At 62.9% G+C, this 57,091-nt stretch carries 51 protein-coding genes and 2 tRNA genes (2 of these 53 running past the window's edge); 29 read left to right on the top strand and 24 right to left on the bottom strand.

Translation table 11 applies throughout. The features are described from left to right. Together COCCU_RS10800 and COCCU_RS10795 are read left to right on the top strand one after the other, a co-directional pair. Positions 1-180 carry the end of a CMD domain protein gene (locus COCCU_RS10800; protein ID WP_156231515.1) on the top strand. It extends 990 nt beyond the left edge of the window, so only the last 180 of its 1,170 coding nucleotides appear in the window; its start codon lies beyond the left edge, outside the window; it ends in the stop codon at positions 178-180. A gap of 19 nt (positions 181-199) precedes the next feature. Further along, entirely contained in the window at positions 200-955 is a 756-nt protein-coding gene (locus COCCU_RS10795; RefSeq protein WP_156231514.1) for an SDR family oxidoreductase, read from the top strand. 24 nt (positions 956-979) lie between these two features. Here the strand turns inward: COCCU_RS10795 and COCCU_RS10790 are convergent, their stop codons facing one another. From COCCU_RS10790 to COCCU_RS10775, 4 genes are read right to left on the bottom strand one after another with little or no spacing between them, the layout of a single operon-like run. Continuing rightward, positions 980-1,654, bottom strand: a complete 675-nt coding sequence (locus COCCU_RS10790; RefSeq protein ID WP_156231513.1) for a response regulator transcription factor — start codon at positions 1,652-1,654, stop codon at positions 980-982. After that, on the bottom strand, positions 1,651-3,138 hold the full coding sequence (locus tag COCCU_RS10785) for a sensor histidine kinase (protein WP_156231512.1): 1,488 nt from the start codon (positions 3,136-3,138) through the stop codon (positions 1,651-1,653). The genes COCCU_RS10790 and COCCU_RS10785 overlap by 4 nt, the downstream gene beginning before the upstream one ends. A gap of 20 nt (positions 3,139-3,158) precedes the next feature. Then, positions 3,159-3,713 carry a hypothetical protein gene (locus COCCU_RS10780; RefSeq protein WP_156231511.1) on the bottom strand — a complete coding sequence of 185 codons (555 nt, stop codon included), beginning with the start codon at positions 3,711-3,713 and terminating at the stop codon, positions 3,159-3,161. Between the two features lie 34 nt (positions 3,714-3,747). Further along, complete coding sequence (locus COCCU_RS10775) at positions 3,748-4,290, bottom strand: CAP domain-containing protein (RefSeq protein WP_197088346.1); 543 nt, start codon at positions 4,288-4,290, stop codon at positions 3,748-3,750. A 274-nt stretch (positions 4,291-4,564) separates the two neighbouring features. On the opposite strand from COCCU_RS10775, the gene COCCU_RS10770 reads away from it, so the two are divergent. After that, positions 4,565-5,722: an acyl-CoA dehydrogenase family protein gene (locus tag COCCU_RS10770; RefSeq protein WP_156231509.1), complete on the top strand. Its 1,158-nt coding sequence runs from the start codon at positions 4,565-4,567 to the stop codon at positions 5,720-5,722. 45 nt (positions 5,723-5,767) lie between these two features. On the opposite strand, the gene COCCU_RS10765 is transcribed toward COCCU_RS10770, so the two are convergent. The 5 genes from COCCU_RS10765 to pepN form a co-directional block, all read right to left on the bottom strand. Continuing rightward, the gene (locus COCCU_RS10765) at positions 5,768-6,094 is read right to left on the bottom strand and encodes a WhiB family transcriptional regulator (RefSeq protein WP_231598942.1); all 327 of its coding nucleotides are present in this window, start codon (positions 6,092-6,094) and stop codon (positions 5,768-5,770) included. Between the two features lie 402 nt (positions 6,095-6,496). After that, complete coding sequence (locus COCCU_RS10760) at positions 6,497-6,853, bottom strand: MarR family transcriptional regulator (protein ID WP_231598744.1); 357 nt, start codon at positions 6,851-6,853, stop codon at positions 6,497-6,499. Between the two features lie 711 nt (positions 6,854-7,564). After that, positions 7,565-7,840 carry a hypothetical protein gene (locus tag COCCU_RS10755; RefSeq protein ID WP_156231507.1) on the bottom strand — a complete coding sequence of 92 codons (276 nt, stop codon included), beginning with the start codon at positions 7,838-7,840 and terminating at the stop codon, positions 7,565-7,567. A 477-nt stretch (positions 7,841-8,317) separates the two neighbouring features. Next, positions 8,318-8,797 carry a hypothetical protein gene (locus tag COCCU_RS10750; RefSeq protein ID WP_156231506.1) on the bottom strand — a complete coding sequence of 160 codons (480 nt, stop codon included), beginning with the start codon at positions 8,795-8,797 and terminating at the stop codon, positions 8,318-8,320. 148 nt (positions 8,798-8,945) lie between these two features. Next, positions 8,946-11,540, bottom strand: a complete 2,595-nt coding sequence (gene pepN / locus COCCU_RS10745) for an aminopeptidase N (protein WP_156231505.1) — start codon at positions 11,538-11,540, stop codon at positions 8,946-8,948. A 126-nt stretch (positions 11,541-11,666) separates the two neighbouring features. Here pepN and COCCU_RS10740 point away from each other — a divergent pair, with 126 nt between their 5' ends. The 3 genes from COCCU_RS10740 to COCCU_RS10730 all read left to right on the top strand — a co-directional run bounded on the left by COCCU_RS10740 (position 11,667) and on the right by COCCU_RS10730 (position 13,332). After that, positions 11,667-12,284, top strand: a complete 618-nt coding sequence (locus COCCU_RS10740; RefSeq protein ID WP_156231504.1) for a mycothiol-dependent nitroreductase Rv2466c family protein — start codon at positions 11,667-11,669, stop codon at positions 12,282-12,284. 179 nt (positions 12,285-12,463) lie between these two features. Further along, a complete protein-coding gene (locus tag COCCU_RS10735) occupies positions 12,464-12,733 on the top strand; it encodes a hypothetical protein (RefSeq protein ID WP_156231503.1) in 270 nt (89 codons plus the stop codon). Positions 12,734-12,858: 125 nt separating this feature from the next. Next, on the top strand, positions 12,859-13,332 hold the full coding sequence (locus tag COCCU_RS10730) for a ribose-5-phosphate isomerase (RefSeq protein ID WP_156231502.1): 474 nt from the start codon (positions 12,859-12,861) through the stop codon (positions 13,330-13,332). A gap of 122 nt (positions 13,333-13,454) precedes the next feature. Here COCCU_RS10730 and COCCU_RS10725 read toward each other — a convergent pair whose 3' ends face one another. Further along, positions 13,455-14,786 carry a hypothetical protein gene (locus COCCU_RS10725; protein ID WP_156231501.1) on the bottom strand — a complete coding sequence of 444 codons (1,332 nt, stop codon included), beginning with the start codon at positions 14,784-14,786 and terminating at the stop codon, positions 13,455-13,457. A gap of 254 nt (positions 14,787-15,040) precedes the next feature. Beyond that, a complete protein-coding gene (locus tag COCCU_RS10720) occupies positions 15,041-15,802 on the bottom strand; it encodes a DUF1542 domain-containing protein (RefSeq protein WP_156232800.1) in 762 nt (253 codons plus the stop codon). Between the two features lie 254 nt (positions 15,803-16,056). Here COCCU_RS10720 and COCCU_RS10715 point away from each other — a divergent pair. The 5 genes from COCCU_RS10715 to COCCU_RS10695 all read left to right on the top strand — a co-directional run bounded on the left by COCCU_RS10715 (position 16,057) and on the right by COCCU_RS10695 (position 19,305). Further along, positions 16,057-16,131, top strand: a tRNA-Gly gene (locus tag COCCU_RS10715). 203 nt (positions 16,132-16,334) lie between these two features. After that, positions 16,335-16,408 (top strand) — tRNA-Pro (locus COCCU_RS10710). Positions 16,409-16,467: 59 nt separating this feature from the next. Continuing rightward, positions 16,468-17,817: a trigger factor gene (gene tig, locus COCCU_RS10705; RefSeq protein WP_156231500.1), complete on the top strand. Its 1,350-nt coding sequence runs from the start codon at positions 16,468-16,470 to the stop codon at positions 17,815-17,817. A gap of 231 nt (positions 17,818-18,048) precedes the next feature. Next, positions 18,049-18,648 carry an ATP-dependent Clp protease proteolytic subunit gene (locus tag COCCU_RS10700; RefSeq protein WP_156231499.1) on the top strand — a complete coding sequence of 200 codons (600 nt, stop codon included), beginning with the start codon at positions 18,049-18,051 and terminating at the stop codon, positions 18,646-18,648. Positions 18,649-18,678: 30 nt separating this feature from the next. Next, entirely contained in the window at positions 18,679-19,305 is a 627-nt protein-coding gene (locus COCCU_RS10695) for an ATP-dependent Clp protease proteolytic subunit (protein WP_156231498.1), read from the top strand. 168 nt (positions 19,306-19,473) lie between these two features. On the opposite strand, the gene COCCU_RS10690 is transcribed toward COCCU_RS10695, so the two are convergent. From COCCU_RS10690 to benA, 5 genes are all read right to left on the bottom strand, one after another. Then, on the bottom strand, positions 19,474-22,131 hold the full coding sequence (locus COCCU_RS10690; RefSeq protein ID WP_197088345.1) for a helix-turn-helix transcriptional regulator: 2,658 nt from the start codon (positions 22,129-22,131) through the stop codon (positions 19,474-19,476). Positions 22,132-22,318: 187 nt separating this feature from the next. Then, positions 22,319-23,149, bottom strand: coding sequence for a 1,6-dihydroxycyclohexa-2,4-diene-1-carboxylate dehydrogenase (locus COCCU_RS10685; RefSeq protein WP_156231496.1), 831 nt, complete (start codon positions 23,147-23,149; stop codon positions 22,319-22,321). After that, entirely contained in the window at positions 23,146-24,741 is a 1,596-nt protein-coding gene (benC, locus tag COCCU_RS10680) for a benzoate 1,2-dioxygenase electron transfer component BenC (protein ID WP_156231495.1), read from the bottom strand. The genes COCCU_RS10685 and benC overlap by 4 nt, the downstream gene beginning before the upstream one ends. A gap of 27 nt (positions 24,742-24,768) precedes the next feature. Beyond that, positions 24,769-25,278, bottom strand: a complete 510-nt coding sequence (gene benB / locus COCCU_RS10675; protein WP_156231494.1) for a benzoate 1,2-dioxygenase small subunit — start codon at positions 25,276-25,278, stop codon at positions 24,769-24,771. Positions 25,279-25,325: 47 nt separating this feature from the next. Further along, positions 25,326-26,810: a benzoate 1,2-dioxygenase large subunit gene (gene benA / locus COCCU_RS10670; RefSeq protein WP_156231493.1), complete on the bottom strand. Its 1,485-nt coding sequence runs from the start codon at positions 26,808-26,810 to the stop codon at positions 25,326-25,328. Positions 26,811-27,813: 1,003 nt separating this feature from the next. On the opposite strand from benA, the gene catA reads away from it, so the two are divergent. The 4 genes from catA (at position 27,814) to COCCU_RS10650 (ending at position 30,638) form a co-directional block, all read left to right on the top strand. Continuing rightward, entirely contained in the window at positions 27,814-28,668 is an 855-nt protein-coding gene (gene catA, locus COCCU_RS10665; protein WP_156231492.1) for a catechol 1,2-dioxygenase, read from the top strand. A gap of 128 nt (positions 28,669-28,796) precedes the next feature. Continuing rightward, positions 28,797-29,918, top strand: coding sequence for a muconate/chloromuconate family cycloisomerase (locus tag COCCU_RS10660; RefSeq protein WP_156231491.1), 1,122 nt, complete (start codon positions 28,797-28,799; stop codon positions 29,916-29,918). A gap of 19 nt (positions 29,919-29,937) precedes the next feature. Further along, on the top strand, positions 29,938-30,231 hold the full coding sequence (catC, locus tag COCCU_RS10655; RefSeq protein ID WP_156231490.1) for a muconolactone Delta-isomerase: 294 nt from the start codon (positions 29,938-29,940) through the stop codon (positions 30,229-30,231). A 122-nt stretch (positions 30,232-30,353) separates the two neighbouring features. Further along, the gene (locus tag COCCU_RS10650; protein ID WP_156231489.1) at positions 30,354-30,638 is read left to right on the top strand and encodes a muconolactone Delta-isomerase family protein; all 285 of its coding nucleotides are present in this window, start codon (positions 30,354-30,356) and stop codon (positions 30,636-30,638) included. Positions 30,639-30,684: 46 nt separating this feature from the next. On the opposite strand, the gene COCCU_RS10645 is transcribed toward COCCU_RS10650, so the two are convergent. Then, positions 30,685-32,022 (bottom strand): MFS transporter, encoded by a 1,338-nt coding sequence (locus COCCU_RS10645; protein ID WP_156231488.1) that lies wholly within the window; start codon positions 32,020-32,022, stop codon positions 30,685-30,687. A 581-nt stretch (positions 32,023-32,603) separates the two neighbouring features. On the opposite strand from COCCU_RS10645, the gene pcaH reads away from it, so the two are divergent. The 6 genes from pcaH (at position 32,604) to COCCU_RS10615 (ending at position 38,131) form a co-directional block, all read left to right on the top strand. Beyond that, positions 32,604-33,296 carry a protocatechuate 3,4-dioxygenase subunit beta gene (gene pcaH / locus COCCU_RS10640; RefSeq protein ID WP_156231487.1) on the top strand — a complete coding sequence of 231 codons (693 nt, stop codon included), beginning with the start codon at positions 32,604-32,606 and terminating at the stop codon, positions 33,294-33,296. A 47-nt stretch (positions 33,297-33,343) separates the two neighbouring features. Further along, positions 33,344-33,973 carry a protocatechuate 3,4-dioxygenase subunit alpha gene (gene pcaG, locus COCCU_RS10635; protein ID WP_156231486.1) on the top strand — a complete coding sequence of 210 codons (630 nt, stop codon included), beginning with the start codon at positions 33,344-33,346 and terminating at the stop codon, positions 33,971-33,973. 11 nt (positions 33,974-33,984) lie between these two features. Further along, complete coding sequence (locus COCCU_RS10630; RefSeq protein WP_156231485.1) at positions 33,985-35,127, top strand: lyase family protein; 1,143 nt, start codon at positions 33,985-33,987, stop codon at positions 35,125-35,127. Positions 35,128-35,130: 3 nt separating this feature from the next. Next, positions 35,131-35,526, top strand: coding sequence for a 4-carboxymuconolactone decarboxylase (gene pcaC / locus COCCU_RS10625; RefSeq protein ID WP_156231484.1), 396 nt, complete (start codon positions 35,131-35,133; stop codon positions 35,524-35,526). 65 nt (positions 35,527-35,591) lie between these two features. Beyond that, positions 35,592-36,779, top strand: a complete 1,188-nt coding sequence (locus COCCU_RS10620; RefSeq protein WP_156231483.1) for a 4-hydroxybenzoate 3-monooxygenase — start codon at positions 35,592-35,594, stop codon at positions 36,777-36,779. A 5-nt stretch (positions 36,780-36,784) separates the two neighbouring features. Continuing rightward, positions 36,785-38,131 carry an MFS transporter gene (locus tag COCCU_RS10615; protein WP_156231482.1) on the top strand — a complete coding sequence of 449 codons (1,347 nt, stop codon included), beginning with the start codon at positions 36,785-36,787 and terminating at the stop codon, positions 38,129-38,131. Between the two features lie 103 nt (positions 38,132-38,234). Here the strand turns inward: COCCU_RS10615 and COCCU_RS10610 are convergent, their stop codons facing one another. The 5 genes from COCCU_RS10610 to COCCU_RS10590 all read right to left on the bottom strand — a co-directional run bounded on the left by COCCU_RS10610 (position 38,235) and on the right by COCCU_RS10590 (position 44,724). Next, positions 38,235-40,466 carry a helix-turn-helix domain-containing protein gene (locus tag COCCU_RS10610; RefSeq protein ID WP_156231481.1) on the bottom strand — a complete coding sequence of 744 codons (2,232 nt, stop codon included), beginning with the start codon at positions 40,464-40,466 and terminating at the stop codon, positions 38,235-38,237. 94 nt (positions 40,467-40,560) lie between these two features. Then, positions 40,561-41,871 carry a benzoate/H(+) symporter BenE family transporter gene (locus COCCU_RS10605; RefSeq protein ID WP_156231480.1) on the bottom strand — a complete coding sequence of 437 codons (1,311 nt, stop codon included), beginning with the start codon at positions 41,869-41,871 and terminating at the stop codon, positions 40,561-40,563. A gap of 42 nt (positions 41,872-41,913) precedes the next feature. Continuing rightward, positions 41,914-42,672 carry a 3-oxoadipate enol-lactonase gene (pcaD, locus tag COCCU_RS10600; RefSeq protein ID WP_156231479.1) on the bottom strand — a complete coding sequence of 253 codons (759 nt, stop codon included), beginning with the start codon at positions 42,670-42,672 and terminating at the stop codon, positions 41,914-41,916. 6 nt (positions 42,673-42,678) lie between these two features. Continuing rightward, positions 42,679-43,917 (bottom strand): acetyl-CoA C-acetyltransferase, encoded by a 1,239-nt coding sequence (locus COCCU_RS10595; protein WP_156231478.1) that lies wholly within the window; start codon positions 43,915-43,917, stop codon positions 42,679-42,681. Positions 43,918-43,947: 30 nt separating this feature from the next. Beyond that, complete coding sequence (locus COCCU_RS10590) at positions 43,948-44,724, bottom strand: IclR family transcriptional regulator domain-containing protein (protein ID WP_156231477.1); 777 nt, start codon at positions 44,722-44,724, stop codon at positions 43,948-43,950. A gap of 120 nt (positions 44,725-44,844) precedes the next feature. Between COCCU_RS10590 and COCCU_RS10585 the strand changes: the two genes are divergently transcribed. From COCCU_RS10585 to clpX, 3 genes are all read left to right on the top strand, one after another. Next, complete coding sequence (locus COCCU_RS10585) at positions 44,845-45,588, top strand: CoA transferase subunit A (protein WP_197088344.1); 744 nt, start codon at positions 44,845-44,847, stop codon at positions 45,586-45,588. Continuing rightward, entirely contained in the window at positions 45,588-46,238 is a 651-nt protein-coding gene (locus COCCU_RS10580) for a CoA transferase subunit B (protein ID WP_156231475.1), read from the top strand. Before COCCU_RS10585 ends, COCCU_RS10580 begins: the two co-directional genes overlap by 1 nt. 319 nt (positions 46,239-46,557) lie before the next feature. Continuing rightward, entirely contained in the window at positions 46,558-47,832 is a 1,275-nt protein-coding gene (clpX, locus tag COCCU_RS10575; RefSeq protein ID WP_156231474.1) for an ATP-dependent Clp protease ATP-binding subunit ClpX, read from the top strand. 283 nt (positions 47,833-48,115) lie between these two features. Here clpX and COCCU_RS10570 read toward each other — a convergent pair whose 3' ends face one another. Further along, positions 48,116-48,868 (bottom strand): TetR/AcrR family transcriptional regulator, encoded by a 753-nt coding sequence (locus tag COCCU_RS10570; RefSeq protein ID WP_156231473.1) that lies wholly within the window; start codon positions 48,866-48,868, stop codon positions 48,116-48,118. Positions 48,869-49,260: 392 nt separating this feature from the next. On the opposite strand from COCCU_RS10570, the gene COCCU_RS10565 reads away from it, so the two are divergent. The 5 genes from COCCU_RS10565 to COCCU_RS10545 all read left to right on the top strand — a co-directional run bounded on the left by COCCU_RS10565 (position 49,261) and on the right by COCCU_RS10545 (position 56,733). Beyond that, on the top strand, positions 49,261-50,235 hold the full coding sequence (locus COCCU_RS10565) for a malate dehydrogenase (RefSeq protein ID WP_156231472.1): 975 nt from the start codon (positions 49,261-49,263) through the stop codon (positions 50,233-50,235). 178 nt (positions 50,236-50,413) lie between these two features. Further along, the gene (locus COCCU_RS10560) at positions 50,414-51,943 is read left to right on the top strand and encodes an Hsp70 family protein (protein ID WP_156231471.1); all 1,530 of its coding nucleotides are present in this window, start codon (positions 50,414-50,416) and stop codon (positions 51,941-51,943) included. A 67-nt stretch (positions 51,944-52,010) separates the two neighbouring features. Next, positions 52,011-54,743 (top strand): valine--tRNA ligase, encoded by a 2,733-nt coding sequence (locus tag COCCU_RS10555; protein ID WP_156231470.1) that lies wholly within the window; start codon positions 52,011-52,013, stop codon positions 54,741-54,743. Between the two features lie 107 nt (positions 54,744-54,850). Further along, positions 54,851-56,314, top strand: a complete 1,464-nt coding sequence (gene folC, locus COCCU_RS10550) for a bifunctional tetrahydrofolate synthase/dihydrofolate synthase (RefSeq protein ID WP_156232798.1) — start codon at positions 54,851-54,853, stop codon at positions 56,312-56,314. Next, positions 56,311-56,733 (top strand): DUF4233 domain-containing protein, encoded by a 423-nt coding sequence (locus tag COCCU_RS10545; protein WP_156231469.1) that lies wholly within the window; start codon positions 56,311-56,313, stop codon positions 56,731-56,733. The genes folC and COCCU_RS10545 overlap by 4 nt, the downstream gene beginning before the upstream one ends. 100 nt (positions 56,734-56,833) lie before the next feature. On the opposite strand, the gene COCCU_RS10540 is transcribed toward COCCU_RS10545, so the two are convergent. Then, positions 56,834-57,091, bottom strand: the 3' portion of a protein-coding gene (locus COCCU_RS10540; protein ID WP_156231468.1) for a carboxymuconolactone decarboxylase family protein. Its footprint extends 213 nt past the window's final position; 258 of the gene's 471 nt are visible here — the last part of the coding sequence; its start codon lies off the right edge, out of view; the stop codon is at positions 56,834-56,836.

The following is a 57,091-nucleotide window of genomic DNA, read 5'->3' as shown; positions in this document are numbered from 1 at the left end:
GCCGTGGCACTGAGTCATGTCCCGATGCGTTTCGGGACGGTGCAGGTGGAGAACCTGCGCAAAGCCGGACTGGATGAGCTGGCGATCATTGATGTGGTCAATGCCGTCGCCTTCGCCAACTGGGCCAACCGCCTGAGGCTGGTGCTCGGCGAGCCGGAGGTGCCGCAACGTTTCCGCTGAGATGACTAGGATCGGCCCCATGGCTGATTTCTCTGATTTTGTGGCGGACTCTCCCTCTGACACTTCGGCGCGCAGGGTGGCGGTAGTCACCGGGGCGACCGGTGGGATGGGGGAGAAGATCGTCGCCGAGCTGGCCCGGGATCATGAGGTGCTGGCAATCGGACGGAACCCGGCGGCACTCAAATCCCTGGCGGAGATCCCGAATGTGAGGGCGGTGCCGGTTGATCTGACCCTGCTGCTGGATGATGTGGCGCTTAACGACACCCCCGCACTACAGGAGCTTTTCAGCCTGGAACGGGTGGACCTGCTGGTGCATGCCGCTGGAGTCATGGAGAGGCGCACCGTCGAGGACGCCACCGCAGCGGATTGGCGCCTGCAGTTCGCGGTGAATGCCACCCTGCCGGCGATGCTCAGCGCCCGGATGTTGCCGGCATTGCGCCGCGCCCGGGGACAGATCATCTTCATCAGTTCCATCGCAGGGCAGGGTGCACATCCCGGGAATGCGGTCTACGCCGCCAGCAAGCATGCCCTGCGTGGCATCGCCGACGCACTGCGGGATGAGGTCTCCGGGGATGATGTCCGGGTGGCCAGCATCTCGCCCTCAGGCACCGACACTGCCATGATGCGCCGCGCGGTGAACCAGGCTGGGGAAGCGGAATACCACCCCGAGTACTACACCGACCCGGTGGAGATCGCCAGGGCGGTCCGACTGATCGCGGACACCGGGGAAAGCACCCAGTTCACCAACCTTGATGTCAGGCCACGCCGACCCTGAGCGGAAGGGGGGCGTCGATAAGCATCAGAGCAGCCGGTACCCGGCGCCGCGCACCGTCTCCACCTTCTCCGCACCGATCTTCTTACGCAGGGTCCGGATGTAAACATCCACGACATTGGAACCCGGGTCGAAATCCATGCCCCAGACCATCGACAACAACTGTGGGCGGGAAAGCACCTGACCAGGGTGACGCATCAGGGTCTCCAGCAGGCCCACCTCGCGGCGGGAGAGATCCAGCCACTTCTCACCGATCTGCACCCGCTGGGTGCGCAGATCCAGGATCATGTCCCCGTGAGTCATCCGATAGGTGGTGTCCTGCCCCACCCCCTCCTGATTGGCGCGGTCCGCCAGACGCAACCGGATCCGGGCCAGCAACTCCGCGAACTGGAAAGGCTTGGGCATGTAGTCATTGGCCCCTCCCTCCAGGGATTTGATGCGGTCATCAATGGAGGTCCGGGCGGTCAACACGATCACCGGGATGGAAATATTGGTGGCCCGGAGGGCATCAAGCACATCCATCCCATCCATGCGGGGCAACCCCAGATCCAACACCAGCAGATCAAAATCCCCGGTACCCGCCAGGTGGAAGGCAGAGGCCCCATTATCCACCACATCACAGGCATAACCGGCGGCCTTGAGACCACGCTGAATGAAATCCGCGATCCCCCGATCATCCTCGGCAATCAGAATCCGACTCATGCTCCGACACTCTCCTCATCTTGTGGATCCACTATTTCCGGGGCAGGCAGCTCCAGACCGAAGATCGAACCCAGACCCACGGTGGAATCAAGGTAGGCCCGCCCACCATGGGCCTCGGCGATGGCCTTCACGATCGACAATCCCAGCCCCGAACCCGAAGCCCGGGCAGAGGCGCTCGGTTCCCCACGGTGGAAACGGCCGAAGACAGCCTCCTGCATCTCCACCGGGACACCGGGCCCACGGTCCCGCACCCAGATCCGGAACATCCGTTCCTCCCCACAGCCCTTGAACTCACTGCCCAGATCAATATCAGAATCACCCTCAACGTACTTCAGTGCATTGCGGTAGAGCTCCAGCACCGCCTCGGTCACCCGCTGCTCATCCAGGGGCACCTCACCCTCGGCGACCGCCACCACCTGGGCACGCTGAATGATGGTGTTGGCCTTCTCCTCGATATCCAGGGTCAGCTCAGCCACCTCAACCGGGGTGGGAGTGACGAAGCCGGCGGAGTCCGCGACCGCCAGGGTGAGCATGTCATTGACCATCCGCGCCATCCGATCCAACTCGGCGGTGGAAAGCTCAACGGAACGGGCCTGTTCCTCCGGGGTGGAGGACCCCAACAACTCCAGCTGGCCACGCACCACCGTGATCGGGGTGCGCAGCTCATGGCCGGCATCATCAACGAATTGGCGCTGCTCACGGTAGGCCGCCTCGATCCGGTCCAACATGCTGTTGAAGGTCAACGCCAGCTGGGCAAGCTCATCACCGCCCTCCACCGGCACCCGCTGACTCAGATCACTATTGCTGATACTGGCAGCCACCTGGCGGAGATTACGGATGGGGGCGATGATCTGCCCGGCAATCAACCAGGCGATCAGGAAAGCGGCGACCACCCCGCCGGAACCGATCAGGGCGAGGGTGGCCACTTCCCGGTCCACCATTTCACGCGCCGGGTGGGTGTGGACCGCCACCGCGAAATAGGCCTCCTGGTTGTTGTCCGGGGACTGGAACTGGACCCGACCCCAGTGCACCGCACCATCCACCGGGTCGGAGAAAACCCCGGAGGGGGTGGGGGAGCGGAGGATTTCCCCGGCCAGGGCGGAATCACTGGCCAGTGGTCCACGGAACCTGCCGCTGAGCTGACTGAGATCCGGTTGGATCAGCTGGCCATCAACCGCGCCGAGCAGGATCTCATCATCATCGGGGATCTGCCGGGAAAGGTAGACCTCGATCAGGCGCTGTGGGGTGGCGAAGGGAGCTGCGGTCAGGGGGTCGGTGCCGTCCGCGGCGAATTGGGTGAACTCATCGATCTCCTGCTCCACGGACTGGTTTGCGGAGTCGGTGACCTGGGACTGCAGCACAGAGCGGGTGATGAGGATGACGGTGCCCATGGCGACCAGGACCACGCAGGTGATCCAGAAGATGATGCGCCAGCGCAGCGAATTAGCCGCACCCAGCTTCGGGGTGCGGCTAGCTGGCGGCATGCTGGTCCCGGGCCCTGCGCTTAGTCGTCATCCCAGTCATCATCGTCCCAATCCTCATCCCAGTCATCATCATCCCAGTCATTGTCATCATAAGGTTGATAGTTCAGGGGTGGTTGGGGGACTGGTGCCGGAGCGGGAGCCTGCGGAACCGGGGCGGGAGCGGGGGCAGGGGCCGGAGCCTGGTTCTGGGGTGCAGAGTTCTGGGGTACCTGTGCTGGCTGGGCGGGGGCTTCCCCGGAACCTGTGTCGGCACCACCGGTTCCGTTGCGGGAGGAAATATCCGCCTTTGAGACCTGTCCTGCGGCCTTGGCGGAGTCTGCAGGTTCGGCGGCAACGGACTTGTCCTCCCCGGGTGCGGTGTCCGCATTATTCCCGGGGAGGGAGGTGTCAGCAGGATCGGGGGAGGGGGCCGTGGGGTTGTCCTCTAGTTGGATGGTGACCAGTTCGGAGGCGACCTCCGGAGATTCATCATTGGTGCTCAGTGCGAGGGCAGTGAGGCCGCCGGCCCCGACCAGGCCGAGGACGGCGAGGAAGGGGGCCATGCGGCGCAGGGTCTTGGTGCTCGGCCCGGACATATCTATCTCCCCTTCGAAGTTGTTCCTCCTAGATCTACCAGATCAGCTGCTGGGTGACATAGATGTTGTCGTCTGCGGAGATGGCCGTGCCGAAGCCACACTTGGTGTAATCCTCGTTGAGTATGTTCGCCCGGTGGCCGGGGCTGTTGATCCTCATGTCCACGATGACCTCCGGGCTGACCTCAGGGTTGTTGTGCACGACGATGTTCTCAGCGACGTTCCAACGGTCATTGTGCTGGAAGTTGGAGGCGGGGCGACCGCCGATCTCATCATCTGCCATCACCCTGGACCAGGTGCGGGACTGCCTGGCGAGGGTGTCATCAGCCTTGACCGGGGGCACTCCGTTCTCAATGCGGTAGGCATGGGTCAGATCGAGCAGCTCCTGCTCGTAGGCAGTCAACTCGGTCTCAGCTTCGAGGGCGACACTTGGGCTGGGCTGACTGCGCGGGGTCTGCTCGCTGGAGGAGCTGGCGGAACTGGAAAGCAGTGCTGGGACGGCTGCGGAAGCAGGGGCTGCATTCAGGCCGAGGAGAAGAGCTACGGCCAGGGGAACGGCAACTAGTGCGGTGTTTTTCATGGAGTGCTCCTTCTTGGAGGCCAGCGCTTCAGCAGCTGCTGGCGAAGGTGTCCTGGGTTCCCCTCCCCCTTGGATTCCCATCAGTTCCCGGAAGCGGTTCACTTATATTGTAAATAATTAATATTATCTTTGGAATAGAAGGTGAGATCATCCACAAATGAAACCTGGATCCATGACGCTGGCAATTGAGTCACGGGTCACGTTATAGTCAATTAATGCTTTTAAGCAGCGGAAATACTGCCTGGAAGCCTCTGAAAACAACGAAGGATGATGCATGAGCACTATTGAGAATCTCCTCCCCGAAGAGCTCCTGGAGACCCTGCGGGACCGTGCCCCCGGCTATGACGAAGAAAATTCCTTCTTCCACCGGGACCTGGCGGACCTGAAAAAACTCGGCTACCTCCAAATGCTGGTGCCCACGGAATTCGGGGGCCGGGGATTCACCCTCGCCCAGGCAAGTCAGGCGCAGCGACGTCTGGCCCAGGCTGCTCCGGCCACCGCACTCGGCATCAATATGCACCACGTGATCCTGGGGATGGCCTACACCCTCTGGCTGCGGGGCGATCAGCGTTTGAACTGGGTTTTTGAGGAAGCCATGGCCGGGGAGATCTTCGCCTTCGGTATCTCCGAAGCCGGCAATGATGCGGTCCTCTTCGACTCGGTCTCCACCGCCCGCAGGGTTACGGAGGGCTACCGGATCTCGGGCACCAAGATCTTCACTTCACTTTCCCCGGTCTGGACCCGACTCATGGTCCACGCCCAGGTTGAGGGCGAAGACACACTGGTCTTCGGCTTCTTGGAACGGGAGGCGGAAGGAATCACCATCAAGGATGACTGGGACACCCTCGGCATGCGTGCCTCCCAGTCCTGCACCACCATCCTGGATGAGGTACCGCTGAACACCGAACGGGTGGCCACCCACACTCCGCTGGGGCCCAACCCGGACCCGGTGGTCTGGGGTATCTTCGGCACCTTCGAACTGCTACTGGCCTCGGTGTACACCGGCATCGGGGAGCGGGCGGTGAGCCTGGCCTGCGAGATCGTCGCTAAGCGCCGCTCTCATGTGAAACAGGCACCTTATGCCCATGACCCGGACATCCGCTGGCAGATCGCCTCCGCCGGGATCCTCATGGACGGTGTCATCCTGCAGCTGGAGAAATTAACCGCGGATGTGGACGCGCTCGGCACCGACCGGGACCCGAACTACGGTGCACAATGGTTCCTGCACTTCTCCGGGGTGAAGGGGAGGGCTACCGAGGCAGCGAAGGAAGCGGTGGAGCTGGCGGTGCGCACCACCGGCGGTGCGCAGTACTTCCGCAGCTCCGAGCTGCAGCGCCTCTACCGGGATGTCCTCGCCGGGCTCTACCACCCCTCCGACAATGAGTCCCTGCACGCCGCCTACGCCAAAGCCCTGCTGGGGCCGGCCAGCTAGCACCTGCAGGGTCTGGGATCCCCGGGCAGTGTGGGCATCGTGAGGTCAGGATGCCCGGAGGTCGGTGAGCCGGCCTCCGGTAGTGAAATAGTCTGCCCAGTTCTCGATGTGGGGGTTATGTCGTAGGATGGCGCGACGTTGCCGCTCGGTCAACCCGCCCCACACCCCGAATTCCTCCCGGTCATCCAATGCGGTGGCCAGGCATTGGGTGCGTACCGTGCAGGGTCGACAGATGGCCGCAGCCTGGCGTTGCTGGGCCCCGCGGACAAACAGTTCATCGGGATCACCCCGGCGGCAGGTGGCCTGCATGATCCACTCTTCACGTTCATGGGGCACATCCTGACTATCTGCCCTGGCAGGTTCTCGCCACATGGGAGCCGCACGTTGGTGATCGAGATAGAGCGCTGTTGTCATCGTAAGATTGTTCCTTCTCAAAGACCCACCCAGAACCCGGTTCTGCTCTGGGCACACACAGCCTATTGATCCGGCGGTCCAAATGTCTATGGAACCTTCCCCAAAAGTCATATCTCCCATAAGTCACCCGCTAATGGGGGGGGGATAATCCCAGCTCAAAGCCCCTAAATATAGGGGCACAGTGAGGGGGGGTGCGCCGCTTGGTGCTCCTTTAGGGAAACGCTTAAACGGGGGAGATGATCAATACATATCTCACATGGGGTGGCTGCGGTGGAGGAGGTGGTAATAAGGTGACTCCAGGACCCAGCACCAACGCGAGATGCAAGCCCCCTGTGCTGATCACATGCGCAGGAACTCTGGTCAGTCCTCCACCAGGGCAGCCACGGCCTCCAGGGCCTGCACGTGGCTGGCCAGTGATTCAGCACCGCGTGCCGTCAACGACACCCACACGCTGCCCGGGCAGCGGGGTGAGCGATACTCACGGCCTTGAGAAACATAACGCTGCACCTGCAGTGTGCTGAGATGGGCAGAAAGAACGTCCTCATCACACCCCACCAGATCACGCAGGACGGACAACTTCATTTCCCGGGCGGGCCCATCACCCTCGACGGCACCCGCGGACTGCAGCGCCACACAGATCTTCAACCGGTCCAGAGGGTGGATTACCGGATCAAGGGAAATAGGACCGGAGTTGTCCGGGTCTGACTGAGTGCTCACAGCCGTCTCCCCAGCGTTCGGAGGGCGTAGCTGAGATGGACGGCGGCGATCATGCCGACAAGGACGACCATCCAGCGAGGCCCTGCAGGTAAGGCGGAGGCAGCCACAGGCCACAGGAAGAGACTATTGGTAAGTAACCATTCTTTTAGTACATCATTATCCCCTCGCTCCACCGACTGCCAGGGGCGCAGGCGACGGTAAGGATGAAACAGGTACCTGCGAAGCAGGACTCCTACGGCGCCCATCAGCGCCAAGACCCCCATCCCCCAGAAGAAATAGTCCCCTACCCAGAAACACACCACCACCAGAAACAGAGCGGACAGGGTGGCCTGTGCCCAGGGATTGGGATGCCAGGAAGTGGCTGAGCGTAGGTGTTCGATGACTGCGAGAGAATGACGGGCGTCTTCGGGGGAAACGGGGAGGCTTTTGCCGGGAGAGCGAGGTGCGGGTTGTGCAGTGTTATCCAACTAAAAAATCATGATTCCGTCCAGTGCGGCAAATAATGAATCGACAGTGAAGTCTTTTGAGCCCAAGGTCGGTGTGACCCACCACACTACCCTAAATGGGGGGGCCGCTGGCGTCGGGGCCAAGACGGGAAGGGCGTAAGCCCTTAAGGATCACGATTTGACGGGGGTGTTGTGGGTCGCCGGTTCCCTCAGAAGCTCCCTTTGACGGGTGGAGGAGCAGGGCTGCGCAGTTAGCCGGTAACTATCAGTGACTCGGGGAAGTCCGGGATTGCTTCCCCGGCCGGTGGGAGATGATGCTGCTCTCGGTGAGGATGCGAACCAACCCTTGAGGGCATGCGATGTGGGCCTGCGCCAGGGTGGTCCACCCGTTGGCGAGAATAAAACCGGTCGCCTGGGTGATATAGGACATTTCCTTCCAGGTGTCAGGGAAGTTTTGTTGCGCGAGGACTTTCACGCAGCGAAAAAGTTCCTGAGCCTCGGGAGAATCGAAGAGATCGGTGTCGGGGTCGATGCTGTGCATGATTCTTTTCTTTTTAAGCCATCAGGGTTTTTCTCACGCACCGGCCACCACAAGGGGGACCACAACGTCGGAAACACGCGAACACCACCCAGTCAGGTGGTGCTGTCGGGCAGGGATGAGGGGTGGGTTTTTAAAAGTCGATGAGTCTGCCACCGGGCAGTAAAGTAAGCTGCCCGGTTACCGACATCGGTGGGGGCACGGAATAAGGCGAGGCTCTTGGCCAACCCATCCCCGAACTCCTCTCGGGGATTCAGGGCGGTGGCCAGACAGTATTGTCCTACCGGGCCAGGCCCGGACAACGTGGATCCACCCCTCAGGAAATCTGGATAAGGCATCAATTTTCATTAATAAGTAATGAGATTATTCTTTCATTGCCCCGAATGTCGACCCGACACCTTTAAAAGTATTACAACCCCATGCTTTCCCAATGTATGGCGAGGGTCGCGGCAAATTGAAGTGGGTGCACCGCCCCCGTGTCTAGTGCGTGAGCTGGTCGATCAGCTCGTCGACCACCGCATCACCGCGGTAAAGATCAGGGCAGAAATATTCAACCAGTGCGGGTACCACCCGGGCATCCTGCTCACTTCCCGACCAGATATAGGCCTGACGCATCGACTCTTTCAGCACTGCCGGATCATATAGGTCAGGATTATCCTGGCCTGCCAGCACGCAGGCCAGCCAGCCGGCCCTGGCGATTTCTTCCGGGCTGAGGCTGGCGACCTGTGTCCCCGGAAACCGGTTCAAGATAGCGGCCGCGGCAGCTTCCTGATCCCTGGTGATCCCCCCATCCCCTACGGGGTCGAAACTGTCTGCAATAGTATCGCCGGGCGCCGAGGGGAATGCTAACGCCGTGGACGGTGTGGTCATCGCCGGAGTTGAGGAGTCCGCGGGGGCGGCACAGGAGGTCAGTGTGACCGTCAGGAGGGCTGCCGCTAAGAATTTATCAATTTTCCGCACGGCTCAACCATAGACTTTGACTGCCCCCTAAAATGGGGGCATGTCTCACCAGTCCCACTGGGATGGCCTGCACGCAGCGCGTTGTGGATCAAGCGCGGGTAGCAGCTGAGGCAGGAAAAACCTCCCTCAGCGCTCCCTTGAGGGGGTGTCAGGCGGCATCTACCACCCGGTTGTTCAGGGCGCGCTCCACGCGGGCGCGTTCCTCTGCCATCAGCCGCAGCAGACCTGCGGGGTGCTGGCCGGACAGGAAACGCTCAGCACTGTCCAGGGAACGGGGGGTGATATCCCAGGAGGGGTAGATCCCGCTCAGGGTGGTCAGCGCCAGCTCAGAGGACCACTTCTCCCAGATCGCCGGGGCCAGCTCGAAGACAGACTCATTGAACTGTTCCAGGTGCGGAGCAGAACCGGTGAAGTTCAGGCCCTCCAGCTTGTGGCGCACCGCCAGGTTCGAGAGCTCATGATCGAGATTGACCAGTTCAGCGAAGATCTTCGCCTTATTCTCCGGGGTGTTGATCGCCGCCTCCGCCCGCAGCGCAGCCTGCTCCCCGGAGGCGGAACGGTCCCGGCTGCGTTCCGTGGCGATGGCCTTGGCCGGATCCTCGATCTCATCGTGGGCGATCAGGGCGGTCAGGGCCCACCAGCGCAGATCCGCGTCCACGGTGAGGTTGGAGTTTCCATCGGCCAGGATCTCCCGGAAGAATCCCAGGGAATCTTCGGTCAGTGTCATCTTGGCCAGTGCCTGGGTGAAGATCAGGGCGCGTTCCGAATCCTCCCCACGGGCACCTTCCAGCAGGGCCTGGTTGAGGATCTCCCTGCCGTTCCCCTCCGCCCAGTCCGGGTCGGCGTAGCTCTTCCACGCCTGGGCGGCCTGGTTGAGGATGCGTTCCAGGACAGCGTGCTCGGTCTCGGCATGGGCGCCCCGGGCCACCAGGGAGATGAAGTCCCGGGCCTTCATGTGCCCACCCCGGGTGGCTTCCCAGGCTGCGGACCAGCACAGGGTGCGGGCCATGGGGTCCTCGACCCGGGCAATATTTTCCACCACGAAGTTGCGGGACTCATTATCGAGTTCCATCAGGCAGTAGGTGAGGTCATCATCGTTGACCAGTACCAGATCAGCGGCCTCGATCCCGACCAGCTCGGGCACCGCGGTGGATGCCCCCTCAATGTCGAGCTCGACCCGCTTCGTGCGGGAGACGCGGCCGTCGATAAGCGAGTAGAGGCCGACGGCGATGCGGTGGGTGCGCAGCTCACCGGCACCTGGTTCCGCACCACTCTGGGTGATGCTGAAACGGGTGTACTTCCCTCCCTCGACCTCGAAGTCGGGGGAGAGGCGGTTGATGCCGGTGGAACGCAGCCACTGATCGGCCCAGTCACCCAGGTCGCGACCGGAGGTGGACTCCAGGGCACCGAGCAGATCATCGAAGGTGGCGTTGCCCCAGGCGTGGGTGGCGAAGTGGCGGCGCACCCCGGCCAGGAACTCCTCCCGACCAACATAGGCCTGCAGCTGCTTGAGCACGCTGGCACCCTTGGCGTAGGTGATGCCGTCGAAGTTCTGCTCCACCGTCTCGATATCGTGGGCATCCGCCGAAATCGGGTGGGTCGAGGGCAGCTGATCCTGCTGGTAGGCCCAGGACTTCTCCACATTGGCGAAGGTCACCCAGGCGGTGTCGTACTCGGTGGCCTCGGCCTGGGAGATGGCGGCCGACCAGGTGGCGAAGGACTCGTTCAACCACAGGTCATCCCACCACTCCATGGTCACCAGGTCACCGAACCACATGTGCGCCAACTCATGGAGGATGGTCTCCGCGCGACGCTCATACTTGTAGTGGGTTGCCTTGGAGGAGAAGACGTACTCATCCCGGATGGTCACACAACCGGCATTCTCCATCGCGCCCATGTTGTACTCCGGGCAGAAGACCTGGTCGTATTTGCCGAAGGGGTAGGCCATGCCGAAGTTGGCGTGGAAGAAGTCGAAACCCTGCTTGGTCTCGGTAAACAGGCGCTGGGCGTCCAGATGCTTCGCCAGCGAACGACGGACATAAAGACCCAGCGGAACCTCAAGCTCATGGGGCTGATCCACGGGGGTTTCCGCATGATGGGTCAGCTTCCCGCGCCAGGTGTCATGGACCTCGGTATAGCGGCCCGCACAGACCGCCACCAGGTAGGTGGAGATCGGGGTGTCCACCCGGGAGGTGTGGGTGGCATGCTCCTCGCTGAAGTGGGTCTGCTGCGGGGCGTTGGAGATAACCTTCCAGTCCCGGGGGGTGTGCACCTTCAGACCGTAGGTGGCCTTGAGATCGGGTTGGTCGAAGCAGGCGAAGACCCGCTTGGCATCGGCGGTCTCGAACTGGGAGTAGAGGTAGACCTCATTATCGGCCGGGTCGACAAAACGGTGCAAGCCCTCACCAGTGCGGGAGTAGGGGCAGGTGGCCACCACCTCCAGGGTGTGGCGGCCCGGGGTCAGCCCCTGCAGGGCGATGCCGTGGGTGTCGTCATAACCTTGGCTGTCCAGGGGCACCGCGGACTGCCGGATGTCCCGGCCATCCAGTCGCACCCCGTCGATCCGCTTGGCCCGAAGGTCGATGAAGGTGTCACCGGCCTCCTTGACCTGGAAGCTGACCACGGTGGTGGAACCGAAATCGCTCTCCCCCTGGTTCAGATCCAGGGTGATCTCATAGTGATCCACCGAGAGCAGCGTCGACCGGGCCTCAGCTTCGGCGCGGGTGAGGTTGATAGAGGTCATGAAAACTCCTTGTGGTTTCGACATCCGGAAATCGGGTCGGGGTAGGGACACTGACACAAAGCCTAATCCGCGCCTACGCTGGGAGGTGATAGCTGTTTCTCTCAACAAATCAAGGAAAGGCCCTTAATGTCTGAAAATGTGACCTTCTGGTTTGACGTCACCTGCCCCTTCGCGTGGCAGACCTCCCGCTGGATCAAGGAGGTCGAGAAGGTCCGCGACATCACCGTCGAGTGGACCCCGATGTCCCTGGCAGTGCTTAACGACGGCCGCGACCTCCCCGCAGACTACCTCGAGCGTATGAAGGCAGCCTGGGGCCCGGCCCGCGTCTTCGCCGCGGTCAAGGCCCGGGAGCCGGAGAAGGTCGACGAGCTCTACACCACCCTCGGCACCATCCTCCACGCCGATGGCGAAGCCGGTAAGGGTGACTTCGGTGCCTATGACGAGGTCATCGCCAAGGCCCTGGCGCAGGTCGGCCTGGATGCCGGGTACGCGGAGTACGCCAATACCGATGAGTGGACCGAGAAGCTGAAGGAGTACCACCAGTCCGCACTGGATTCCGTCGGCGATGAGGTGGGCACCCCGGTGGTCAAGCTGGGCGACACCGCCTTCTTCGGCCCCGTGATCACCCGAGTCCCCCAGGGTGAAGAGGCCGGCGAGATCTTCGACGCCTCGGTCCGACTGGCCCAATACCCCTACTTCTTCGAGATCAAGCGCACCCGCACCGAGGGTCCGCAGACCCGCTAGGTCTTCGGCGCTGAACCATGTGTCCCCGATCCCTGGGCCATCCCCGGGGCTGTTTCTGCAGCCCCCGATGACCTGGGGGTCCGGTGTTTTGGGGGCATGTCCCTCGGTGGCTCCCCGGACTAGGCTGGATAACCAGGGGAAAGAATCTCCGGACCTCCCCCTGGCTAGGAAGTTCCATCATGTTGAGCACCACCATCATCGCCTCCGTCATCGCCTTTTTGGGCGGCGTGGCGGCCTATTACACCTGGAAAGAAAACCGCGGTCTCTCCATAATCTGTGGTGCCCTCGGCACGCTTGCCGCCGCCATCGCGGTGGTGCTGGCCTTCATCGGTACACTGATGCTGATCATGAAGATCATCCCGATCCTGCTGCTGGTGGGAATGGTCTGGCTCTGCTGGTACCTGTTCACCCGCCGCAACTCCCGGGCGGAGAAGGTGGACATCACCTAAGAAGAGGTCCCGGTTTGTGTGTCCCGGATGCCACGCAGCCCCCTCGGAATCCCAGCTGTGCTGGGAGCTCACACGCGCCCCCTGAGAATACCGAACTCTCAGGTTCAACAGGTTAGACTTGAACCATGCGCGTTTATCTTGGGGCGGACCACGCCGGATTTGAAATGAAGAACATCATTGCCGAGCACCTGAAGAACCAGGGACACGAGGTCATTGACTGCGGAGCGCACGTCTATGACGCACTCGATGACTACCCTGCCTTCTGCATCGAGGCAGCCACCCGCACCGTCAACGACCCGGGTTCCCTGGGAATCGTCCTCGGCGGTTCGGGCAATGGCGAGCAGATCGCCGCGAACAAGGTCAGGGGTGCCCGTTGCGCTCTGGCCTGGTCCCCGGAGACCGCCCGCCTGGCGCGGGAGCACAACAACGCCCAGCTGATCGGCATCGGTGGCCGCATGCACTCCGAGGAGGAGACCTTGGCCATCGTCGATGCTTTCCTGGATCAGGAATGGTCCCGTGAGGAGCGCCACCAGCGCCGCATCGACATCCTCGCCGACTATGAGCGCACCGGTATCGCCCCGGCCCTGCCTGAGAACTAGGAATAAGCACTAACACTCCCAGGATTTTCAGCCGCCTGCAGTCTGGAGTGGGGAAAACGGCCCTTAAGCATCTGATATGAGGTGCTTAAGGGCCGTTTTCCCCACTCCCAGCATCATCCCTTTCAAGGAGCAACCGGGATGTCCAGGCCCACCAGCACACCGAGTTGGGGAGTGCTCTCCGACCACACCCGGCCACCATGCTGCTCCGCAACGGACTGCAGCATCGGTGGATACTCCACCTCCGGGTGATCGGAGGACTGTCCCTCATCGTGATATCGCAGCCAGAGGCTCATGATCCGTTCCCCCTCCCCACTCCGGAAAGCGGTACCGAACTCCACCTGCCCGGAACCCTGACGTGAGGGGCGGGGGAAACTGTGGGCCACCGCATTCAGCGCGAGGCGCAACTGCTCCGGATTCGCCGAAATCTGCTGGCCGGTCGCGGTGGAAACCAGACGGATCTCCTGCTCATTGTCCTGGCGGATGCGCTGCACCAGCTGCCAGGTCAACTCCCCGGAGTCCACCCGCAGCTGCTCCCCGGAAGCCCCCGGTTGCATCATCTTCGACAGCACGGCCAGGGAGTCCGAGGCCTGCCGCAGCTGTTGCACCGGTTCCGCCAAGGCGGGTTGGTTATGGGCGACATTGCCCAGATGGCGCAGCGGGGCCTGCATGCGGCGGTTGGTGTGGACCAGGGTGGCACGGTAGATGGCGTTCGGATCCTCATCCCCGGCCCTCGTCTCCGGCTTATCGACGTCCGACTGTTGGGGCCGCCAAGGGCGCCGCCACCCCAGCAACAGGGCCAGGATCAGGGCCGGCAGTGCGGCAACACCCAGCACCATGGTGCCGGCGGTGCGCAGCAGCTCCAGGGTCTGATCCAGACCCACCATGTCATTGTCGGTGTGGTGGAGCACCACGAAAGCTGCCGGTCGGGGATCCTCCGGGCTGCTCAGATGCACCTTTCCCCAGTACACCGGTGCAGCCTCCGGACTCTCGGGGTGGATGATTCCAGCGGCATCGGGGGAGCCCTCGATGGTGGCCAGCAGTGGGGAATCCGGTTCCAAGCGGCGGGCGGAATCCCCGCGGTTCATCTGGATCAGACGTCGGTCAACTATTCCCACCACCGCCTCATCGGGGCCGGGGATCCGGGTGGAGAGGTAGACATCCAGCAGCCGGGTGCTGGAACCGAAGGAATTCGAGGTCCGCGGATCCACGGCAGTTTCACTGAATTCGACGAACCGCTCCATCTCCTGCTCCACCACCGCATTCGCCTGCTCATTAACCCGCTGCAGCAGGGATTCCCGGGCCACCAGATAGGTGGCAGCCAGGGCGGTGGCGGTGACCAGCAGGATCGCCAGGAAAATGCCGATCCGGGAAACCGGAAGAAAACCGAGCGCAGTGCTACGGCGCTTATGCCACACCGGGGTGTGGTGGGCACTGCCCGAAAGCTGCTCGCTCATGTGGATCGGGAACCTCTTTTCTGACTCTGCTGACTTTAGTAGTACCCCACAGCATCCGGCGCCAAGATGAAATGAGGGTGTTTCCGGAATGAGATATTTTTCATGTCGGTGGTGCCAAAGCGACAGTGGCCCACCCCCTGGACCATCAAGGGGGGCGCCGAAAAGAAAGAACACCGGTGCCGAGGGGAAAATCCCGGCACCGGTGTGAGACTTCAAGGTGTGAAGGCTGGGGGAGGGGGTGCTCCGCTGTGCGGCTAGAAGTCGAAACCGAAGTCGCCGAAACCGTCGAAGAGTCCGCCGCCGTCGCCACCGTCCATGCCACCCATGTCCTCGCCACCACCCATATCTTCGCCGCCACCCATGTCCTCGGCACCGGCCTCGCCACCCTCACCGGCAGCCAGGCCGTCCTCATAGCCTTCTCCGTAGCCGGACTCCCAGTCCTGGGCGCCGTAGCCCACACCGGACATGCCGGTGAACATCATGGAGAACATCATCATGGAGCTGGCGGTCCACATGCCCGAAGCCAGGGCACTGGCCCACCACGGGGAGGAGTACCAGCCGGCCGGCACCGGGCGGCCGGCGACATTGCCACCGGGGTAGTAGTTCGGGGTCTCATCGGAAGCCGCCGGGGAGGCAACCAGGGTCTGGCCCTCATGGTTGATCTCGCGGCGTTCGGTGACCTTGCCGGCATTGCGCTGACCCTCGAGCAGTGGCAGCTCCGGCCCCGCGGTCATCCCCATGATCTCCCGGGCGGCGTTCATGTAGTGCAGTCCCTCAAGAGCGGACTCGCGGGCCAACTTGGCCTGCTGCACCGAGTTTGCGTTGGAGATCTGGGAGGCGGCGGCGTTATAACGCTCGGAGGCATCCGCGACGGCCTGGGTGGAGGCGGTGTCATTGCCGGCGATGCTCAGCACCTGGGAGCCGAGTCTTTCGATCCAGCGGCGGGCATCAGCGCGGGCGTCCTCCATCTGACGGGCCTGTTCCACCTCCTGCTGCTGCTTCTTGTTGCGGTTCATGAAGTAGGCGGCGGCGATGCCACCCACGATGAGGATAAGAAGTAGTTCCACGAGATTCTTCACTCCGTTGCCGATGGTGCAGCTCCCCGGCTGGCGGACCGGGACGATGCGGGTTTCTATAGATGCAACGCTACAGGCGGCGAAATAGTTCCGGGTGAAAATCTTGGTGAGGCCCGGTGGTTTTCTCTTTCCGGGGAACTTGGGCTAAACTGCTCAACGCACACCGCGACCGCTTTAATCGGTCCTGGTGCAGTGGGAATGTCGTATAGTGGCTAATACCTCAGCCTTCCAAGCTGAAGACGCGGGTTCGATTCCCGTCATTCCCTCCAAGCTCTGAAACACCGGCATCGCAGATGAACAACATCTGCGGTGCTTTTTTGTTGCGACTTTCCCGGGCTCAACTATTTTGGAGACATTTCCCCAGCTCAGAGGGGTCTCTAAAGCTTTAAGGTGCCCCAATGTATCCACGTTTTTGCACAACCCGCTAAACTTTGTCATCGTATCCACTACTGCAGGAATGCAGTGGCGAATACGGGGCGTGGCGCAGTTTGGTAGCGCACCTGCTTTGGGAGCAGGGGGTCGCAGGTTCAAATCCTGTCGCCCCGACGTATGGGCCATCCGGTCCTAGCAGACGAAATTTCAATTTGTATCCAGGAGAGTGACTCGTGAAGAGTTCCGTCGAGAAGCTGAGCGACACCCGCGTGAAGCTCACGGTTGAGGTCCCGTTCGAGGAGCTCGGCACCGAGATTGAACAGGCCTACAACGCACTCGCGCAGCAGGTGTCCATCCCCGGTTTCCGTAAGGGCAAGGCACCTCGCCAGCTTATCGACGCACGCGTCGGCCGCGGTCCCATCCTGGAGCAGGTTGTCAATGACATGCTGCCGAGCCGCTACGAGCGTGCTTGCCAGGAGAATGAGCTGGTCGTTCTCGGCCAGCCGAATATTGACATCACCAAGATCGAGGACAACGAGTTCGTCGAGTTCACCGCTGAGGTCGACATCCGCCCCGAGTTCGAGGTGCCGGACTTCTCCGAGATCTCCGTCGAGGTCCCGGCCGTCAAGGTCGACGAAGAGTCCGTCAACGAGGAGCTGACCAAGCTCAGCGAGCGTTTCGGTGAGCTCAAGGACACCAAGCGCAAGATGAAGACCGGCGACTTCGCCATCATCGACATCAAGGCCACCGTCGACGGCGAGCTCGTCGAGGAAGCCTCCACCGAGGGCCTGTCCTACGAGATCGGCTCCGGCGATCTGATCGACGGTCTGGACACCGCACTGCGTGGTCTGAAGACCGACGAAGATGCTGAGTTCACCACCACCATGGCGGCTGGCGAGCACCAGGGCAAGGAAGCCACCATCAACGTCCACGTGGTCCAGTCCAAGGAGCGCAAGCTGCCGGAACTGGATGATGAGTTCGCACAGCTGGCCTCTGAGTTCGACACCATCGAGGAGCTCCGCGAGTCCACCAAGTCCCAGGTGGAGGAGTCCAAGAAGAACCAGCAGGCCGCCGCCATCCGCGACCAGGTCCTGGAGAAGGCACTGGGCGAGGCTGAGTTCGCACTGCCGGAGAGCATCGTCGACGAGCAGGTTCACGCACAGCTGCACCAGCTGCTGGGCCAGATGGCTCATGACGACACCGCACTGAACTCCGTGCTTGAGGGCCAGGGCACCACCCGCGAGGAGTTCGACGCCCAGACCCGCAAGGACGCCGAGAAGGCCGTCCGCACCCAGCTCTTCCTGGACACCCTGGCAGAGCAGGAAAGCCCGGAGGTCTCCCAGCAGGAGCTCACCGATCACATCCTGTTCACCGCCCAGAGCTACGGCATGGATCCGAACCAGTTCGTCCAGCAGCTGCAGCAGTCCGGTCAGATCGCGAACCTCTTCGCTGACGTTCGCCGTGGCAAGGCCCTGGCCTCCGCCATCTGCCGCGTCTCCGTCAAGGACGACGAGGGCAATGAGATCGACCCGAAGGAGTTCTTCGGCGAGGCCGAGGATGACGTTGAGGTCGCCGAGGATTAATTCCCGGCCATCATGATGTTGTGAAGGGAGGGTCCGGCTTAGACGCCGGGCCCTCCCTTCCGCATTGTCCGGGATAGTGTGCCGCTGGGCCGCGGACACCTGCATCTCAGCAGCTGAAAGTGGGTTCCGCCCGAGGATTCGACGCTGACAGCGAACAGAGCGGCGTTCTCACTTAAGTGGCAGGTAACCTTGAGAACATCGACCAAAAGAAGAATCTAGGAGTTGTATTCCATGACTGATCAGATCCACATGACGTCCCCGGGTGCCGGGGCCGGATTCGGCACCGACATCTTCGACCGCCTGCTGCGGGAGCGGATCCTCTTCCTCGGTAGCCAGGTTGATGATGAGATCGCGAACAAGCTCTGCGCCCAGATTCTCCTGCTCTCCGCGGAGGATCCGACCCGCGATATCTCGCTCTACATCAACTCCCCGGGTGGTTCGGTGACCGCTGGCATGGCGATCTACGACACCATGAAGTACTCGCCCTGCGATATCGCCACCTACGGCATGGGTCTGGCCGCCTCCATGGGCCAGTTCCTGCTTTCCGGTGGTACCAAGGGCAAGCGCTACGCCCTGCCGCACGCCCGCATCATGATGCACCAGCCTTCCGCCGGTGTCGGTGGCACCGCAGCTGACATCGCCATCCAGGCGGAGCAGTTCGCCCAGACCAAACGTGAGATGGCTAAGCTGATCGCTGAGCACACCGGTCAGACCTTTGAACAGATCACCCAGGACTCCGACCGTGACCGCTGGTTCACCGCCGAGCAGGCCAAGGACTACGGTCTCGTCGACCATGTGGTCACCCTCGCCGAGGGCCCGATCAGCAACTAGGCACACGAAGTATCAAGGAGAAAATAGAACATGAGTAACGGATTCCAGATGCCGAGCTCCCGCTACGTGCTGCCTTCCTTCATCGAGCAGTCGGCTTATGGCACCAAGGAGACCAACCCCTACGCCAAGCTCTTCGAGGAGCGCATCATCTTCCTGGGCACCCAGGTCGATGACACCTCCGCGAATGACATCATGGCGCAGCTGCTGGTGCTGGAGGGCATGGACCCCGACCGGGACATCACCCTCTACATCAACAGCCCCGGTGGTTCCTTCACCGCACTGATGGCCATCTACGACACCATGCAGTACGTCCGCCCGGATGTGCAGACCGTCTGCCTCGGCCAGGCCGCCTCCGCAGCTGCCGTGCTGCTGGCTGCCGGTGCCCCCGGCAAGCGCGCCGCCCTGCCGAACGCCCGTGTGCTGATCCACCAGCCCTCCACCCAGGGCACCCAGGGCCAGGTTTCCGACCTGGAGATTCAGGCCGCTGAGATCGAGCGCATGCGCAAGCTCATGGAGAACACCCTCTCCGAGCACACCGGTAAAACCCCGGAGCAGGTCCGCATCGACACTGACCGTGACAAGATCCTCACCGCTGCTGAAGCTCTCGAATACGGCATCATCGATCAGGTCTTCGACTACCGCAAGCTGCGCGTCTAGACCTTCCCCAGGAAGAGCGCCGGATTAGATTTAGCTGACCGAACTCAACCACAATGCAACAAGGGCCACGCCCCGGCACACCAGAAAGTGTGCTGGGACGTGGCCTTTTTGTCGGCCTGCGGCAAGGGGGGTATCGATAAGCCGCTGCCAACCCTGCCCCTCCCCGGCCTAGAGTTCGCGCAGCACCCTGGGCAGCTCATTGCGGGTCCGCACACCCAACTTCCGGTACACCCGGGTCAGGTGGTACTCCACGGTTTTCGCGGAAAGGAAGAGCTCCCTGGCGACTTCTCGGTTGGTGGCGCCCTCCGCAACCAGCTTCGCGATCTCCTGCTCCTGGGGGGTCAACCCCCCGGCCCCGGTGGTGCGGGTTCCCAACCCGCCAGCGCGACGCTCCCGGTTACACCGGTTGACGAATTCGGTGGCACCCATCGCCTCGTAGACCTCGCCGGCGCGGGTGAAGATCTCATCGGCCTGGCGACGTCGACCCAGGCGACGGAGTACCCGGCCATATTCATAGAGGATGCGGCTCTGGTAGGAGGGCATCGCCAGGGATTCAATCTGCTCCAGGGATTGATCGAAGACCTTGATGCCGCCTTCGATGTCACCGCGCTGCATGAGGATACCTGCCCGCGGCACCCCCAGTTTTGCCTTGATGGAGGCGATGTTGGAACCGGCGGCGATCTCCTCTGCTCGGGAAGTCACGGCATCGGCTTCCTCAATCTTGCCGGCGTGCAGCAGCTGCTGCGCCCACACATCCTCCCAGGGCCAGAACCCGGGCTGGCTGATATTGGTTTCCGCATTGATGGACTCAAGTGCGCGACCTGCCCGCATGGCGGAGGACATGTCATTGTCGAGGCTGGCCAGCAGGAGACGGCACATGGCGGAAGGAACCCGCTGCAGGACGAAGGCATCGTGACTGAAGGTCAACCGGTTGACGTAGCTGCGGGCCAGCTCCCGTTCACCGCGGTAGGCGGCGATGGAGGCGCCGGTCCACAGCAGCAGGGGTTCCAGGAAGCGGATGCCATAGCGTTCGGCACGGGCCAGACCACGTTCCACCGCCCGGACCCCGGACTCCCATTCGCCGAGCACGAAGTAGGTGCGTGCCAGCCAGGCATCCATCCAGAGGGAGATACGTTCCGAACCTTCCGCCCCGGAATAACCCTGCAGGCGCTGTCGGGCGGCCACCGGGTCGTCGTGGACCAGGGAGAGCCAACCCAGGGCCATGTTGCGGCGTTGCGCCAGAATGGGGGTTTCCCCGGGCAGGGGAACATCATCGGGCACCCTGCCCTGGACGGCACCCTGGCCGATCAGTGAGATATAACGGGCCTCCAGTTGGGTGGGGGAGCCGGGCAGGGCCCACTCGTCGGTGATTTTTGCCCAGGCGATCAGATTCTCGGGTTCCCAGCTGTTCAGACTCAGCAGCACCTTGCGGGAGGCAACCCGGGCCCGCATGGAGCGATCCTGACTGTCGGCGTCCTCCAATGTCTGCCACGCCCGGTTGATATGTCCCTTGGCCTCGGAGAAGCGCCCCTCATGGAGTGCCAGGTAACCGCGCATGGAATCGACCTTGACATCCCGGGAGTCATGCCCCAGGGAACCGGCGTAGAGCCGGGCCTGCGGCAGGTCCGAGGCGGCGATCAGAGCCTCGATGCCGCTGAGGTGGCGGTCATGGGCATCCTCCGGGCGGGAGGAGATCTGGGAGGAGAGTTCATAGGCACGGGCAGCCCGCCGCCAATGTCCGGAGGCACCCAACTCCAGGCCACGCTGGGCGATGGCTTCGGCGGTGTCGTCATCACTACCGCGGGCACCGAGTGCCTGGTGCTTCAGAGCGGAGTCCTGGTCGTGGTGTTCCAGGTAGAATCTGGCGGCCTTCAGATGCAGCTCCGAAGACTCCAGGGGGCCGGTTCCGGTGCGCACCACCGCAAGATCGGTGGGATGGGTGAAGGTGAGGTGATCCACGCCATAGCGGGGTAGCAGCTCCAGCAGCCCGAGGGACACTGCGGTGTCAATGGTTTCCCCGGTCGGGTCATCAGCCAGATACTGCAGCAGTTCTGAGGTGCCGCCGTCCGGGAGAATCGCGCAGGAGGTGAGCACCTTATTGAGTGCGGTGTCCTCCGCGTGGGCACCGATCCGGCGCAATAGTGCGGCACGCCAGGTGTTGGGCACCGGGATCTTCGGGTCATGGTTGCGCCAGTGGTCGGCGGGGGCGGCCTGGAGAACCTCCCGGATCCGGTTGGGGCGGCCACCGGTGAGATCCCTTAATTCGGCGGCGGCGAAGGGAGCCAGGTGGGCGCCCACGGTGGTCAGGGCAAAGGCCCGGACATCCTCGACATCCATCGGAGGGATGGTCAGCGCCACATCCGCCATCTCACGGAGATCATCCGTGTTGGGACGACCGGCGGAGACCTCGGTGTCGGAGGCGGTGAACAACAGGGCCAGTCGGCCGTGCTTCATGGTTGCGGCGGTTTCAATCAGTGCCCGGAGGGAGGTCTGATCCGCCCAGTGAACATCATCGACCACGATTGCAGTGGTGGCCCCCTCCACATCAACCAGGGAACGCAGATCTCCTTCGTGGTTCGCCCGGTCGAGGATGTGCTGCAGCAGGGAACCTTCGTTATCAGCCCGCCAGGACAGCGCGGTGACACGCACCCCGGACCAGCCGGGCAGGTTCTTCACCAGTTCTCGGGCGAAGCTGGATTTGCCGGCTCCGCCGGGACCGGTGATGACGCACAGTACGCCATTGCCGGGTTCCAGATCCCGGACCATTTCCGTGACCTTGCGGAAAGCGGAACTGGAGGCGTGACGTGGGGAAGGAGTCAGGTACACAGGCCCGACCATACTCCGGAAGTTCGGTTGGTGAAAGGCAACCCCCTCAACAACCTCTGATGCATCCCCCGGGATTCTGGGCCCAGTTGGTTGCCCGGGATCTGCGGGGTTGCCGCGTGGGCACTGGGAGCCCGAAAGCCCCGCCCATGGTGGGCGGGGCTTTCGGGCGGTGAGATGACGGAGGGGGTTAACCCTGGTCGCCACCAGCCACCGGGAGGACGGAACCGTTGATGTAGCTGGCCTCCGGGGAAGCCAGGAACACGATCGGTGCGGCCTGCTCCTCGAGGGTGCCATAACGCTTCATCAGGGAAGAGTCGATCGTCTGGTCGACGATCTCCTGGTACCAGGCCTTGGCCTGCTCACCTTCCGGACCCGGACCGCGGGCGACGCGGCGCTCCGGGGCGAGGGTGCCGCCCGGGGCGGTGGCGACGACCCGCACATTGTGATGTGCGGCTTCCTTCGCCAGTGCCCCGGTCAGGGCGTTGACCCCGCCCTTGGCTGCGGCGTAGGGGATGCGGTTGATGCCACCGGTGGCCACCGAGGACACGTTGACGATGGTGCCGCCACCATTGTCGATCAGAGCGGGAAGTTCCGCCCGAACCGACCAGAGGGTGGTGAAGAGGCTGCGGTAGATCTCCTTCTCGATCTCCTCCGGGGCGTAGTGCTCAAAGGGCTTCGCCCAGATGGTGCCGCCGACGTTGTTGATCGCGATGTCGATGTTGCCGAACTTTTCCTTGGCTGCGGCGACCATGGCCTCCGCACCCTCCCAGGTCTCCAGGTCCGCGGTGGCGGAACCGACCTTGACTCCGGTGGCGGTGCCCAGTTCGGTGGCGAACTCGTGGACCAGCTCAGCGCGGTCGACGAGGAAGACATTGCCACCCTCGTAGGCCACCCGCTGGGCCACGGCCTGGCCGATGCCCTGGGCTGCGCCGGTCACCAGGACGTTGAGGCCCTGGTAACGGTTGGGGGTGAAGAGGTTGGGGGCTTCGTTGAGACCCTCTCCGACGGGTGCACTCACTTTTCGGTAACCTCCAGCGCACCCTTCTCAGCCTGCTCCACGATCGCGGAGTCCATGGTTGAGATGGCGTGCTCATTGTGGTTGCGGACCAGTTCGCGAAGCTTGTCCTTGTCCCCGTTACGCATGGCCTCAATGATGTCGTGGTGCTCCTGGGCGATGTTGGGCTGCATCCAGGTGGTGTTGGCCAGACGCTTGCGCATCACATCAACGATGTTGAGGTTGCGGTACGCGGCCAGCAGCTCCGGGTTACCGGTGCGCTCGAAGAGGTACTCGTGGTACTCGTTGTTGGCCTCGGTGTAGGCGACCGGATCCAGCAGCTTCTCACCGTCGATGAAGGAGTTGGCCTTGTTGGCCAGCTCGGTCATGTGCTTGAAGTCATCCTCATCGAGGGTGTCGATGGTCAGCTCGACGGCACCGAGCTCAAGCGCCATGCGCGCGTTGAACTGGGCGTGGGAGTCAGCCTTGGCGTTGTGGATCTCGCCGGTCTCGATACCCGGGGTGGAGATGGCGACCCCGGAGCGGGCGGAATCGCCCTCGCCGGCCTCGGAGCGCTCCACAGTCATGTTGAGGCTGTCGTTGGAGCCGGCAGCGGAGGAGAACTTCTCGTAGTAGAAGTTCTGCGGGGGGTTCTCCTGCTTGTTCAGGAACTGGCGGACGGCCTCCACCATCGGCGGCGGGCCACAGAGGTAGACGTCAGCTTCACCATTGTGGAGGTGCTCGTCGGTCATGTGATCGGTGACGAAGCCCTTGTGGGGGTGGTCGGACTCCGGGTCGGAGACCACGGTGAAGTAGTCGAAGTCGGGGAGACGGGTCTTGAAGGCGTCCAGCTTCTCCAGCTCAACCAGGTCGTAGTCGAAGGTGGCGCCGTAGATGAGGCGAACCGGGACGTCGAGCAGTTCATCCTCGGAGAGCTTCTCCAGGATGGACATGACCGGGGCCAGGCCGGTGCCGCCGGCGAGCAGCAGGATCGGGTCAAGCGGCTCACGGAGGAAGAAGGAACCCATCGGGCCGGTGAGGTTGAGGCGGTCGCCGACCTTGGCCACATCGGTGAGGTACTCCGACATCAGACCACCACGGGTCAGCTTCACCAGGAAGGTGACGACGTCATCGGAGGGGCCGGAGGAGAAGGAGTAGGAGCGGTGGTCATCCCAGTCCGGTGCGGAGATGTTCATGTACTGACCGGGCAGGTAGTTGAGCTTGTCGCGCTCCTCGATCTTCACCGAGAACTTCACGGTGGACTCGGAGAGTCGCTCCAGGGTCTCGATGGTGCCGAGCAGGGTGGAAGCGCCGGTCTTGGCCAGGACCGAGGTGGTGGCGATCTGGACCACCATGTCGGTCTTGGGCTTGGTCTGACAGGTCAGGATGTACCCTTCAGCGAATTCCTCGTCTGAGAGTGCATCTTCGATGAACTCTCCTTCGTCGAAGTCGCCTGACTCGCAGAAAGATTTACAGGTGCCGCAGGCGCCGTCACGGCAGTCAAACGGAATGTTGATGCGTGCCTGGTAGGCGGCATCTGCGACGGTCTGATCCTCTTCGCAGTCAATGAAGCGTGTAACGCCGTCTTCAAAGGCGAGAGCAATCTGGTGGGTCATGAAGGGAACCTCCTGGTAGTTGGTGATTTAGAGCTGGTAGACATCGATCACGTGGTGGATGAAGTCATTCTTGAGAATGATCTTCTTCTTCGCGATCTTCGGAGTTTCCCCGGTCACATCAAGGGTCAGCTTGGTGGTGCCGAAGTAGTGGTCGGTGGTGTTGTAGCGGAAGTAGTAGGTGATCCAGTTGAAGGTCACGTCCACCTCGCCCTCACGGCGCTCGAGAACCTCGAGGTTGGTGATGTTGTGACCGGTGCGCGGCTCCGGGATGGAGGTTGCGGAGGAACGCTCGGTGCGGATACGGAAGACACGGTCTTCCAGACCACCACGGTTGGGGTAGTAGATCAGCGAGATCTCGCTCTGCGGATCCTCGGTGAGTGTGCCTGCGTCATCCCAGGCGGGCATCCAGTACTCGGCGTCTTCGCGGTAGCACTCGAGCCATTCCTCGAAACGACGCTCATCAAGCAGGCGGCTTTCGTGGTAGAGGAAGGCTTCGATCTCTTCCCGGGTGATTGCTGCGGTATCGGCAGTGGTCATGTTCTCAATCTCCTGAATTGGCAGGTGGTTGGGTGTGGGGGAGGGGATTAGCCGCGGGTACGGCGGCGACGGCGCGGTGCGCCGCCCTCGGAAGCGGCGGCAGCCTTGGCGGCAGCGCGCTCCTCAGCGAAGGCGACGGTGGCGGCAGCGGAGGCTGCATCGTCCTTGACGCCCTTGACGGAGGAGTCCTCCGCCTCGACGGCCTTGCGCATGACCTCTTCCCAGTAGCCGTGCTGGATCGGGTACAGGCCCTCATCCTCGGTCTTGGCGCCGGAGGAGAGAACACCATCCAGGCCCAGGGCCTTGGCCTTCTCGTTCTGACCCTCAACCTGCTGGTGGATACCACGGGTCATGTCGTTCCAGGGGAAGGAAGATGCCAGGTAGGTCTTCTGGCAGGAGCGGAACTCCTCCAGATCATCCGGGGTGGCCATGCCGGTGGCGTTGAAGAAGTCCTCGTACTGACGGATGCGGTTCGCACGGTTCTCGGCGGACTCGCCCTTGGGAGCGATGCACCAGATGGTGACCTCGGTCTTGTCCACGGAGACCGGCTCGAGGCGACGGATCTGGGTGGAGAACTGGTCCATCACGTAGACGTTCGGGTAGATGCAGAGGTTACGGGAAGCGGCAACCATGAACTCGCCGCGCTCTTCGCCGTGCAGCTCCTTGAGTGCGTCCAGACGGTCGTAGACCGGGCGGTCCTCCGGGTTGCCCCAAGTGGTCCACAGTGCCAGGTGGCCGTTCGGGAAGGAGAAGTAGCCACCGCCCTGCTCGCCCCAGGAGCCGGCATCCATGGCCTTGGTCTCGTTCTTGGACTCGCCGGTGCCACGACGGGAGGTGGTGGCTGCGTAGTTCCAGTGGACGGAGGAGACGTGGTAACCGTCGGCGCCGTTCTCGGCCTGCAGCTTCCAGTTGCCGTCGTAGGTGTAGGTGGAGGAGCCGCGCAGGACCTCCAGGCCCTCCGGGGACTGGTCGATCAGCATGTCAAGCATGACAGTGGCGTCGCCCAGGTGCTCTTCCAGGCTCGGGACATCCGGGTTCAGGGAACCGAAGATGAAGCCTCGGTAGTTCTCGAACTTCGGGATGCGGCGCAGGTTGTGGGAGCCGTTGGTGTTGAACTGCTCCGGGTATCCGCCGGTGGCCTCATCCTTGACCTTGAGCAGGGTGCCGTCGTTGGAGAAGGTCCAGCCGTGGAAGGGGCAGGTCAGGGTGGTGCGGTTATCGGTCTTCTTACGGCAGAGCATTGCACCGCGGTGGGAGCAGGAGTTGATCAGGCCGTTGAGCTGGCCGTCCTTGCTGCGGGTGATCATGACCGGCTGGCGGCCCATGTTGGTGGTGAAGTAGTCACCCGGGTTCGGGATCTGGGACTCGTGAGCGAGGAAGAGCCAGTTGCCCTCGAAGATGTACTTCATCTCCAGGTCAAAGAGCTCCTGGTCGGTGAAGACCTCGCGGTTAACTCGGACAATGCCGTCCTCGGGACGGTTATCCAGTGCGCGTTCGATGATCTCACGGGCGCCGGTGGTCGGGCTGGTCATGGGTGCGTGTCCAATCTGTTCGGTCGACGTTGTGCAGGTTTGGGCCGGAAATGGTTAACCAGAGCGTCGATCAATGGAATGGTGATGCCAGTCACCAGTGGTGATGGTTGCACATTACTATGCCGACCCATGCCCTGCATCACACTAGGGAAAGGCCTAGGATGCACCCGGGGGGAGGGGTTCGGGCCCTAGTGGGAAGGTCCACATTGCCATTGACACCTGCACATATGTCCTTATCAACTGTGAATCTGCGGTGTAGGTGTTTTGGGGTTAAAAATTGTCCGAACGGGGGTGAAGGGGGGTGCTTTTGGGGACTCTTCGAGCCCTGGCAAGGGGTTTTCTTCTGAAACTCGGATCGCCGAGGGCTGGAAAGTTTTTCGGAGGGGCTGGGAAATGTCTTTAAAATCGTGGGGTGGGGGCTCGGTGCTGGGGTTGGAGGTGGCCGGGATTTGGACTGCCTTTCTTCATGGGGCTTTAGGGTCGAGTGGTTGGTTCGGTGGTATTCGGCAGCAGTGGGCCTGATGGGCAACCCTTGGCTGTGGGTGGGGATGGCACTTTGGGGGCAGATCCCATCCCTCCACTTCCGGACCCTGGACTTCGGCGTGGGACCTTTGGGGTGGCGTGCAATCCCCGCGTATCCCTATTTTTGAAAAATGTCCTTGACCTGCATCTTTTTCCATTTGCCGCCCCTGAAGCGGACTGTGGGTGTGGGGTGAGGGTCTAGAAACTACCCCCGAAATTAGCCCCCCTCCCCCTGGGATGTTGCCTAGGTTTGACTCAGGGGGTGTGGGGAGGGAAATGAACTCTGGGATCTTTTTCTTGTCCTGACCTGCTGTTTTATTTAAATGTTACTTGAACTTCAGAGGTAAGGGTTCCCTTGCTGAGGCATGCCATGTATTGCACATCCTCGTGAAGCGGGACACAGTAATAGCAAGCCAGCGCGCTGGATCACCAGGCTCGTTGGAACTGCACTTCCCAGTCCATTGCACGAGGAGAAATAAAGATGACTCAGACTGAAGTCAACCCCACTGCCCACGACTCCGGTAACCGGGCGACTGACAAGTTCAAGAACGAGAGCGTCAAGTCTGACACCTCCAAGGAGCGCGCAAACGCGATCTACAAGGATCTGCTTGCCGCCATCGCTGAGGTTGCTCAAAAACATGAGGTCACCTACGACGAGTACCGCGTTCTGAAGAACTGGATGATCCAGATCGGCGAGTACGGCGAGTGGCCGCTGTGGCTGGACGTCTTCGTCGAGCACGAGATTGAGAAGATCAACTACAACCGCAAGGGCTACACCGGCACCAAGGGCTCCATCGAGGGCCCCTACTACCTGGAGAACGCTCCGGAGCTGCCGGCGGAGTGCGAGATGCCGATGCGCGAGCAGGACAAGGCTGCACAGCCGCTGTTCTTCAAGGGCCAGGTCACTGACGTTGACGGCAACGGTCTGGGCGGTGCCACCGTTGAGCTGTGGCATGCTGATGAGGATGGCTACTACTCCCAGTTCGCCCCGGGCATCCCGGAGTGGAACCTGCGCGGCACCATCGTCACCGATGAGGAGGGTCGCTACAACATCAAGACCCTGCAGCCCGCTCCCTACCAGATCCCGGCTGACGGCCCGACCGGTTGGTTCATCGAGTCCTACGGTGGCCACCCCTGGCGTCCGGCCCACATGCACCTGAAGGTGAAGTCCCCGGGCTACCGCGAGATCACCACCCAGCTCTACTTCCAGGGCGGCGACTGGACCGACAACGATGTCGCTACCGCCGTGAAGCCGGAGCTGATCCTGGATCCGCAGACTGACGGCGAAGGCAACAACATCGTCAACTACAGCTTCGCGCTGGACAAGGAGGACTAGTCTCCCCCTGAAAAGGAAGACTGAGTCTCCTGACTTCCCCTGCTTCCCTATCATTAGGGGAGTGGGGGTTTTCCCATTGCCGGGCCCGCCTCCTGCGGGCCCGTACTTAACGGAACAAGGAAAATAATATGGCTGAACTGACCATTGAAAAGGTCGAGACCCGGATCCTCGACGTACCGCTGATCCGCCCGCACGGCTTTGCGACGACCACCGCTACCGCGCAGCCCATCCTGCTCGTCACCGTCACCCTGGAAAATGGTGTCGTCGGTTTCGGCGAGGGTGTTGTCCCCGGCGGCCCCTGGTGGGGTGGCGAGTCCGTGGAGACCATGCAGGCCATCATCGAGGGCTACCTCGCCCCGGTGATGATCGGTCGTCCCGTCAACCAGCTTTCCGGCATTCTCAATGACTTCGAGAAGGTCGTGGCCAATGACCGTTTCGCCAAGGCCGCCGTCGATGTCGCGATGCACGATGCCTGGGCCCGTGCCCTGAATGTCCCGCTCTCTGATCTGCTGGGCGGCGCTTTCCGGGATGAGCTGGACGTGACCTGGGCCCTGGGTGTCCTTCCCCTGGATCAGGCCATCGCCGAGGTGGAGGAGCGTATCGCCTCCCACGGCCACAAGAGCTTCAAGCTGAAGATGGGCTCCGGCGACCCGGCAGTGGACACCCAGCGCATCGCTGAACTGGTTGAGGCCCTGCGTGACAAGGTCGGTTTCCGCATTGACGTCAACGCCCGCTGGGACCGTCTGACCGCACTGCGTTACCTGCCGCGTCTGGCTGAAGCCGGTGTGGAGCTCTTCGAGCAGCCGACCCCGGCGCATGATCTGGACACCCTGCGTGAGATCACCACCCGCATCGGTGTGCCGGTCATGGCTGATGAGTCCGTCTGCTCCCCGGCTGATGCTCTGGCGGTTGTCAAGAAGCAGGCCGCGGATGTCATCGCCCTGAAGACCACCAAGGTCGGTGGCCTGCGTGAGGCCACCAAGGTTGCCGCCATCGCCGAGGCCGGTGGCCTGGCCTGCCATGGTGCCACCAGCCTGGAGGGCCCCTTCGGTACCGCAGCTTCCCTGCACTTCGCCGCTGCGACCCCGGCCGTCTCCTTCGGCACCGAGCTCTTCGGTCCGATGCTGCTCAAGGAAACCTATGTGACCGAGGACCTGGTCTACGCTGATGGCGTGGTCAAGGTGCCGGAGGGCCCGGGTACCGGCCTGGAGCCGGACTGGGACAAAATCAACCACTTCACCCGTAAGTAATTAGTAGAGGAGCCTTAAGATGCTGTTTTTGGCACGTATGGACGTGAACTTCCCGGTCGACATGGATGCTGAGACCATGGCCGACTACCAGGCCCAGGAGAAGGCCTACTCCGCGAATCTGCAGGAGAAGGGCATCATGAAGGCCATCTGGCGCGTGGTGGGGGAGTATGCCAACTACTCCATCTACGATGTGGATGATCATGATGAGCTGCAGGCCGTCATGGCGGGCTTCCCGATGTTCAAGTACATGAACGTCAAGCTGACCCCGCTGGCCAAGCACCCCAACGCACTCGAGTACTACCTGCGCGGTTAAAGTCACCAGCGCTGTCCAGGGGCCCTTCGGGGCCCCTTTTTCTTTCCTCCCCTCCTACCCCCTGTGGCGTGGGAAACTTAAGAGGATCCATGCCCCTTTTCTCGAATCCAGGAGCCTGAACAATGGTCATCTTCCACGTCCGGTTGAATGAGCGGATCCCTTATGACATGGACCCGGAACTGCGGGCGGATCATGTCCAGCGCCACGGTGAGGCGCTGCGGGAGCTGGCCGCGGCTGGGGTGCTCAAGCACTGCTGGCGGGAGGCTGGAACCCGCAGTGATATCGCGGTGTTCCAAGCGGCTGATCCGGCGGAACTGCATGAGATCCTGGGTTCCCTGCCGCTGTTTCGCTTCTTGACGACCGAGGTCACCGTGCTGATGCCCCACCCCGACCTGGGGCAGGGGTGAGAAAAGCCCGCGAGGATGATCCTCGCGGGCCGTCGATAAGCGTGGTTCAGGAACTGGCGCTGACCTTCTCGGGGGCCTGGACGATCTTCTCATCCTCGGAGTAGGTGCGGGCCCCGATGAGGACGAAGGCGGTGATGAACACGACCACTGCCGCCAGGAAGTAGAGCGAGGTCGGGGACCAACCGGCGTCGAAGAGGTAGCCGACGATGACCGGGCCGGCGACGGCACCGATGCGGCCGGCGGCCAGGGCCACGCCCACGCCGGTGGCGCGCAGGGTGGGGGCGTAGGCCTGCGGGGTGATGGTGTACAGGCCGGTGATGCAGCCGTTGAGCAGCATGCCCACACCCACACCGGCGGCGAATGCCAGGCTCGGGAGGGAGGTCGAGGTGATGAACACGACCAGAATCACCGAGGAGAGCACCGAGAAGGTGATCAGGGTGGGCAGGGCGCGCAGGCGGGTGGTCAGCAATCCGAAGATCAGCGAGCCGATGGTGCCACCGAAGGAGAGCATGATGCCGCCGAGGATGCCCTGCTGGGCGCTCATGCCGGTTTCGGTCAGCAGCTTCGGGGTCCAGGAGTTGGCGAAGTTGAAACCGAAGTTGATCAGGCAGAAGGCGACCCACAGCTTGAGGGTGGTGGCCAGGTAGCGCTTGTTGAACAGGTCGGCGATGCGGTTCTCACCCACGGCGGAGAAGGGCTCCCCCAGGGTGACATCCCGGCCGTGGCCCATGCGGGCGGAGATGACCTGAACCTTCTCCTCATCACCCTCGGCGCGACGGGTGCGCAGGAATTCGGTGGACTCAGGCAGGAAGAAGAAGGTCAGGACCAGGGCGACCAGGGTCAGGCCAGCACCGGCGAAAAAGACTGATTCCCAGCCGTAGTCCGGAATGAAGTTCGCGGCGATCACACCACAGAGGGAAGCGCCCAGGCCGTAACCGGCGGAGTAGATGCTCATCGCCAGGCCACGGAAACGGTTGTTGCTGTTCTCGCTGACGATGACGGTCACGGTGCCGAGCACGCCACCGACACCGATGCCGGTGATGAAGCGCCAGAACATGAGCTCGCCGTAGCTGTCGGCGGTGGCGGTGAGCACCAGGCCCACCATGTCGATCATGATGGAGATGATCAGGATCTTGCGACGGCCCCAGCGGTCGGCCCGGGGTGCCAGCAGCAGGGAGCCGAAGCCCACGCCGATCAGGGCGGCAGAGAGCAGCCAGCCGAGTTGGGTGCCGGAGAAGCCGAACTCATCGGTTACCGCCGAGGAGGTGAAGGCCATGGCCACCAGGTCGAAGCCGTCGAGGGCGTTGAGGAAGACCGTGATGCCGATGATGAACCACTGGTAGCGGGTCATAGGGGAGGTGTTGATGCGCTGTCGGATGTCCACGAAGTCGCCTTTCCATGAGGGTGGACGAAATAAGGGTGTGGATATGGCAGCTGCACTCGATCCCTCGGATCCGGGGCTCCGGGGAGAGATAAAGAACAGGAGGCATATTCAAAAGCCCGGCTGGTGTACCGAGCTGTCTATGTAACTTAGCGGATACAACTGCAAGGGGGAAAGGGAAGGCGCTTTTATATTCACCCCTTCAAAGGTGTTATCAGAGCTGTCTCCTTGGGCTCTGGAGAGGTCTGTTCCTGTCGGCGGTGGAGGGAACAGGGTTCAGGATCGCTGCCCTCCAGCCCTCGCCAGCTCTAGCCCGCCCTTTCCGTCCCTGCGGTCCCCCCGCCTGGAACCCTGATATACACCCCTAACCACACCCTGGGTCGCTCTGCTCGGACACGTTCCCGCAGGTCAGTGGCGTGGATCTCAGTTTTTCATCGTTCACCTGGCGAACTGTTTTCCATTTCCCTTGGAAGATCTTAGATTTGGGGCATCGTCTTCTCTCATCACCGCAGGTCGAGCCCTTCTTCCCCTGAAGAGGCGCAGAGCTGCGGAATCACCAATGATCCTGATCGGAAAGGAACGACATGTCGCTTCCCCTCTTCAGCCCCACCACAGACGCCCACGCCCCGTTGATCTTCCCGCGCTATAAAACCACCCTCAAACGTAACCCAAGCAATAAACTGATAATGGTGCCCGAGCGGATGGGGGAGCTCACGGGCCCGGTATTCGGGGAGCGCGACCTCGGTGGCATCGATAATGACATGACCCTGGCCAACGGTGGCGAGGCCGTCGGTCAGCGGATCTTCGTCCACGGCCGGATCCTCGGCTTTGACGGCAAACCCGTCCCCGAGACGTTGGTCGAGGCCTGGCAGGCGAACTCCGCCGGCCGCTACCGCCACAAGAATGATTCCTGGCCCGCCCCGCTGGACCCCCACTTCAATGGCGTCGCCCGCACCATGACGGACAAGAACGGCCACTACAGCTTCTACACCGTCCTGCCCGGCATGTACCCCTGGGGCAACCACCGCAATGCCTGGCGCCCGGCGCACATCCACTTCTCCCTCTTCGGCCGTCAGTTCACCGAGCGACTGGTCACCCAGATGTACTTCCCCGGCGATCCGATGTTCTTCCAGGATCCGATCTACAACTCCGTGCCCGCCGGTGCCCGGGAGCGCATGATAGCCACCTTCGACTATGACGAGACCCGCGAGAACTTCGCCGTGGGTTATAGGTTCGACATCGTCCTCCGTGGCCGCAACGCCACCTTCTTCGAATAACCCCCTGCCGCCCACCCCACCGAAAACAGGAAGCCAAGGAAAATTCCATGAGCACCATTGACAGCGATCCGAACAACGAGATGCGTTGGGAAGTGTCCCCGATCCGTGACCAGGATGAGGCGACACCCGGCATCACCCCCTCGCAGACCGTCGGCCCCTATGTCCACATCGGCCTGACCCTGGAAGGTTCCGAGCAGCTGGTCGAACCCGGCACCGAGGGCGCCATCGAGGTCAGTTTCACCGTCACCGACGGCGGTGACACCCCGATCTCGGATGCCATGATCGAACTCTGGCAGGCTAACGCCGAAGGCATCTTCAACTCCCCACTGGATCCCCGCACCGCGGAGAAGGCCACCGCCGAGGGCTTCCGCGGACTGGGTCGTGGCATGGTCGACGAGACCGGCTCCGTCACCTTCACCACCATCCGTCCCGGCGCGCATGATGAGGAGGAATCCCCGCACCTGAAGGTCGGTGTCTTCGCCCGCGGCATGTTGGAGCGTCTCTACACCCGCCTTTATTTCCCGGATCAGGACAACTCCGCGGACCCGGTGCTCAATGCGGTGCCGGAGGAACGTCGGGGGTTGCTCATCGCTGAGCCCACTGAGCGGGGTTTTCACCTGGATATTCAGGTTCAGCATGAGGATCCTAACCGCGAGACCCCTTTCTTCGGTATTTAAGAGGTCCGGGAATGTTTCTCAGCAGATCTGACTACAGTGACCTTTCCGGTGGGGATACCAGGGCGCACCGGGAGCTTTCCGATGAGGCTTTCCTGGGCCAGCTCCTTATTTTTGAGAAGCACTTGGCGACGGCCGCGGCCACCGTCGGTGTCATTGACGGGGCACAGCTGACGGCCGCGCATGATGCGATCGAGGATTTTGATCTGGATGTCGCCGTGATCTCCCGGGCTTCGGCCAGTGGGGCCAATCCGGCGATTCCGATTGCGAAGGCACTCAAGGCTGAGGCTGCTGACCCGGCCGGTATCCACCCCGGTGCGACCAGTCAGGATGCCATCGACACCGCCCTGGTGCTCTGTCTGAAGGCCGCCGGGGTGCCATTGCAGGAATTGCTGGGGGCAGTCCAGAACCTCCTGGTCCAGCTCTGTCGGCAGCACCGTGATACCCCGATGATCGGCCGTACCCTCGGGCAGCAGGCCACCCCCACCACTTTTGGGGCGGTGGCCGCGGGGTGGTTGGAGGGTGTGGCGGGTCCGGCTGCGGAGCTGCGTCAGGCGCTGGCGGATCTGCCGGTGCAATATGGCGGGGCCACCGGAACCCTGGCCGCGACTTATCCACATGGTCTGGCGATCCATGATGAGTTGGCGGGGTTGCTGGATCTGGCGGCCACCCCGATTGTCTGGCACACCAACCGCTATCCGCTGATCCGGGTGGCCACCGCCCTGGCTGCGGTTGCTGGGGGAGTGCGGAAGATTGCCGGTGACATTGTCTGGCTTTCCGCCTCGGAGATCTCTGAGCTCCGGGAAGCTGCCCCGGGCGGATCCTCTGCCATGCCACACAAGGCCAACCCGGCTGCTGCGGTGGCCTGCGACGGTTATGCCCGACGCGCTCCGGCCCTGGCCGCCACCATGCTCGACGCCATGGATTCCCGCCACCAGCGCGGGGTGGGTAGCTGGCATGCGGAATGGCCCACCATCCGGGAGTTGGCTGCGACCACCGCTTCGGCAGTTACCCGATTACACGCCAGCCTGGATGGCATCACAGTGAACACTTCAGCCATGGCCCGGAACCTGGGTCAGGCGGCAACCTCATCCCAGTCCGCTGGTCATGCCGGGGAACTGGTGGACGCGGTACTGGATACATGGAAGGAAAATTGAGCGATGAGTGATGATTACCAGGTGGGCCGTGAGGCTGCCTTTGAGACGGGGATGAAAAACCGCCGGTCGGTGCTGGGGGATGCGCATGTGGATGCGGCCCTCGCGAAGCAGACCCCGACCACGGAGATCTTCCAGGACTTCATCACCCGCACCGCCTGGGGTGATGTCTGGAACCGTGAGGCTCTCGACCATACCCAGCGCCGCCTGCTGACCATCGCCATCCTGACCGCGGTGGGCAATGACGGTGAGCTGGACATGCACATCCGGGCGGCCCTGCGTGCCGGGGTGGACCGCGACACCATCGCGGAGGTGTTGTTGCACACCGCGGTTTATGCCGGGGTTCCGAACTCCAATCATGGTTTCAAACTGCTCGATGCCGCCGTGGCGGAGCAGCTCTAGATCCTTTTGACGTACCCCCTGATAAATCCCGTCTTCAGAAATATTGTCTTCATAGGAGAATCACCGTGAATCATGTGCCTGTCGCCATCATCGGGGCCGGACCTGCTGGTCTGACCCTGTCCCACCTGTTACACCAGCATGGTGTGGAATCCATCGTCTTTGAGTCCCGGACCCGCCAGCAGGTGGAGGAGACCGTCCGCGCCGGGATCCTGGAGCAGGGGACCCTGAACCTCATGCGGGATACCGGGGTGGGGGAACGGATGGAACGCGAGGCTGATATCGATGAGGGTATCGACATCAGCATCAACGGTCAGCCCACCCGCATCCCGCTGACCGAGCTGACCGGTCATCACGTCGCGATCTGGCCGCAGCATGAATATCTCAAGGACTTCATCGCCAAGCGTCTCGAGGACGGGGGCACCATCCTCTTCTCCACCACCGTGGCGGAGGTTGACGGTCACCTGGGGGAGAAGCCGACCCTCACCTACACCACTGAGGGGGGCGTTCCGGAGACCATCAGCACGGACTATGTCATCGCTGCGGATGGTTCTTCCTCGCCCTACCGCAAGATCATCACCGAGGGCACCGGCATCCGTGCCCGCCATGAGTACCCCTACGCCTGGTTCGGCATCCTGGTCGAGGCCCCGAAGACCCAGAAGGAGCTGATCTACGCCACCCACCCGGAGGGTTTCGCCCTGATCTCCACCCGCAGCGAGACAATTCAGCGCTATTACCTGCAGTGCGACCCTGATGACACGGTGGACATGTGGTCTGATGAGCGAATCTGGGAGCAGCTGCACCTGCGTGCGGACTCCGATGAGATCAAGGTGACCGAGGGCAGGATCTTTGATAAGGCGGTGCTGCGTTTCCGTTCTGCGGTGACTGAGCCCATGCAGCAGGGACGTCTCTTCCTGGCTGGCGATGCCGCGCACACCGTCCCGCCGACCGGCGCCAAGGGGTTGAACCTGGCGGTCGCCGATGTCTCGGTGCTGGCACCGGGCCTGGTCCGGGCACTCAAGCGTAAGGACACCGGGCTGCTCGATGCCTACAGTTCGCTGGCGGTGCCGCGCATCTGGAAGGCCCAGCACTTCTCCTACTGGATGTCCTCCATGCTTCATGCGGTCCCTGGTGAGGATCATTTCGCCACGCAGCGTCGTTTCGCGGAACTGCGCTCGGTGCTGGAGTCCGAGGCCGGCCAGCGTTACCTGGCTGAGCAGTACGTGGGTAAAGATCTACCGAAATTTGAGGTCTAGTGATCATGAACCAGGCAACGACCGCTGCTCAGGTAGCTCCCCCGAAGAAGAGTGTGTTCACCGTCGTCTCCCTCCTGTGGGTGGCGATCGTCCTGGATGGCTTCGACCTTGTGGTGTTGGGTGCCACCATCCCGGCCATGCTCGAAGACCCTTCATGGACCTTGACCGCCGCGCAGGCAACCCAGATCAGTACCGTCGGACTGATCGGCATGACCATCGGGGCACTGGCCATCGGTTTCCTCACCGACCGGGTCGGACGCCGCTGGGTGATGATCCTCTCGGTGTTCTTCTTCTCCCTGTTCACCCTCTTCCTGGGATTCACCGACAGCATCGCACTATTCACCCTCTGGCGTTTCCTGGCGGGCGTCGGTCTGGGCGGTGCCTTGCCCACAGCCATTGCCATGGTGACGGAGTTCCGTTCGGGCTCCAAGGCTGGTTCGGCCTCCACCACCCTGATGACCGGCTATCACGTCGGAGCGGTGGCCACTGCCTTCCTGGCGATGTTCCTCATCGGTGCCCTCGGCTGGCATTCGATGTTTCTCGCAGGTTCGATTCCCGGCCTGATCCTGGCACCCCTGCTCTACTTCCTGCTTCCGGAATCCCCGCAGTTCCTCCGGGCCCGGGGACGGGTGGCTGAGGCGGAGAAGGTTGCCCGGGATTATGGCCTGGTCATCGAGGATGACCTTGACCGGGAACACGAGGCGGAGATCAGTGAGTCCGGTTCACTGCGGGCACTGTTCAAGCCCACCTTCCGGATCAACACCCTCGCCATCTGGGGCACCTCCTTCATGGGACTGCTCCTGGTCTACGGACTGAACACCTGGCTGCCGCAGATCATGCGCCAGGCGGACTATGACATGGGTAATGCGCTGGGTTTCCTCATGGTGCTCAATATCGGGGCCGTGATCGGGCTGATGCTGGCGGGCAAGGTCGCCGACAGGCACTCCCCGCGCCGGACCGCCCTGCTGTGGTTCCTGCTCTCCGCGGTTTTCCTGGCCCTGTTGGCGGTACGTCTGCCGCTGCTCGGTCTCTACGCCATTGTCCTGTTGACCGGTGTCTTCGTGTTCAGTTCCCAGGTGCTGGTCTACGCCTTCACCGGTGAGAACCACCCCTCACAGATCCGGGCGACCGCCATGGGCTTCTCCGCCGGTATCGGCCGACTCGGTGCAATCTCCGGCCCCCTGCTCGGTGGTCTGCTGGTCACCGCCGGACTGGCTTATCCCTGGGGCTTCTTCGCCTTCGCCGGTGTGGGCCTGCTGGGTGCGATCATCTTCTCCGCCTCACGAACACTTCGGGGTAGCTCCCGGTCGCCGGAGTCTGCCGCCAGCAGGGAACCGAACCCGGCGAGCTGAGAATCCGGTTCCCCTCGGAAGGACTCCTGAAAATGGCCTGGTGCCCGCATCTCCGGGGATGCGGGCACCAGGCCATCTCCCTTGCGGGCCCCCTGGGGGTGGTTCACCGTCGCAGTAACGCCTGCGGCAGTTCCGCCCGGGAGGCCAACCCCAGCTTCTTGTACACCCTGGTCAGATGGTACTCCACTGTCTTGGTCGACAAGGACAGCTCCTGGGCAGCCCCACGATTGGTGGCACCCTCGGCCACCAGGACCGCAATCTGTTCCTCCTGCGGGGTCAACCCCAACCGGTTGGGGCGACGGCCACCCATGCCCCCGGCGCGACGTTCCACCTCACAGCGGTGCACCATCGTGGTGGCACCCATCATGATGAACACCTCCTCGGCACGGACGAAGAACTCCTCCGCCCGGGAACGCCGACCGATCCGGCGCAGGACAGAACCGAACTCGAAGAGGATGCGGGCTTCATAGGCGGGCAGGTTCATCCCGGCGATTGAATCCACCGCCTCCTCCAGGCTGGACACCCCGGCGCGGGTCATGCCCCGCTGGATCTGGATGCTGGCCCGGGGCACCAGGTTCTTCGCGTGCAGAGAGACGATGCCGCTGTCGCGGTAGCGTTCCTCGGCGCCCGTGATGACCGCATCTGCGGCATCCACCTGACCGGCAGCGACCAGGGAGTTGGCGTAGATGTCCTCCCAGGGCCAGAATCCGGGCTGCTGGGTGTCCTGCTGTCTGACGATCTCCCTGAGGTGTTTACCGGCGCGGAGGGCATCCCCGAGTTCGGTGGAGGTGGAGGTGATGATCATCCGGCCCATCGCTGCGGGCAGCCGTTGAATGAGGAAGGAATCCGCGGAGGTCTGCATCCGGGAGAGATAGTGGCGGGAGAGTTCCCGGTGTCCGCTCATGGCGGCGATCTGGGCGCCGGTCCACAACAGCAGCGGTTCGAGCAGGGGTGTCTCACAGGCTTCGCTGAGGGCGAGGCCGCGTTCGACCACGGCGGCTGCCTTGGACCATTCGCCGAGCACATAGTGGGTTCGGGCCAGGAAACCAGCCTGCCACAGGCCCACCAGATCGGAGTCACCGGGGACGCGCCGGGAGAGCAGTTCCCGGGCTCGGACGGCATCGTCGAAGACGAGGGCGACCCAGCCGGCGATCAGGTCGGCCCGCTGTTGCTGGCGGGGGTCCTCATAGTGCAGTTGCCGGGGTCGGGCACCGTGGTCCACCGCGGCCAGGAAGCCTTCGAAGATTTCCCGGTCTGCGGAGCGTGCGGTCCAGGCCCGGATGCCACGGATGTCCCAGTTGGCCAGCTGATGGAAGATCTGCCGGTTCGCCAGCGTGGGGGAGAAGGGTGCGTGTGCGAACTCTCTGCCTGCAAGTTGGCGGTGGCCGGCATAGGTGGCCAGGTAGCCACGCAGTTCGGGGACCGCCTCGGCGCTGTTCTCCAGTTCCAGGCGGGCGGTGCCCAGGTCGGCGGCCTCAGTAAAGGATTCCGCTCTTTCCCGGGCACTGCCCGATGAGGTCCTCACCGGCAGGTCCAGCCGATCCCGCAGGGCCGCCTCCAGACCTGGTGGGGTATCTGCCCGGGTGATGCTGCGGTGCTGGGGGCGTCGAAAGCGGAGCTGGCCGTGGACATGCTCAAGTATCCCGGCGGCGACGAAATCATCGGCACGGCTCAGCTCTGCGGCATCCAGGAAACCGGTATCCAGCCCCTGTGGTGGCAGGGCGATCAGACGGAGGACATCATCACGCAGGTCCTGGTCGCGCCAGTGAGCCGGGATCGGGATCGGGGGAGCAGGCTGGGACCAGTGGGTCAGTTCCGCGGCATCCAGCAGCTCCCGGATCAGCTGGGGCAGACCCCCACTGGCCTCATGAATACGACGTGCGGTGTCAACGTCACAGACCCCGACGATCTGGCGGGCCAGTTCCGCGGTCTCCGGGACCGAGAGCGGTGGCAGGGAGACCACATCGGTGGCGAAATCCAGGCGGATCGGGGCGCTGCCCAGCAGGATGAGCCGGGGCCCACCGGACTGGTGCACCCGTGCCAGAATGCGGTTGAGATCCGCGGCTCCGGCCCGGTGGACATCATCGATGAGCAGGATGGAATCTGTCTCTATCTCACCGGGCAGCATCGCCAGTGAAGAGGTGTCGGGGAGTGCACGGGCCAAGGTCAGGGTATAGGCGGGAAGCTCAGCGGCGAGTTCCCGGAGAAATCGCCCTTTGTTGACCCCCGGAGGGCCGGTGACCAGTAGGAAGCAGCCGTTCTCCGACTCCTTGAGTTCCGCGATGATACGGCGCAGGAGGAGTCGCCGACGAGGTAGGAGACCGGTGGTGAACATGATGAAGAGGGTACCCGGGAAACCAGGACCGGCCCTGCTTCCGTGGTGGGGAAGCAGGGCCGGTGTCAGGGAAACCGCACTAAGGTGCCCTGTGTTAACGGGCGGGTTTTTCCGTCAGCTGTCCCGCGGTTTCCACGGACTCCGAACGAGGGGCCGGAGCCGCCTTCGGAGTCCGGTCCAGCAGGAAGGCGATGATGCCACCGAAGACCAGACCCCAGAAGGGGGCGGTGATATTCCAGATGGTCAGCTCGGAGACGGTGACCAGGAAACACACCAGGGCGCCGGTGGAGAACGGACCCTTGAATCCGGCCAGGAAGGCGTTCTTCAGGGGGGTCAGCATCGCGATGCCGGCGAGGGCGGCGATGAAGGAGGCCGGCATCGCCAACATGAAACCGACGAAGGCGGGGGAAATCAACCCCACCAGCACGGCACCGAAACCGGTGACCATCGCGGCGGTGTAGTGCCGTTCCTTGTTCGGTCCTGCCACGATCAGGGCATTGGTCGGCCCGGTCAGACAGGTGGAGGTGGTACCCAGCAGCCCCATCGGGATCGAGGCGAGACCGGAGGCCGCGGCAGAGAGATTGACCCCCTGCTTGTGTCCGGCGGCGCTGAGCACCGCGGTGCCCTGCCCGTTCTGGACGATGACCACCGTGATCGCCAGGGGAATCACCAGCTCCGCAATAGCGGCGAAGGAGAACTCCGGGGTGTTGATGATCGGCTGGGCGAAGACCCCATTGTCCAGGATCCCCGGGGACAGACGACCCGCAACGATCGCCACCACCGTGCCGACGAGCGCGGCCACCGCCACCGGAGGTGCCACCTTCGCCACCATCGGCATGATGCTCAAGGCGACGAAGACAAGGATCATCGGGATCGAGATCAACGGGTCAGCGGTGGTGGAACTGATCAGATCCAGGCCGAAACGAAGGAAGATACCGGCCACCATCGCCATGACGATGGTCGGTGGCAGAACCGCCATGATCTTCCCGATCAGCCCGGTCCACCCCAGCAGGAATATCAGGACGGCGGTGACCATGTAGGCCCCGATCACCTCCCCGAAGGAGAGGTGGGTCAGGGCATCGCCGACAATCACCGTGCCCGGAATCGTCCAGAAGTAGGCCTGGGGGGAGCGGTAGAGATAGGTCAGCAGCAAGGTCAGCAGACCATTGCCCAGGAAAGCGCCGAAGATCCAGGAAGAGGTCTCCTGGCTGTTGAGATTTCCGGCGGCCGCGGCCTGCAGTATCACCGCGATCGGACCCGACGCGGAGAAGATCAGGGCAACGAATCCGTTACCGATCTCCTGCGGCCCCATGTCCCGGGCGATCTCTCTCAAAGTCGGGCGTGGAAGCACGGGGGCTTCGACCGCCAACAGCGGTCCAGTTCCTGAGGAACGTTCCTTTTCCATGTTGAGACCTCCCGGTCACAGTTTTTCTGGGGTATCAGTCCCTCAGCGGGCGAAGTGCTTGAGCAGCGCTTCGTTGACCGCTTCGGGCTGTTCGACGGTGGGCACGTGCGCACCCGGGGAGACAACCACGAGGTGGCCGTCCTTGACACCATCAGCGATGCCCTGGAGCACCTCCGGCGGGGTGGAGGGGTCGTCGGCACCCGCGATGGTGAGCACCGGGACGGTGATCTCACCCAGGCGCTGGGTGAAGTCCCAGCCGGCCAGGGCATCACAGCAGGAGGCATAACCCTCATTGTCGGTGCCGGCGATCATCTGGCGGTAGTGCCAGGAGGTGGCCGGCTTGTCCTTGAGGAACCCGGGAGAAAACCAGCGGCCCACGATGGCATCCGCCAGGGAGGCCACCCCGGCGGTGCGGGAAGCCGCGGCACGCTCATGCCAACCTGCCGGCTCCCCGAACTTCGGGGAGGTGCACAGGAAAGCGGCGTGGGTGACCCGGGAGCTGGTGGCGGCCAGGTACTGGGCAACCGACCCACCCAGGGACAGACCGGCGACCTTGAAGTCCTCGATACCCAGGGAATCCAGGGTCTTGAGCACATCATCAGCCAGGTCCGAGATGGAAGCCGGACCCGGGATGACCGGGGAACCACCATGGCCACGGTGATCCAGGGCGATCACCCGGTGCTCATGGGAGAGAGCGTCAAGCTGCGGCAGCCACATGTCGGTGTTGGAACCGATGGAACCGAGCAACACAACGGTGGACTTGTCGTTGGTGCCGTAGGAAACGTGATGCAGGATGGTCATTGTGGATTAATCCTCCTTCTCGATGATGGCGGCCATGCCCTGGCCACCACCGATGCACATGGTAGCCAGACCGCGGGTCGCACCGGTGCGCTGCAGCTGGTGGGCAAGGGTGACCAGCATGCGGGCACCGGTCGCACCGACCGGGTGGCCCAGGGAGATGCCGGAGCCCAGGGGGTTCAGGCGGGGGTCATCCTGCGGGATGTCCCACTCGCGCAGCACCGACAGCGCCTGGGAGGCGAAAGCCTCATTCAGCTCGATGACATCCATGTCCGCCAGGGTCAGCCCCAACCGGTTCAGCAGCTTGGCGGTCGCCGGGACCGGGCCGATGCCCATGGTCTCCGGGGCGACACCGGCCACAGCCCAGCCAGCCAGCTTGGCGACGGGCTTGAGACCCAGCTCGGCGGCCTTGGCACGGGTGGTCACGATCATCGCGGCGGCACCGTCGTTCTGGCCGGAGGCGTTACCCGCGGTGACGGTGGCCTCCTCGTCCTGACGACCCATGATCGGGCGCAGCCCGGAGAGCTTTTCCAGGGTGGTACCCGGACGGGGATGCTCATCCTGGTCGATGCTCACAGCCGGATCCTTGCGACGCGCGCCGGGCACGGTGACCGGGACGATCTCCTCAGCGAAGGAACCGTTCTCCTGGGCGGCGATGGCGCGGGCGTGGGACTCCACCGCCATCACATCCTGCTCCTCGCGGCCGAGCTGGTACTCGCGGCGCAGGTTCTCGGCGGTTTCGATCATGCCGCCGGGGATCGGGTGGTTCTTGCCGCCGGCGGTCTCACGGGCCTCAGCCAGACGGTCCCGGAAGGTGGTGTTGCCACCCTTCAGGCCCCAGCGGACATCAGCGTCGACGGTGTACTCGGTGCGGGACATGGACTCCGCACCACCGGCGATGATCAGGTCGGCGGCACCCGCGGCGATGTGGGCCGCAGCGGTGCCGATGGCCTGCAGGCCGGAACCGCAACGGCGGTCCAGCTGCATACCCGGGACAGTTTCACCCAGGCCGGCGTCCAGGGCGACCACACGACCCAGGGCCGGGGCGGCACCGTTCGGGGAAGCCTGGCCGAGGATCAGATCATCGACCTCCTTGGGGTCGATGCCGGTGCGCTCGATGATGGCACGCACCACGGTGGCTGCCAGTTCCTGCACCGGAACCGCGGTCAGGGCTCCGCCGTAGCGTCCCACGGGGGTACGGAGGGGGGAAACCAGGACGATGTCGTTGTCATTCTTTTCAGTGCTCATTGCAGTAATGCCTTCCTTTTACTAGCTGGGCTAGAAGAGTTCGGTGGCTGCCAGGTCAGTGGAGATCTGGCGGGCCGTTTCAGTGAGTACGGGCAAAAAACGTTGGTGCAGCTCATCGAGGTTGTGCACCGCAGACTGAGTGGAGATGTTGATCGCAGCGACAACGCGGCCATCAGGGGAGTGGATCGGGGCGGCCAGGGAACGCAGTCCCGGTTCCAGCTCCTGATCCACTATGCACCAGCCCTGGGTGCGGACCTTGGCCAGTTCCGCCCGCAACTCCGGCTCAGTGTCCAGGGCTGCGGGAGTCAGGGAGACGAGCTGGGCGCGTGCGAAGTACGCACTGAGCTCATCTTCCGGCAGATCGGCCAGCATGACACGGCCCATCGAGGTGGAATAGGCCGGGAAGCGGGTGCCGATGGTGATCGAGACGGTCATGATCCGGCGCACCGGAACCCGGTTGACGTAGACCACCTCATCACCATCCAACACCGACATGGAGGAAGACTCGTCCAGGGTGCGGGAGAGCTCCTCCAGACGGGGCTGGGCGATGGAGGGTAATCCAAGACCGGACATGTAGCTGTAGCCCAGTTCCAGCACTTTCGGGGTTAACCAGAATTCATTCCCGTCGGTGTCGGCATAACCGACACCGACGAGGGTGTGCAGGAAACGGCGGGCGGTGGCCCTGGCGAGTCCGGTGGCTTCCGCCACCTGCGCCAGGGTCTGCCGGGGGCGGTCGGCATCGAATGTCCTGATTACCGATAAGCCTCTGACCAGTGATTGGACCCTGGGGGGCTCAGGCGTCGTCAAGAGACGCTCCTTTCAGGTCTGGGTTGCGGGGTGTTTTCAAGAGCAGGCCCAACGTTAACAAATTATGTTCGCTTTGCGAACCCTTGTGCATCCCGTGAACGTCAGTGTACAGTGAGTGTCATGATTGACAAGACGTTTTCCTCAATTGATGCGGCGGTGGCCGACATCCACGATGGCGCGTCAATCGCCGTCGGTGGTTTCGGCCTCGTCGGCATTCCCACGCTGCTCATCAACGCCCTTCGCGCCCAAGGTGCCAGTGACCTGACGATCATCTCCAACAACTGCGGTACCGACGGCCAGGGCCTCGGACTGCTGCTGGAAGATGGTCGCATCACCAGGACCATCGGCTCCTACATCGGTTCCAACAAGGAGTACGCCCGCCGTTACCTGGAGGGCGAGCTGACTGTTGAGTTCACCCCGCAGGGTACCCTCGCGGAGCGCATGCGCGCTGGCGGTGCCGGTATCCCGGCCTTCTTCACCACCGCCGGTGTGGGCACCCAGGTCGCTGAGGGCGGACTGCCGCAGCGCTACAACACGGACGGCTCGGTGGCCATCTACTCCGAGCCCAAGGAGACCCGTGAGTTCAACGGTCAGCTCTACGTCCTCGAGGAAGGCATCCGTGCCGACTTCGCCCTGGTTCACGCTCACAAGGCTGACCGCTTCGGCAACCTGGTCTTCTACAAGACCGCCCGCAACTTCAACCCTGACGCCGCCATGAGCGGCAAGGTCACCATCGTCCAGGCAGAGCACATCGTTGATGAGCTGGACCCGGATGAGGTTCACCTGCCCGGCATCTACGTCCACCGTGTGGTGCACGTCGGCCCGCAGGAAACCGGTATCGAGAATAGGACGGTGTCTAACTAATGACTTGGGACCACAACCAGATGGCTGCGCGGGTCGCGCAGGAACTGGAAGACGGACAGTACGTCAACCTCGGCATCGGCATGCCGACCCTGATCCCGGGTTACCTGCCCGAGGGCCTGGAGGTCATCCTCCACTCCGAGAACGGCGTTCTCGGAGTCGGACCCTACCCGACCGAGGAAGAGCTCGATCCGGAGCTGATCAACGCCGGCAAGGAGACCATCACGGTCAGTCCCGGCGCCTCCTACTTCAGCTCCTCGGACTCCTTCGCCATGATTCGCTCCAAGTCCGTGGACGTCGCCGTCCTCGGCGTCATGGAGGTCTCCCAGTACGGTGACCTGGCGAACTGGATGATCCCCGGCAAGCTGGTCAAGGGCATGGGCGGTGCCATGGACCTGGTTCACGGTGCCTCCAAGATCATCGCGATGACTGATCACGTCACCAAGAAGGGGGCACCGAAGATCCTCGAGACCTGTCGTCTCCCCCTGACCGGTGCCAAGTGTGTGGACATGATCGTGACCACCCACGCCGTCTTCGACGTCGACCCGCATGAGGGCCTGACCCTGGTGGAGTGCGCCGATGGCGTCACCGTCGCAGAACTGCGCGAGATCACCGAAGCGGACTTCAAGCTCGGTGAGGGTGTGCAGGAGTAGTACCACCTGTATCTGTTAGTAGGGGAGGACACCTTCAAGGAGGTGTCCTCCCTCACTGCTTTGCGACGCCCCCCCCCCGTACTCGGGGCGCCCTCAGTCCTCGCCCCGGATTCTCGGGGTGGGAATACCTGGTGCGCCCCCGGGGTTATGATTCAAGGAGCGAAACTTTCCCGCTGAATCCGGGTCCGGCCTGGAACCACCAGCTCACTGCAGGCTGAAAGGGGCAATCTCGCCGGATCTTGACGACGTGATTAGAGTGGGAGAACAGTCCTTTGTACTGCCGCACGACCTCAACTTCGAAGCGAGAACGATTTCTTTTATGGCACGAATGCAAGAAAGCGCGGACCTGCTCAAGTGCTCCTTCTGCGGAAAGAGCCAGAAGCAGGTTAAAAAGCTGATCGCCGGCGGTGGCGTATATATCTGCGATGAATGCATTGAGATCTGCAATGAAATCATCGAGGAGGAGATCGGCGCTCAGGCCAAGGAGAACACGGAGGAGAACACCCTCCCCCGGCCCTCCGAGATCTCCGCTTTCCTGGATAAGTACGTCATCGGCCAGGATGATGCCAAGCGCATCCTCTCCGTCGCCGTCTACAACCATTACAAGCGGATCCGCAGTGATGAACAGAAGTCACTCAAGCACCGCGATGATGAGATTGAGCTCGCCAAGTCCAATATCCTCCTGCTGGGGCCCACCGGCTCCGGCAAGACCTATCTGGCGCAGACCCTGGCCCGCCTACTGGACGTCCCCTTCGCCATCGCTGACGCCACCTCGCTGACCGAAGCCGGTTATGTCGGTGAGGACGTGGAGAATATCCTCCTCAAGCTGCTGCAGGCCGCTGATTTCGATGTGGCCAAGGCACAGCGCGGCATCATCTACATCGACGAAGTCGACAAGATCTCCCGGAAGTCGGAGAACCCCTCCATCACCCGGGATGTCTCCGGTGAGGGTGTACAGCAGGCATTGCTGAAGATCCTGGAGGGCACCACCGCCTCCATCCCGCCGCAGGGTGGTCGCAAGCACCCCAACCAGGAGTTCATCCAGCTCGACACCACCAACGTCCTCTTCATCGTCGCCGGTGCCTTCTCCGGCCTGGAGAAGGTCATCCAGGACCGGGTGGGTAAGAAGGGGCTCGGTTTCGGCTCAGAGATCCAGTCCGCGGCCGAGCTGAAGGATCAGGACATCTTCGCCAAGGTCCGCCCCGGTGACCTGGTGAAATTCGGCCTGATCCCGGAGTTTATCGGCCGTCTTCCGGTGGTTGCCACCGTGGAGAACCTGGACCGCGAATCCCTGATCAGGGTGCTCACCGAACCCCGCAACTCCCTGGTCCGGCAGTACCAGCGTCTCTTTGAGATGGATGAGGTGGAGCTGCACTTCGAGACCGAGGCCCTGGCGGAGATCGCCGAGCTTGCCCTGGAACGGGGCACCGGTGCCCGCGGCCTGCGCGCCATCATGGAGGAACTGCTCGTTCCGATCATGTACGACATCCCGGACCGGGAGGACGTCTCCCGGGTAAACATCACCGAGGCCGTGGTCCGTGGTGAAGCGGAACCGGAGCTCGGATTGGATGCCTCCGCGGAGAAGACCGCCTAGGAAAGGTTGATCCTCGGGCAGTGGATAGGGCCGTTTCTGGCAGGGTGATGAAAGACCCTGCCGGAGACGGCCTTTCTCGTATTCGGCTGGCTCATCTCCCTTAAACCGGGAATGATTTTCCTCAACCATTCCCCTGCGCCCAAGATAGCACCTTGTTCTTCGTGGAAAGCCGGGACGCAATCCCACTGTGGGCGCCGCCGGGGAATCCAGGGTTTCATCCCAAGGTCGGCGTCACCCCTGGGGAGAAGTGCGGGGGAGGGGCGTCCTAAAGCGGATTCTTCCTTTAATCCTCGTCGGCGTAGATCCCCTGGGCACTGCTGCTGGTGGAATCGCTCAGCGGCTGCGCCGTGAGGTAGGAATCCCGGCCACTATGGGGGATATTCGAGGTCAGGAAAGCCAGCACCGTGTCCACCACCATGCTGTGCAGCCCCTCTCGGTTCTCCTCGGAGCTCAGATCCACCCCGAAGGAATGGTCAAAGCCGGGACTGTGGGTGGTGGGGTAGCAGGAGAGTGCGGAGATCAGGGTGAAGATATCCTCCGCGGCGATACCGGGGCGGAAGGCTCCGGCATCTTGGCCGAGCATCAGCAGCTTGTCCAGGTGCAAGGTGATCGAGGCGTCATTATTCATCGGCGGGATCTCGCTGAAGTCAGCGTGAGGGTGCAGGTTTTCCTGGACGAAGAGCTGCACCGCCTCCGGGTGTGCCAGATACCGGCGGTGGATCGCATCAACGACCTTGCGTACCCCTGCGACCGGAACGGTGGAATCCAGTTCCATTTCCTCGGCCTCCGGGTGGAGACGGTGGATGGCCTCAGCCAGGGCGCGGTGGTAGAGCCCAAGCTTATCGCCGAAGTGGTAGTGAATCATCCGCTTGGACATGCCTGAGTTCTTGGCGATCTGCTCCAGCCGGGTTTCATTGAAACCGTTCTGGGAGAACATGCCCAGCGCAACCTCGATGACGTGCTCTGGGGTCACTGCGTCATCGGCGATTCCCGAGGCATCTTCTCCGGTGGAGTTGATGGGACCGTCGATGTTCATGTGGAACTCTCTCTTTCGCTCTATTTTCTCAGCCGATTCGAGTGTCAAAGAGCGGCAGCAGGGGGTTGGAACCCAGGCCAGATCAATTCTTTCGCGGCATTGCAATCGGTCTCCATCGTGCCCGAAAACCCCATGATAAGGAGGAGGGAATGTGTGAAAAAGTGAAGTGATTAAGAAAATCCCAGCTAGATCGCCTAAGGGTAGGGGGTAGGAGGGTGGAGTTTGGTGCACTTCCGTCACGCCCAAATGGGGGTGGTGGGAGAACTTGGGGGATGGGAGGGGTTGTGGAGGGGCGGATCTCAGAACCCGTTGCCGGCCGCTGCCGTGGTGGGGAAAGCAAACTAGGCTGGGAGGAGATCCGCTTGGTGCTCCCCTGAAAGAAGGTTTTGCCAATGACAGTCCCGAAGAAGATTGCGGTGACCGGCGCGGCCGGGCAGATCGCCTACTCCCTGCTCTGGCGGATCGCGGATGGCGCGGTCTTCGGTGATGATGTCCCGGTTGAACTGCAGCTGCTCGAGGTCCCCCAGGCCATGCGTGCCGTGGAGGGGGTGGCCATGGAACTGGCGGACTCCGCTTTCCCGCTGCTGCAGAAGATCAGCATCACCGACAATGCCGAAGAGGCTTTCGAGGGGGCGAACGCTGCTTTCCTGGTGGGCGCGAAGCCGCGGGGCAAAGGGGAGGAACGTTCCGACCTCCTGGCCGCCAACGGCAAGATCTTCGGCCCTCAGGGGCAGGCGCTCAACGCCCATGCCGCCGAGGACATCCGTGTCCTGGTGGTCGGTAACCCCGCCAACACCAACGCCCTGATCGCCCAGTCCAATGCCCCGGATATTCCGGCCAGCCGTTTCAACGCGATGATGCGTCTGGACCATAACCGGGCCTTGAGCCAGCTGGCCCAGAAACTCGATGTGGTCAGCACCGACATCAGGCAGATGGTGGTGTGGGGCAACCATTCCACCACTCAGTTCCCGGACATCACCTACGCCACCGTCAACGGCGCCCCAGCCACCGCACTGGTGGAACAGGACTGGTACACAGATGTGTTCATCCCGAAGGTGGCCAAGCGTGGTTCGGAGATCATTGAGGTGCGGGGCAAGTCTTCGGCGGCTTCTGCAGCTTCCGCGGCGGTCGACCATATGCGGGACTGGATCTACGGCACGCCTGAATGGTCCACCGCGGCCGTCCCCTCCGATGGCTCCTACGGCATTGAGGAAGGCCTGATCGCCGGTTTCCCGACGATCGCGGAGGGCGGGGAGTGGAAGATCATCCCGGATCTGCACCTGCATCCCCACCAGCAGGAAAGGATCGCGGCCAGTGCCAGGGAACTTAAGGAGGAGCGCGAGGCGGTGCTCAGCCTGCTGGGTTAGGCGTACAACTTCCCGGGGGTGAATGTTCCCCCGGTGAAATCCGCGAATAGCATTGTTCCGGCCCCTTCGCCGGGGTTTGCGGGCTTCGGGGGTGGCCGCCCCGAAGGGTGCTGTTGAAGTGCTTTTTCACCAGGATTTCACCAGGTTTTGTGATCTGAACAGTGCTAGGGTCAACGGCATGCGTTTTGGGATTGATTTCGGCACCACAAGGACCACCGCAGCGGTGGTGGATCGCGGAAACTATCCGGTGATGGGGGTGGAGGATACGCTGGGCGATGCCCAGGAGTACATCCCTTCCGTCGTGGCCCTGGACGGGGATCGTCTGGTCGCCGGCTGGGAGGCCGTGGAACTTGGGGAGGACAACCCCACGTTTATCCGATCCTTCAAGAGACTGATGGCGGCCGAGGAAGTCACCGCCGCCACCCCGGTCCGGCTCGGGGAGAGCCACCGCCCCCTCGGGGAGGTGTTGGAGACCTTCGCCACCTATGTCATTGACCGGCTCCGCCATCATCAGCGTCAGATCGGTGATGATTCCGCCATTGAGGTGGCGCTCGGTGTGCCCGCGAACTCCCATAGTGCCCAGCGTCTTCTCACACTCGATGCTTTCCGCCGTGCCGGCGCCACGGTGCTCGGCCTGGTCAATGAGCCCAGCGCCGCGGCCTTTGAATACACCCACCGTCATCCCACCACCCTGAACTCACGGCGCAGCAGTGTCATCGTCTATGACCTCGGCGGCGGCACCTTCGATGTCACCCTGGTGCGTATCGACGGTCACGAGCACGAGGTCCTGACCTCTCTCGGCGTCAGCCGTCTCGGGGGCGATGACTTCGACGAGGTCTTGGCTGACTTCGCGCTGGAGACCTCCGGTCACAGTCTGGATGCCTTCGGCAACCGGGCACGCGGCCGCCTGGTGGATGAGGCGCGGTCCGCCAAGGAGAACCTGGTGCCGCAGTCTCGCCGTCTGGTCCTGGAACTGGGGGACAAGGATGTCGTGATTCCGGTCGCCGACTACTACGAGAAGGTCACTCCGCTGGTGGAGCGCACCCTCGCGGCAATGGAACCGCTGATCGGTCGGGATGCGGAGCAGGGCCTCAAGGACACCGACATCGCCGGGGTCTACCTGGTCGGCGGTGCCTCCAGCCTGCCGCTGGTGCCGCGTCTGCTGCGGGAACGTTTCGGCCGTCGCGTGCACCGTTCCCCTTTCCCGGGGGCCTCCACCGCCGTGGGTCTGGCCATTGCCGCCGACCCGGAGTCCGGTTACCACCTGCGGGACCGTCTGGCCCGGGGCATCGGTGTCTTCCGTGAGCTCGATGCCGGCAAATCCGTCAGCTTCGATGCCCTGGTCGCCCCGGACACCGACCCCGGTGAGGATGGGTTCATCCGCGTCACCCGTAGCTATCAGGCGGCCCACAACGTCGGCTGGTTCCGCTTCGTGGAGTACTCCGCAGATGACACCGGTTCGGAGCACCCCGGTGATCTCAGCCTGATCGCGGAGATACTGGTGCCCTTCGACCCCTCCCTGCAGAATAATGCGGATCTTTCGCAGGTTCCGGTGGAACGCCGACAGAACGGCCCGATGGTCACCGAAACCGTCACAGTGGATCCGGATGGCATCACCTCCATCCGCATTGAGTTCCTCGATGATTCCGGCACCCCGGTGGTCGTGGAGAGCACGGTCTCCCTCAGATCGGGTGCGGTTCGGGCCTGACCGTCGGGGAGTCTGCGACACCCGGCATAATCCCCTGAAGCAAGGGGTTGGCCGGGGACTGGCTAAGATGGTCGACGTGACTGAGAAGAACGAGGCAAAGACCGTTAACCGCGCAGATAAGCTGCCTAATTCCTGGGATCCGCAGGCCGTGGAGGCCGAGCTTTACCAGGGTTGGGTCGATGCCGGTTATTTCACCGCCGATCCGGCCAGCGAAAAGCCTGCCTTCTCCATCGTGTTGCCACCACCGAACGTCACTGGCCAGCTGCACATGGGCCATGCGCTCGACCACACCCTGATGGATGGGCTGGCCCGCATCAAGCGGATGCAGGGCTATGAGGTTCTCTGGCTGCCGGGTATGGATCATGCCGGCATCGCGACCCAGACCAAGGTCGAGGAGATGCTCAAGGAGACCGAGGGTAAGTCCCGCTGGGATTACTCCCGCGAGGATTTCATAGCCAAGGTCTGGGAGTGGAAGGAGGAGTACGGCGGCGCCATCGCAGATCAGATGCGTGCCATCGGTGACTCCGTCGACTGGTCCCGCGAGCGTTTCACCCTGGATGAGGGACTCTCCCGTGCGGTGCAGACCATCTTCAAGCAGCTCTATGACCGGGGCATGATCTACCAGGCCAATCGCCTGGTCAACTGGTCCCCGGTACTCGAGACCGCGGTCTCGGACATCGAGGTGATCCACAAGGACGTCGAGGGTGAGCTGGTGTCCTTCCGCTACGGCTCGATGCAGGATGATCAGCCGCACATCGTCGTCGCCACCACCCGGGTGGAGACGATGCTCGGTGATGTCGCCATCGCCGTCCACCCCGAAGATGAGCGCTACAAGGACCTGGTGGGCACCACCCTGCCGCACCCCTTCCGGGATGATCTCAGCCTGCAGGTCATCGCCGATGACTATGTCGACCCGGAGTTCGGTTCCGGCGCGGTGAAGATCACCCCGGCCCATGACCCCAATGACTACGCCATGGGTCTGCGCCATAACCTGGACATGCCCACCATCATGGACACCACCGGACACATCTGTGACACCGGCACCGAGTTCGACGGGCTCTCCCGTGAGGAGGCCCGGGTCAAGGTGCGGGAAGCACTGGCTGAGCAGGGTCGCATCGTCAAGGAGGTCCGCCCCTACCTCCATTCCGTCGGCCACTCCGAGCGTTCCGGGGAGCCCATTGAGCCGCGCCTTTCCCTGCAGTGGTTCGTCAAGGTCGAGCACCTGGCGAAGATGGCCGGTGACGGGATCCGTGAGGGTGACACCACCGTCCACCCGAAGTCGCTGGAGCCGCGCTACTTCGACTGGGTCGATGACATGCACGACTGGACCATCTCCCGGCAGCTGTGGTGGGGTCACCGCATCCCGATCTGGTACGGACCTGAGGGTGAGATTGTCTGCGTCGGCCCGGATGAGGAGCCGCCCACCGGTGAGGGCTGGCACCAGGACCCGGATGTCCTGGACACCTGGTTCTCCTCCGCGCTGTGGCCCTTTTCCACCATGGGATGGCCGGACAAGACCCCGGAGCTGGCGAAGTTCTATCCCACCTCCGTGCTGGTCACCGCCTATGACATCCTTTTCTTCTGGGTTGCCCGGATGATGATGTTCGGTACCTTCGCCGCCGAGATCACCCCCGAGCTGCTCGGGGAGGGCCAGCAGGATCGTCCGCAGGTCCCCTTCAAGGATCTCTTCCTGCACGGCCTGGTCCGTGATGAGCATGGCCGTAAGATGTCCAAGTCCCTGGGCAATGGCATTGACCCGATGGACTGGGTGGGGCGTTTCGGCGCCGATGCGCTGCGCTTCACCCTGGCCCGTGGCGCGAACCCGGGTGTGGACCTGCCGGTCGGCGAGGACTCCGCCCAGAGTTCCCGTAACTTCGCCACCAAGCTCTTCAACGCCACCCGCTTCGCGCTGATGAACGGTGCCGAGGTCGGTGAGCTGCCGGCCCGCGAGGAGCTGACTGACGCGGACCGCTGGATCCTGGACCGGCTGGAGGAGGTCCGTGGCGAGGTTGATGAGTATTTCGCCAACTATCAGTTCGCGAAGGCCAATGAGGAGCTCTACCACTTCGCCTGGAATGAACTCTGCGACTGGTACCTGGAGATCGCCAAGACCCAGATCCCACGTGACTTCGACGAGGCTAATGAAGCCGCCCGCACCCGGGGCCACAACACCCAGCTGGTGCTGGGCCGGGTCCTGGATGCGGTGCTTCGTCTGCTGCACCCGGCGATGCCTTTCGTCACTGAGGTGCTGTGGAAGGCGTTGACCGATGGTGAGTCCATAGTGATTTCCGCCTGGCCGACCACCGCGGACACCAATGATGGTGTTGCCCGGGATTCCCAGGCCGCCCGCCGTATCGCGGATGCGGAGAAGCTGATCACGGAGGTCCGTCGTTTCCGCTCTGACCAGGGTGTCAAGCCTTCCCAGAAGGTTCCGGCGACCGTCGACTTCGCGGCAGCCGATCTGAGGGAGCAGGAGGGGTTCATCCGTTCCCTGGCCAAGCTGGAAACCCCGCCCGAGGATTTTGAGGCCACCGCCTCCATCGAGGTGCGGCTTTCCCAGGCGACGGTCACCGTCGCCCTGGACACCTCCGGCACCGTGGATGTCGCCGCGGAACGCAAGCGCCTGGGGAAGGACCTGGCGGTGGCACACAAGGAGCTGGAGACCACCGCTAAGAAGCTGGGCAATGAGGCCTTCCTGTCGAAGGCTCCCGATGCGGTCGTGGAGAAGATCCGCAGCCGCCAGCAGATTGCCCGCGAGGAAGTCGAACGCATCACCCAGCGCCTGGAGGACCTTAAGTAATGAGTTCCAAGGAGGGTGGAGACCCCACCCCGGAGTATGACGAGGAGAAGCTGCTGGCTGAGGCCTTGGCCGCAGCCCAGGATGCGGACAGTGATGAGGAGGTCTCGATGGGTGATGTCACCCTGAACGGGGCCGGACTCTCCTTGCCCATCGACGTCAATGCTGAGGTGGAGAAGCCTGCCACAGCGAAGGTCACCCCGCAGGACCTGGCGGATCTGGCTGCCGTTGAAGCGGAGCTGGACACCCGTTGGGGGGAGACCCAGATCGATCCGACTCTGGAGCGGATCGAGATGCTGATGGATCTGCTCGGCAACCCGGAGAAGTCCTTCCCCGCCATCCACGTCGCCGGCACCAACGGCAAGACCTCCACGGTCCGGATGATCGAGTCCCTGCTGCGCGCCTTCCACCGTCGTACCGGTCGGACCACCAGTCCGCACCTGCAGCTGGCGACGGAGCGCATCGGTATCGACGGGGTGCCGATCCACCCGCGCGAGTATGTCCGCATCTGGCGGGAGATCCAGCCCTTCGTGGAGATGATCGATGAGCGCAGTGGCATTCGGATGAGCAAATTTGAGGTGCTGGTCGCCATTGCCTATGCCGCTTTCGCCGATGCCCCGGTGGATGTGGCCGTGGTTGAGGTCGGGATGGGCGGGCGTTGGGATGCCACCAATGTCATCGACTCCGAGGTTGCGGTGGTCATGCCGGTCGCCATGGACCACACCGATTACCTGGGGGAGAGCCTCGAGGAGATCGCGGCGGAGAAGGCCGGCATCATCAAGGCCCGGCCGCAGTCCGATGATCCGCTCAAACCCACCGAGAATATTGCGGTCATTGCGGAGCAGGAGCCTGCGGTCATGGAGGTGCTGCTGCGCCAGGCCGTTGAGGTTGATGCTGCGGTGGCCCGTGCCGGTGCCGAGTTCGGGGTGGTCTCCTCGACGGTGGCGGTCGGTGGTCAGCAGCTGCACCTGCGGGGCCTGGGCGGGGACTATGAGGACATCTTCCTCCCGCTCTCCGGTGAGCATCAGGCTCGCAATGCGGCCACGGCCCTGGCCGCGGTGGAAGCCTTCTTCGGTGCCGGTGCGGGTCGTACCCTGGACCTGAACACCGTGAAGGAGGGTTTCGCGAAGGTGGAGTCCCCGGGTCGGCTGGAGCGGGTCCGTTCCGCCCCCACGGTGTTCATTGACGCTGCACACAACCCGGATGGTGCCCGCTCCCTGGGCGCCGCCCTGGAACGGGACTTTGAATTCAACCGCTTGATCGGGGTGGTCGGGGTGCTCGGGGACAAGGATGCCCTGGGTATCCTGCGGGAGCTGGAACCCCATTTCTCGGAAGTGGTGATCACCCAGGCCACCTCACCACGTGCCCTGGATGCCGATGCGCTGGCGGAATCTGCCCGGGACATCTTCGGGGAGGAACGTGTCCACGTGGCATATTCCCTGCCTGGTGCGGTGGAGCTGGCGGTGGAACTCGCGGAGGACGCTGAGGTCCAGTCCGGCTCCGGTGTGGTGATCACCGGTTCGGTGGTCACCGCCGGTGAAGCCCGCACCCTCTTCGGAAAGGAACCTGCATGAGCCAGGAAGAAAATATCGAGTATGGCCCCTTAGGCCCCGGTCATGCCCCGGTGAAGGATCCGATGAAGGGTCTGCGGGGTGTCATGGCAGGCACGCTGGTCATGGAGGCGATCACTCTCTACCTGGTGCTCACCGTGATTCTGCAGGTCAGCGATGGGGTCTACTGGACCACCTTCAACTGGGTGTATGTCACCGTGGTGGCCACCGCCCATCTGGTGATGGCCTTCCTGCAGCGTTTTCCCTTCTCCCTGCCGATAAACCTGCTGCTGCAGGTGTTTGCCCTGGCGGGCTTCTTCATCCATCCCTCGATGGGTATCGTGGCGCTCCTCTTCATCGCGGTGTGGTGGTACCTGCTGCATCTGCGTAAGACCATGCTGGAGCGGATGCGGCGCGGTCTACTTCCCGGTCAGCACACCTAGCCGGCCCAGTCTGGGAGAGGAGGAACCGAGGTTCTTCCTTCTCCGCAGGTAGACACTCTCATGCCGCAGGGGCCCACCAAGGGGGGCGCTGGGTGGGCGCTTAGTTTTTGCGCTTGCCCAGTAGGGGGTGGACACTGGCGATGGAGATCCGGTTGAAGGCATTGATGGTGACGATTGCCCATTCCAGGGCGGCGACCTGTTCTTCGGCGAAGACCTCGCAGGCCTTGAGTCCGGCAGTGTGGCCCTTGCCCTCCTGAAGGAGGGTGAGGGATTCGGCCAGCTCCAGGGCGGCGCGTTCCTGTTTGCTGAAGTCCTCCACCATCCGCCAGGCGGCGAGTACGTCGAGTTTCCACTGCGG

The organism is Corynebacterium occultum, assembly GCF_009734425.1.
In the GTDB taxonomy this organism is placed as follows: Bacteria; Actinomycetota; Actinomycetes; order Mycobacteriales; family Mycobacteriaceae; genus Corynebacterium; species Corynebacterium occultum.
Note: the sequence above shows the minus strand (reverse complement) of the source record. Positions and strands in the feature narration are given on the sequence as shown.

Excerpts from the sequence above, each read along its gene's own strand:
- COCCU_RS10795 (WP_156231514.1), top strand. The coding sequence starts at position 200 with ATGGCTGATTTCTCTGATTTTGTGGCGGACTCTCCCTCTGACACTTCG.
- COCCU_RS10790 (WP_156231513.1), bottom strand. The coding sequence starts at position 1,654 with ATGAGTCGGATTCTGATTGCCGAGGATGATCGGGGGATCGCGGATTTC.
- COCCU_RS10785 (WP_156231512.1), bottom strand. The coding sequence starts at position 3,138 with ATGCCGCCAGCTAGCCGCACCCCGAAGCTGGGTGCGGCTAATTCGCTG.
- COCCU_RS10780 (WP_156231511.1), bottom strand. The coding sequence starts at position 3,713 with ATGTCCGGGCCGAGCACCAAGACCCTGCGCCGCATGGCCCCCTTCCTC.
- COCCU_RS10775 (WP_197088346.1), bottom strand. The coding sequence starts at position 4,290 with ATGAAAAACACCGCACTAGTTGCCGTTCCCCTGGCCGTAGCTCTTCTC.
- COCCU_RS10770 (WP_156231509.1), top strand. The coding sequence starts at position 4,565 with ATGAGCACTATTGAGAATCTCCTCCCCGAAGAGCTCCTGGAGACCCTG.
- COCCU_RS10765 (WP_231598942.1), bottom strand. The coding sequence starts at position 6,094 with ATGTGGCGAGAACCTGCCAGGGCAGATAGTCAGGATGTGCCCCATGAA.
- COCCU_RS10755 (WP_156231507.1), bottom strand. The coding sequence starts at position 7,840 with ATGCACAGCATCGACCCCGACACCGATCTCTTCGATTCTCCCGAGGCT.
- pepN (WP_156231505.1), bottom strand. The coding sequence starts at position 11,540 with ATGACCTCTATCAACCTCACCCGCGCCGAAGCTGAGGCCCGGTCGACG.
- COCCU_RS10740 (WP_156231504.1), top strand. The coding sequence starts at position 11,667 with ATGTCTGAAAATGTGACCTTCTGGTTTGACGTCACCTGCCCCTTCGCG.
- COCCU_RS10735 (WP_156231503.1), top strand. The coding sequence starts at position 12,464 with ATGTTGAGCACCACCATCATCGCCTCCGTCATCGCCTTTTTGGGCGGC.
- COCCU_RS10730 (WP_156231502.1), top strand. The coding sequence starts at position 12,859 with ATGCGCGTTTATCTTGGGGCGGACCACGCCGGATTTGAAATGAAGAAC.
- COCCU_RS10725 (WP_156231501.1), bottom strand. The coding sequence starts at position 14,786 with ATGAGCGAGCAGCTTTCGGGCAGTGCCCACCACACCCCGGTGTGGCAT.
- COCCU_RS10720 (WP_156232800.1), bottom strand. The coding sequence starts at position 15,802 with ATGAACCGCAACAAGAAGCAGCAGCAGGAGGTGGAACAGGCCCGTCAG.
- COCCU_RS10700 (WP_156231499.1), top strand. The coding sequence starts at position 18,049 with ATGACTGATCAGATCCACATGACGTCCCCGGGTGCCGGGGCCGGATTC.
- COCCU_RS10695 (WP_156231498.1), top strand. The coding sequence starts at position 18,679 with ATGAGTAACGGATTCCAGATGCCGAGCTCCCGCTACGTGCTGCCTTCC.
- benC (WP_156231495.1), bottom strand. The coding sequence starts at position 24,741 with ATGACCCACCAGATTGCTCTCGCCTTTGAAGACGGCGTTACACGCTTC.
- benB (WP_156231494.1), bottom strand. The coding sequence starts at position 25,278 with ATGACCACTGCCGATACCGCAGCAATCACCCGGGAAGAGATCGAAGCC.
- benA (WP_156231493.1), bottom strand. The coding sequence starts at position 26,810 with ATGACCAGCCCGACCACCGGCGCCCGTGAGATCATCGAACGCGCACTG.
- catA (WP_156231492.1), top strand. The coding sequence starts at position 27,814 with ATGACTCAGACTGAAGTCAACCCCACTGCCCACGACTCCGGTAACCGG.
- COCCU_RS10660 (WP_156231491.1), top strand. The coding sequence starts at position 28,797 with ATGGCTGAACTGACCATTGAAAAGGTCGAGACCCGGATCCTCGACGTA.
- catC (WP_156231490.1), top strand. The coding sequence starts at position 29,938 with ATGCTGTTTTTGGCACGTATGGACGTGAACTTCCCGGTCGACATGGAT.
- COCCU_RS10650 (WP_156231489.1), top strand. The coding sequence starts at position 30,354 with ATGGTCATCTTCCACGTCCGGTTGAATGAGCGGATCCCTTATGACATG.
- pcaH (WP_156231487.1), top strand. The coding sequence starts at position 32,604 with ATGTCGCTTCCCCTCTTCAGCCCCACCACAGACGCCCACGCCCCGTTG.
- pcaG (WP_156231486.1), top strand. The coding sequence starts at position 33,344 with ATGAGCACCATTGACAGCGATCCGAACAACGAGATGCGTTGGGAAGTG.
- COCCU_RS10630 (WP_156231485.1), top strand. The coding sequence starts at position 33,985 with ATGTTTCTCAGCAGATCTGACTACAGTGACCTTTCCGGTGGGGATACC.
- pcaC (WP_156231484.1), top strand. The coding sequence starts at position 35,131 with ATGAGTGATGATTACCAGGTGGGCCGTGAGGCTGCCTTTGAGACGGGG.
- COCCU_RS10615 (WP_156231482.1), top strand. The coding sequence starts at position 36,785 with ATGAACCAGGCAACGACCGCTGCTCAGGTAGCTCCCCCGAAGAAGAGT.
- COCCU_RS10610 (WP_156231481.1), bottom strand. The coding sequence starts at position 40,466 with ATGTTCACCACCGGTCTCCTACCTCGTCGGCGACTCCTCCTGCGCCGT.
- COCCU_RS10605 (WP_156231480.1), bottom strand. The coding sequence starts at position 41,871 with ATGGAAAAGGAACGTTCCTCAGGAACTGGACCGCTGTTGGCGGTCGAA.
- pcaD (WP_156231479.1), bottom strand. The coding sequence starts at position 42,672 with ATGACCATCCTGCATCACGTTTCCTACGGCACCAACGACAAGTCCACC.
- COCCU_RS10595 (WP_156231478.1), bottom strand. The coding sequence starts at position 43,917 with ATGAGCACTGAAAAGAATGACAACGACATCGTCCTGGTTTCCCCCCTC.
- COCCU_RS10585 (WP_197088344.1), top strand. The coding sequence starts at position 44,845 with ATGATTGACAAGACGTTTTCCTCAATTGATGCGGCGGTGGCCGACATC.
- COCCU_RS10580 (WP_156231475.1), top strand. The coding sequence starts at position 45,588 with ATGACTTGGGACCACAACCAGATGGCTGCGCGGGTCGCGCAGGAACTG.
- clpX (WP_156231474.1), top strand. The coding sequence starts at position 46,558 with ATGGCACGAATGCAAGAAAGCGCGGACCTGCTCAAGTGCTCCTTCTGC.
- COCCU_RS10570 (WP_156231473.1), bottom strand. The coding sequence starts at position 48,868 with ATGAACATCGACGGTCCCATCAACTCCACCGGAGAAGATGCCTCGGGA.
- COCCU_RS10565 (WP_156231472.1), top strand. The coding sequence starts at position 49,261 with ATGACAGTCCCGAAGAAGATTGCGGTGACCGGCGCGGCCGGGCAGATC.
- COCCU_RS10560 (WP_156231471.1), top strand. The coding sequence starts at position 50,414 with ATGCGTTTTGGGATTGATTTCGGCACCACAAGGACCACCGCAGCGGTG.
- COCCU_RS10555 (WP_156231470.1), top strand. The coding sequence starts at position 52,011 with ATGGTCGACGTGACTGAGAAGAACGAGGCAAAGACCGTTAACCGCGCA.
- folC (WP_156232798.1), top strand. The coding sequence starts at position 54,851 with ATGGGTGATGTCACCCTGAACGGGGCCGGACTCTCCTTGCCCATCGAC.
- COCCU_RS10545 (WP_156231469.1), top strand. The coding sequence starts at position 56,311 with ATGAGCCAGGAAGAAAATATCGAGTATGGCCCCTTAGGCCCCGGTCAT.